Source organism: Pantoea sp. Fr-CA_6, from assembly GCF_024520895.1.
Taxonomy (GTDB): Bacteria; Pseudomonadota; Gammaproteobacteria; order Enterobacterales; family Enterobacteriaceae; genus Pantoea; species Pantoea agglomerans.
The window spans coordinates 523809-579009 of record NZ_JALNPO010000002.1; the positions used below are offsets into that span (position 1 = coordinate 523809).

At 57.0% G+C, this 55201-nt stretch carries 58 protein-coding genes and 4 tRNA genes (1 of these 62 running past the window's edge); 43 read left to right on the forward strand and 19 right to left on the reverse strand.

Annotated elements, in window-relative coordinates:
- Positions 1–283 precede the first annotated feature (283 nt).
- Positions 284–2032, forward strand: coding sequence for a bifunctional glucose-1-phosphatase/inositol phosphatase (gene agp, locus NR201_RS05610; RefSeq protein ID WP_256849476.1), 1749 nt, complete (start codon positions 284–286; stop codon positions 2030–2032).
- Between the two features lie 65 nt (positions 2033–2097).
- Here the strand turns inward: agp and NR201_RS05615 are convergent, their stop codons facing one another.
- Genes NR201_RS05615 through wrbA form a run of 3 tightly spaced genes read right to left on the reverse strand, consistent with a single transcriptional unit; the run spans position 2098 to position 4375 of the window.
- Entirely contained in the window at positions 2098–3471 is a 1374-nt protein-coding gene (locus NR201_RS05615) for an NAD-dependent succinate-semialdehyde dehydrogenase (protein ID WP_010246640.1), read from the reverse strand.
- Between the two features lie 53 nt (positions 3472–3524).
- Positions 3525–3755 (reverse strand): YccJ family protein, encoded by a 231-nt coding sequence (locus NR201_RS05620; protein WP_010246639.1) that lies wholly within the window; start codon positions 3753–3755, stop codon positions 3525–3527.
- 20 nt (positions 3756–3775) lie between these two features.
- The gene (gene wrbA, locus NR201_RS05625; RefSeq protein WP_022625914.1) at positions 3776–4375 is read right to left on the reverse strand and encodes an NAD(P)H:quinone oxidoreductase; all 600 of its coding nucleotides are present in this window, start codon (positions 4373–4375) and stop codon (positions 3776–3778) included.
- A 300-nt stretch (positions 4376–4675) separates the two neighbouring features.
- Between wrbA and NR201_RS05630 the strand changes: the two genes are divergently transcribed.
- Together NR201_RS05630 and NR201_RS05635 are read left to right on the forward strand one after the other, a co-directional pair.
- Positions 4676–4849 carry a general stress protein gene (locus NR201_RS05630; protein WP_010246636.1) on the forward strand — a complete coding sequence of 58 codons (174 nt, stop codon included), beginning with the start codon at positions 4676–4678 and terminating at the stop codon, positions 4847–4849.
- 96 nt (positions 4850–4945) lie between these two features.
- The gene (locus NR201_RS05635) at positions 4946–5860 is read left to right on the forward strand and encodes a DMT family transporter (protein ID WP_010669796.1); all 915 of its coding nucleotides are present in this window, start codon (positions 4946–4948) and stop codon (positions 5858–5860) included.
- Between the two features lie 4 nt (positions 5861–5864).
- Here NR201_RS05635 and rutG read toward each other — a convergent pair whose 3' ends face one another.
- Genes rutG through rutA form a run of 6 tightly spaced genes read right to left on the reverse strand, consistent with a single transcriptional unit; the run spans position 5865 to position 10804 of the window.
- A complete protein-coding gene (gene rutG, locus NR201_RS05640) occupies positions 5865–7193 on the reverse strand; it encodes a pyrimidine utilization transport protein G (protein WP_033779456.1) in 1329 nt (442 codons plus the stop codon).
- 46 nt (positions 7194–7239) lie between these two features.
- Positions 7240–7755 carry an NADH-dependent FMN reductase RutF gene (rutF, locus tag NR201_RS05645; RefSeq protein WP_029518970.1) on the reverse strand — a complete coding sequence of 172 codons (516 nt, stop codon included), beginning with the start codon at positions 7753–7755 and terminating at the stop codon, positions 7240–7242.
- Between the two features lie 19 nt (positions 7756–7774).
- Positions 7775–8584, reverse strand: a complete 810-nt coding sequence (rutD, locus tag NR201_RS05650) for a pyrimidine utilization protein D (protein ID WP_157351827.1) — start codon at positions 8582–8584, stop codon at positions 7775–7777.
- Positions 8584–8979: a pyrimidine utilization protein C gene (gene rutC, locus NR201_RS05655; protein ID WP_010246626.1), complete on the reverse strand. Its 396-nt coding sequence runs from the start codon at positions 8977–8979 to the stop codon at positions 8584–8586. Before rutC ends, rutD begins: the two co-directional genes overlap by 1 nt.
- A 20-nt stretch (positions 8980–8999) precedes the next feature.
- Positions 9000–9713 (reverse strand): pyrimidine utilization protein B, encoded by a 714-nt coding sequence (gene rutB, locus NR201_RS05660; RefSeq protein ID WP_033767366.1) that lies wholly within the window; start codon positions 9711–9713, stop codon positions 9000–9002.
- Complete coding sequence (gene rutA, locus NR201_RS05665) at positions 9713–10804, reverse strand: pyrimidine utilization protein A (protein WP_010669800.1); 1092 nt, start codon at positions 10802–10804, stop codon at positions 9713–9715. Before rutA ends, rutB begins: the two co-directional genes overlap by 1 nt.
- A gap of 306 nt (positions 10805–11110) precedes the next feature.
- Here rutA and rutR point away from each other — a divergent pair, with 306 nt between their 5' ends.
- Together rutR and NR201_RS05675 are read left to right on the forward strand one after the other, a co-directional pair.
- On the forward strand, positions 11111–11746 hold the full coding sequence (gene rutR, locus NR201_RS05670) for an HTH-type transcriptional regulator RutR (protein ID WP_003849991.1): 636 nt from the start codon (positions 11111–11113) through the stop codon (positions 11744–11746).
- Positions 11747–11784: 38 nt separating this feature from the next.
- Positions 11785–12759 (forward strand): metal-dependent hydrolase, encoded by a 975-nt coding sequence (locus NR201_RS05675; RefSeq protein ID WP_256849477.1) that lies wholly within the window; start codon positions 11785–11787, stop codon positions 12757–12759.
- Positions 12760–12805: 46 nt separating this feature from the next.
- Here the strand turns inward: NR201_RS05675 and cycA are convergent, their stop codons facing one another.
- The gene (cycA, locus tag NR201_RS05680; protein WP_256849478.1) at positions 12806–14200 is read right to left on the reverse strand and encodes a D-serine/D-alanine/glycine transporter; all 1395 of its coding nucleotides are present in this window, start codon (positions 14198–14200) and stop codon (positions 12806–12808) included.
- Between the two features lie 286 nt (positions 14201–14486).
- Between cycA and NR201_RS05685 the strand changes: the two genes are divergently transcribed.
- The 3 genes from NR201_RS05685 (at position 14487) to NR201_RS05695 (ending at position 17808) form a co-directional block, all read left to right on the forward strand.
- Complete coding sequence (locus NR201_RS05685) at positions 14487–15182, forward strand: extensin family protein (RefSeq protein ID WP_122458921.1); 696 nt, start codon at positions 14487–14489, stop codon at positions 15180–15182.
- A 1169-nt stretch (positions 15183–16351) separates the two neighbouring features.
- On the forward strand, positions 16352–17074 hold the full coding sequence (sdiA, locus tag NR201_RS05690) for a transcriptional regulator SdiA (RefSeq protein WP_089414392.1): 723 nt from the start codon (positions 16352–16354) through the stop codon (positions 17072–17074).
- A 122-nt stretch (positions 17075–17196) separates the two neighbouring features.
- On the forward strand, positions 17197–17808 hold the full coding sequence (locus NR201_RS05695; protein WP_029518973.1) for an acyl-homoserine-lactone synthase: 612 nt from the start codon (positions 17197–17199) through the stop codon (positions 17806–17808).
- 35 nt (positions 17809–17843) lie between these two features.
- On the opposite strand, the gene NR201_RS05700 is transcribed toward NR201_RS05695, so the two are convergent.
- Complete coding sequence (locus NR201_RS05700; RefSeq protein WP_003849983.1) at positions 17844–18068, reverse strand: DUF2594 family protein; 225 nt, start codon at positions 18066–18068, stop codon at positions 17844–17846.
- Positions 18069–18500: 432 nt separating this feature from the next.
- On the opposite strand from NR201_RS05700, the gene uvrY reads away from it, so the two are divergent.
- The 6 genes from uvrY to NR201_RS05730 all read left to right on the forward strand — a co-directional run bounded on the left by uvrY (position 18501) and on the right by NR201_RS05730 (position 22040).
- Positions 18501–19160, forward strand: a complete 660-nt coding sequence (gene uvrY, locus NR201_RS05705; RefSeq protein ID WP_010246608.1) for a UvrY/SirA/GacA family response regulator transcription factor — start codon at positions 18501–18503, stop codon at positions 19158–19160.
- The gene (uvrC, locus tag NR201_RS05710) at positions 19153–20985 is read left to right on the forward strand and encodes an excinuclease ABC subunit UvrC (protein ID WP_256849479.1); all 1833 of its coding nucleotides are present in this window, start codon (positions 19153–19155) and stop codon (positions 20983–20985) included. The genes uvrY and uvrC overlap by 8 nt, the downstream gene beginning before the upstream one ends.
- 69 nt (positions 20986–21054) lie before the next feature.
- Positions 21055–21603: a CDP-diacylglycerol--glycerol-3-phosphate 3-phosphatidyltransferase gene (gene pgsA / locus NR201_RS05715; protein WP_010246604.1), complete on the forward strand. Its 549-nt coding sequence runs from the start codon at positions 21055–21057 to the stop codon at positions 21601–21603.
- A gap of 150 nt (positions 21604–21753) precedes the next feature.
- A tRNA-Gly gene (locus NR201_RS05720) sits at positions 21754–21829 on the forward strand.
- A gap of 40 nt (positions 21830–21869) precedes the next feature.
- Positions 21870–21943: transfer RNA gene (locus NR201_RS05725), tRNA-Cys, on the forward strand.
- A gap of 10 nt (positions 21944–21953) precedes the next feature.
- Positions 21954–22040 (forward strand) — tRNA-Leu (locus NR201_RS05730).
- 135 nt (positions 22041–22175) lie between these two features.
- Here the strand turns inward: NR201_RS05730 and NR201_RS05735 are convergent.
- Complete coding sequence (locus NR201_RS05735) at positions 22176–22412, reverse strand: hypothetical protein (RefSeq protein WP_223565690.1); 237 nt, start codon at positions 22410–22412, stop codon at positions 22176–22178.
- A gap of 235 nt (positions 22413–22647) precedes the next feature.
- Between NR201_RS05735 and NR201_RS05740 the strand changes: the two genes are divergently transcribed.
- Positions 22648–22720, forward strand: a tRNA-OTHER gene (locus NR201_RS05740).
- 189 nt (positions 22721–22909) lie between these two features.
- Complete coding sequence (locus tag NR201_RS05745) at positions 22910–23761, forward strand: substrate-binding domain-containing protein (protein WP_256849480.1); 852 nt, start codon at positions 22910–22912, stop codon at positions 23759–23761.
- A 31-nt stretch (positions 23762–23792) separates the two neighbouring features.
- Here the strand turns inward: NR201_RS05745 and NR201_RS05750 are convergent, their stop codons facing one another.
- On the reverse strand, positions 23793–23960 hold the full coding sequence (locus NR201_RS05750; RefSeq protein ID WP_010246480.1) for a hypothetical protein: 168 nt from the start codon (positions 23958–23960) through the stop codon (positions 23793–23795).
- Between the two features lie 193 nt (positions 23961–24153).
- Here NR201_RS05750 and NR201_RS05755 point away from each other — a divergent pair, with 193 nt between their 5' ends.
- Entirely contained in the window at positions 24154–24354 is a 201-nt protein-coding gene (locus NR201_RS05755) for a DUF6404 family protein (RefSeq protein ID WP_010669807.1), read from the forward strand.
- 34 nt (positions 24355–24388) lie between these two features.
- Here the strand turns inward: NR201_RS05755 and NR201_RS05760 are convergent, their stop codons facing one another.
- From NR201_RS05760 to NR201_RS05775, 4 genes are all read right to left on the reverse strand, one after another.
- Complete coding sequence (locus NR201_RS05760; RefSeq protein WP_256849481.1) at positions 24389–25894, reverse strand: SulP family inorganic anion transporter; 1506 nt, start codon at positions 25892–25894, stop codon at positions 24389–24391.
- A 139-nt stretch (positions 25895–26033) separates the two neighbouring features.
- Entirely contained in the window at positions 26034–26294 is a 261-nt protein-coding gene (locus tag NR201_RS05765; RefSeq protein ID WP_010246474.1) for a biofilm/acid-resistance regulator YmgB/AriR, read from the reverse strand.
- A 389-nt stretch (positions 26295–26683) separates the two neighbouring features.
- Positions 26684–27091 carry a DUF2000 domain-containing protein gene (locus tag NR201_RS05770; protein ID WP_010669809.1) on the reverse strand — a complete coding sequence of 136 codons (408 nt, stop codon included), beginning with the start codon at positions 27089–27091 and terminating at the stop codon, positions 26684–26686.
- A gap of 41 nt (positions 27092–27132) precedes the next feature.
- Positions 27133–27981, reverse strand: coding sequence for an AraC family transcriptional regulator (locus NR201_RS05775; RefSeq protein WP_256849482.1), 849 nt, complete (start codon positions 27979–27981; stop codon positions 27133–27135).
- Between the two features lie 145 nt (positions 27982–28126).
- Between NR201_RS05775 and NR201_RS05780 the strand changes: the two genes are divergently transcribed.
- The 23 genes from NR201_RS05780 (at position 28127) to NR201_RS05890 (ending at position 47535) form a co-directional block, all read left to right on the forward strand.
- Complete coding sequence (locus tag NR201_RS05780; protein WP_010669811.1) at positions 28127–28558, forward strand: MarR family winged helix-turn-helix transcriptional regulator; 432 nt, start codon at positions 28127–28129, stop codon at positions 28556–28558.
- A 2-nt stretch (positions 28559–28560) separates the two neighbouring features.
- A complete protein-coding gene (locus NR201_RS05785) occupies positions 28561–30246 on the forward strand; it encodes an MFS transporter (RefSeq protein ID WP_029518976.1) in 1686 nt (561 codons plus the stop codon).
- Entirely contained in the window at positions 30243–31337 is a 1095-nt protein-coding gene (locus NR201_RS05790) for an HlyD family secretion protein (RefSeq protein ID WP_010669812.1), read from the forward strand. Before NR201_RS05785 ends, NR201_RS05790 begins: the two co-directional genes overlap by 4 nt.
- A complete protein-coding gene (locus NR201_RS05795) occupies positions 31334–32719 on the forward strand; it encodes an efflux transporter outer membrane subunit (RefSeq protein ID WP_370881057.1) in 1386 nt (461 codons plus the stop codon). Before NR201_RS05790 ends, NR201_RS05795 begins: the two co-directional genes overlap by 4 nt.
- 266 nt (positions 32720–32985) lie before the next feature.
- The gene (locus NR201_RS05800; RefSeq protein ID WP_256849483.1) at positions 32986–33372 is read left to right on the forward strand and encodes a hypothetical protein; all 387 of its coding nucleotides are present in this window, start codon (positions 32986–32988) and stop codon (positions 33370–33372) included.
- A 230-nt stretch (positions 33373–33602) separates the two neighbouring features.
- Complete coding sequence (locus tag NR201_RS05805; RefSeq protein WP_256849484.1) at positions 33603–34334, forward strand: beta-ketoacyl synthase chain length factor; 732 nt, start codon at positions 33603–33605, stop codon at positions 34332–34334.
- Positions 34327–35127: a 1-acyl-sn-glycerol-3-phosphate acyltransferase gene (locus tag NR201_RS05810; protein WP_022625895.1), complete on the forward strand. Its 801-nt coding sequence runs from the start codon at positions 34327–34329 to the stop codon at positions 35125–35127. The genes NR201_RS05805 and NR201_RS05810 overlap by 8 nt, the downstream gene beginning before the upstream one ends.
- A 13-nt stretch (positions 35128–35140) precedes the next feature.
- Positions 35141–35398, forward strand: a complete 258-nt coding sequence (locus NR201_RS05815) for a phosphopantetheine-binding protein (RefSeq protein WP_010669816.1) — start codon at positions 35141–35143, stop codon at positions 35396–35398.
- Positions 35399–35414: 16 nt separating this feature from the next.
- Positions 35415–35669, forward strand: coding sequence for an acyl carrier protein (locus NR201_RS05820; RefSeq protein WP_010246453.1), 255 nt, complete (start codon positions 35415–35417; stop codon positions 35667–35669).
- 7 nt (positions 35670–35676) lie between these two features.
- Complete coding sequence (locus tag NR201_RS05825) at positions 35677–36240, forward strand: hypothetical protein (RefSeq protein WP_033779443.1); 564 nt, start codon at positions 35677–35679, stop codon at positions 36238–36240.
- Entirely contained in the window at positions 36237–37556 is a 1320-nt protein-coding gene (locus NR201_RS05830) for an AMP-binding protein (RefSeq protein WP_306281239.1), read from the forward strand. The genes NR201_RS05825 and NR201_RS05830 overlap by 4 nt, the downstream gene beginning before the upstream one ends.
- The gene (locus tag NR201_RS05835) at positions 37543–37890 is read left to right on the forward strand and encodes a 3-hydroxyacyl-ACP dehydratase FabZ family protein (RefSeq protein WP_033786574.1); all 348 of its coding nucleotides are present in this window, start codon (positions 37543–37545) and stop codon (positions 37888–37890) included. Before NR201_RS05830 ends, NR201_RS05835 begins: the two co-directional genes overlap by 14 nt.
- Positions 37884–39593 (forward strand): glycosyltransferase, encoded by a 1710-nt coding sequence (locus NR201_RS05840; protein WP_187510893.1) that lies wholly within the window; start codon positions 37884–37886, stop codon positions 39591–39593. The genes NR201_RS05835 and NR201_RS05840 overlap by 7 nt, the downstream gene beginning before the upstream one ends.
- The gene (locus tag NR201_RS05845) at positions 39586–39999 is read left to right on the forward strand and encodes a thioesterase family protein (protein WP_031594668.1); all 414 of its coding nucleotides are present in this window, start codon (positions 39586–39588) and stop codon (positions 39997–39999) included. Before NR201_RS05840 ends, NR201_RS05845 begins: the two co-directional genes overlap by 8 nt.
- Positions 39993–40601 (forward strand): outer membrane lipoprotein carrier protein LolA, encoded by a 609-nt coding sequence (locus tag NR201_RS05850; protein WP_010246442.1) that lies wholly within the window; start codon positions 39993–39995, stop codon positions 40599–40601. Before NR201_RS05845 ends, NR201_RS05850 begins: the two co-directional genes overlap by 7 nt.
- Entirely contained in the window at positions 40588–42894 is a 2307-nt protein-coding gene (locus NR201_RS05855; RefSeq protein WP_256849486.1) for an MMPL family transporter, read from the forward strand. The genes NR201_RS05850 and NR201_RS05855 overlap by 14 nt, the downstream gene beginning before the upstream one ends.
- Positions 42891–43463 carry a DUF3261 domain-containing protein gene (locus NR201_RS05860; RefSeq protein WP_256849487.1) on the forward strand — a complete coding sequence of 191 codons (573 nt, stop codon included), beginning with the start codon at positions 42891–42893 and terminating at the stop codon, positions 43461–43463. The genes NR201_RS05855 and NR201_RS05860 overlap by 4 nt, the downstream gene beginning before the upstream one ends.
- On the forward strand, positions 43460–44620 hold the full coding sequence (locus NR201_RS05865; protein ID WP_245116719.1) for a beta-ketoacyl-[acyl-carrier-protein] synthase family protein: 1161 nt from the start codon (positions 43460–43462) through the stop codon (positions 44618–44620). Before NR201_RS05860 ends, NR201_RS05865 begins: the two co-directional genes overlap by 4 nt.
- Complete coding sequence (locus NR201_RS05870) at positions 44610–45086, forward strand: 3-hydroxy-fatty acyl-ACP dehydratase (protein ID WP_031593663.1); 477 nt, start codon at positions 44610–44612, stop codon at positions 45084–45086. Before NR201_RS05865 ends, NR201_RS05870 begins: the two co-directional genes overlap by 11 nt.
- A complete protein-coding gene (locus NR201_RS05875) occupies positions 45083–45814 on the forward strand; it encodes a 3-ketoacyl-ACP reductase FabG2 (RefSeq protein WP_256849488.1) in 732 nt (243 codons plus the stop codon). Before NR201_RS05870 ends, NR201_RS05875 begins: the two co-directional genes overlap by 4 nt.
- Positions 45811–47046, forward strand: coding sequence for a beta-ketoacyl-ACP synthase (locus tag NR201_RS05880; RefSeq protein WP_171820328.1), 1236 nt, complete (start codon positions 45811–45813; stop codon positions 47044–47046). Before NR201_RS05875 ends, NR201_RS05880 begins: the two co-directional genes overlap by 4 nt.
- Before the next feature lie 132 nt (positions 47047–47178).
- The gene (locus NR201_RS05885; RefSeq protein WP_010246429.1) at positions 47179–47322 is read left to right on the forward strand and encodes a hypothetical protein; all 144 of its coding nucleotides are present in this window, start codon (positions 47179–47181) and stop codon (positions 47320–47322) included.
- 39 nt (positions 47323–47361) lie between these two features.
- On the forward strand, positions 47362–47535 hold the full coding sequence (locus tag NR201_RS05890) for a hypothetical protein (RefSeq protein WP_010246427.1): 174 nt from the start codon (positions 47362–47364) through the stop codon (positions 47533–47535).
- Here the strand turns inward: NR201_RS05890 and NR201_RS05895 are convergent.
- On the reverse strand, positions 47523–48686 hold the full coding sequence (locus tag NR201_RS05895) for a beta-glucosidase (protein ID WP_256849489.1): 1164 nt from the start codon (positions 48684–48686) through the stop codon (positions 47523–47525). The genes NR201_RS05890 and NR201_RS05895 overlap by 13 nt on opposite strands.
- A 155-nt stretch (positions 48687–48841) precedes the next feature.
- Here NR201_RS05895 and NR201_RS05900 point away from each other — a divergent pair, with 155 nt between their 5' ends.
- Entirely contained in the window at positions 48842–50302 is a 1461-nt protein-coding gene (locus NR201_RS05900; protein ID WP_033766913.1) for a phospholipase D family protein, read from the forward strand.
- Between the two features lie 193 nt (positions 50303–50495).
- Here the strand turns inward: NR201_RS05900 and mdoC are convergent, their stop codons facing one another.
- On the reverse strand, positions 50496–51629 hold the full coding sequence (gene mdoC, locus NR201_RS05905) for a glucans biosynthesis protein MdoC (RefSeq protein ID WP_031593657.1): 1134 nt from the start codon (positions 51627–51629) through the stop codon (positions 50496–50498).
- Between the two features lie 268 nt (positions 51630–51897).
- Between mdoC and NR201_RS05910 the strand changes: the two genes are divergently transcribed.
- Entirely contained in the window at positions 51898–53433 is a 1536-nt protein-coding gene (locus tag NR201_RS05910) for a glucan biosynthesis protein G (RefSeq protein WP_256849493.1), read from the forward strand.
- Positions 53426–55201: the 5' portion of a glucans biosynthesis glucosyltransferase MdoH gene (gene mdoH, locus NR201_RS05915; RefSeq protein ID WP_010669828.1), read on the forward strand. It continues 777 nt past the right edge of the window; only the first 1776 of its 2553 coding nucleotides appear in the window; its start codon is at positions 53426–53428; its stop codon lies beyond the right edge, outside the window. The genes NR201_RS05910 and mdoH overlap by 8 nt, the downstream gene beginning before the upstream one ends.

The window sequence follows — 55201 nt, forward strand, 5'->3', positions numbered from 1 at the left end:
CCTCCTCCGCCACATTTTACAGGCCAGCACTCAGTGCTGGCCTGTTTCGTTTCTGCCCTCACTGTTACTTCTTCCTGTCTGAAAAAAGCGTGCCACTCTCTGTGACGCGTGGCTGCGCATTCATCTCTCCGGTGCATCTCTGCTATAGTCCTCTCACCGTTTTTGCAAACATCTGGCGCTTTTCTGAGGCGAGCTGAGTTACACTGTTGATTACATCGCTCTGAGGCGAGCTAATGGGTTGATAGCCAGAGTGTTTCTTTACTGAATGAATGGAATAGGCACAATGATCAAGAAACTGAGTCTTTGCGCATTGTCAGTGCTCGCTGCATTGCCGGTCGGAACGGTAGCATTTGCTGCTGAGGGTGATATGCAGCTGCAACAGGTGCTGATGTTAAGTCGTCACAATCTGCGTGCACCGCTGGCTGATAATGGCAGCGTGCTGGCGCAGTCGACCAAAAAGAGCTGGCCGCAGTGGGATGTTCCCGGCGGACAGCTGACCACCAAAGGTGGTGTGCTGGAAGTCTACATGGGTAACTACACCCGTCAGTGGCTGGCACAGCAGGGCCTGGTGAAGAACGGCAGCTGTCCTGACAGCAATAACGTCTTTGTTTACGCCAACAGCCTGCAGCGCACTGTGGCCACCGCCCAGTTCTTTGTTAATGGCGCCTTCCCGGGCTGTGACGTCGCGGTCTCTCATCAGGATGAAATGGGTTCCATGGATCCTATCTTCAATCCGGTTATCACAGATGGCAGTGAAGCATTCAACAAGAAAGCGCTGGCTGAGATGGCCGCTGCAAATGAAAAACTGTCGCTGAAGCCTGCCTTCCAGCGCCTGGAAAAGATTGTTGACTACAAAGCATCTCCTGCCTGCAACAATAAAAAGCAGTGCGATCTCAGCAGTGGTCAGAACACCTTCAGCGCTGAAAATGGTAAAGAACCGAATGTCAGTGGCCCGCTGAAAACGGGGAATTCCCTGATGGATGCGTTCACGCTGCAATATTACGAAGGTTTCCCGCTGGATCAGGTTGCATGGGGTCAGATCAAAACGCCTGAGCAGTGGAAAGAGCTGTCAGCGATTAAAAATGGTTACCAGGATGCGCTGTTTACCAGCCCGGACATTTCCCGTGAAGTGGCGGCACCGCTGGTGGACTACATCCGCAGTCAGTTAGTGGACCAGGACAAAGCCAACGCGCCAAAAATTACGCTGATGGTAGGCCATGACTCAAACATCGCCTCGCTGCTGAGCGCGTTGCAGGTCAAGCCTTATGAACTGCCTGATACCTTCGAAAAAACGCCGATTGGCGGTCAGGTTGTTTTCGAACGCTGGCATGATGCGAAAAACGATAAAGACCTGCTCAAAGTTGAGTATGTCTATCAGAGCGCCGATCAGCTGCGCAACGCAGACGTGCTGAGCCTGAAGAACCCACCGAAGCGCGTTACGCTGCAGCTGGCGGGTTGTGAGACCGATGCAAACGGCTATTGCAGCTGGGATCAGTTCTCTCAGGTGCTGAATGCTGCGTTGCAGGGCACGCCAATGCAGCCAGTGGCGGCACCACAACCGGCAGCCCAGTCTGACGACGACAGTGCGAAAGCCGCAGCGACCAATGACGCTGCTGCTGATAAGGCTGAAGCGGATAAAGCGACCGCGGCGAAAGAGAAGGCTGACGCCGATAAAGCTGCCGCTGAGAAGTCTGAAGCCGATAAAGCCGCCGCTGAAAAAGCAAAAGCGGACAAGGCAGCAGCCGATAAAGCAGCAGCCGAGAAGGCAAAAGCGGACAAGGCAGCAGCCGATAAAGCAGCAGCCGAGAAGGCAAAAGCGGACAAGGCAGCAGCCGATAAAGACGCCGCTGAGAAGGCAAAAGCGGACAAGGCAGCAGCGGATAAAGCCGCCGCTGAGAAAGCGAAAGTGGACAACGCGGCAGCGAAATCAGCCAGTGCCGATAAAGGTGCGGCTGACCAGGCTAACGCCTCGAACATGCCTGCAACAGCGCACAACGACGAATCAAAGTCAGCAGCTGTGGCAACACAGTAATCGTGCTATCCGGCTGATAATAAAAAACCCCGTCGAGACGGGGTTTTTTTATGGCTGTAAGGCGATTAACCCGCCACGACCACCAGTTTCTGGTTAGCAAACTCTTTGATACCCAGATCAGACAACTCACGGCCATAACCTGAACGTTTCACGCCACCAAAGGGCAGTTCCGCTGAGGTGTCGCTCTGAGAGTTGATAAACACCATGCCGGTTTCAATGGCAGAGGCCAGTTTACGACCCCGTGCAATATCGCGTGTCCAGACCGAGCCGCCCAGACCATAGTGAGAGTCGTTCGCCAGCGCCACAGCCGCCTGATCGTCACCTATGACATAAATCTGCGCGACCGGACCGAAGAACTCCTGATAATAGGCGGGATTATCCGGGGTAATGCCAGTGAGAATGGTTGGCTGATAGTAGCAACCTGCACCTTCAACGGCTTTGCCGCCCGTAACCAGTTTTGCGCCATTGGCGACGGCTTCGTCTACCTGTTTCACCAGGCGATCACGCGCGTCAGCGGAGGAGAGCGGGCCAAGCGTGGTCTTTTCATCCAGCGGATCGCCCAGCGTGGCAGAACTCAGCGCGGCGCTGAACTGGCTGATAAAGCGATCGGCAATCTTCTCATGCAGAATAAAACGTTTTGCGGCGGTACAGACCTGGCCGCAGTTGCTGAGGCGAGCCTGCACACCCTGACGTACCGCTTCGTCGAGATCGGCATCATCCAGCACCACAAACACGTCGTTGCCACCCAGCTCCAGCGTCGATTTCTTAAGATGCTTACCGGCCTGCTCAGCCACGGCGCTGCCAGCGCGCTCGGATCCGGTCAGGGCGACACCCTGCACCCGGTCGTCAGCAATCAGAGCGGCGACCTGATCGGTGGAGATGAACAGGTTAGTCCAGGCCCCTTCAGGCGCACCCGCTTCACGAACCAGCTTCTCAAAGACATCGGCACAGTGCGGCACGATATTGGCATGTTTTGCCAGCACCGGGTTACCCAGCGCCAGATTAGGTGCCAGCACGCGCATCAGCTGATAGTAAGGGAAGTTCCACGGCTCGACGGCGACTAAAACGCCAATCGGATGATACTCAACCCAGGCTTCGCCCAGATCGCTGGGATAGGACTGCGGCTGCAGAATACGTTCCGCATTCTCTGCGTAGTAGCGGGCAATCTGCGAACAGATTTTCACTTCTCCGCGGCTCTGACCAATCAGTTTACCCATCTCTTTACTGGCGATGGTGGCCAGTTCTTCCGCGCGGCTATCAATCAGGTCAGCCAGTTTTTTCAGTACCTGCAGACGCGGCTGAATATCACCTTTGCTCCATGAAGAATGGAAAAGGCGATCGGCCACTTCGAGGGCATGGCTGACGGCGGCTTCATCGTGTGACGGCCAGCTTTTCAGCAACTGGTTGTTTGCGGGATTAATGCTTTGATAGGAAGACATAACGTACTCCTTGGTGAGCTAAAAATTGAGGGCGGGAAAGTCCCGCCCCTGAATCAGACGTTCTTACGTTCTACGGGCTTGTCATCCCAGGTCAGGAGATCTTTATCGGTTTTTTCAAAGGCGCGAATCAGCACGTCATCACTGCCTTGCTGACGCCAGATCTCTTCTGCCAGTTTTTCATCGTAGTCAGCCACTTCGAAAATGGCCTCGGCAATTTCAGGGGAGGTATGACGCAGACTTGCCCATTCGCCAACGTGATGTGCTTTCGATTGTTCAGTAGACATACTTTTCTCCTTTGATTAAATCAGTCCTGCAGTTTGACGGTCAGTCCGGCAACATGTTCGCCCTGAAAACGGGCGATATTCAGTTCCGCTTCGGTAGGCTGACGCGAACCATCGCCGCCCGCCAGGGTGGTGGCTCCATAAGGCGTTCCACCGCGAACCTGTGAAATATCGAACAACTCTTTGGTTCCGTAGCCGATTGGCACAATCACCATGCCGTGATGCGCCAGGGTGGTCCAGACAGACGTGATGGTCTGTTCCTGTCCGCCGCCGGTGCCGGTTGAGGTAAAGACGCTGGCAACCTTGCCAAACAGCGCGCCTGACGCCCAGAGTCCGCCGGTGCGATCCCAGAATGTCCGCATCTGTCCGGCCATGTTGCCGAAGCGGGTCGGGGTACCGACGATAATCGCGTCATAGTGCGGCAGCACCTCAGGCGTGGCTTCTGCCGCCTGCTGATCGGTTTTGCCGCCCACCTGGGCAAAGCGATCGGCCTCCATCGTTTCTGGTACCCGCAGGATATCCACTTCCGCGCCGGGAACCCGACGAGCGCCTTCTGCAACCGCGTTCGCCATTGTTTCAATATGTCCGTACATCGAGTAGTAGAGCACCAGAATCTTAGCCATTGATCTCTCCAGATGGTTTTGACGTCCAGAAAAAGTATAGAAGAGCTTTCATTTTACGCAGGCGATGCCGAAGCCGGAACGGAGGAGTCGGGCAATAAATCAGCAGCTAATCGGTTGTAAGTCGGCAGAGTGTTCGTTGTTTAGCCAAATTTCTGGTGATTACTCTGTTGCTAAATGTGACTGGCGGACGAGTGAAAGGATAATCTGGCTATTATTTAAACATGGGCTGAGCTCGCGTTTCGGGCCGTCAGCCCTCTGTTTTTAATTCTTAATTATCGCACTACGCGACAGGAGCAAATCATGACAACACATCGTGGGGGTTCTGGAAATTTTGCTGAAAACCGTGAACGTGCCGCAGAAGCGGGACGTAAAGGGGGAAAAAACAGCGGCGGTAATTTTAAAAACGATCCGCAGCGCGCCGCGCGCGCCGGGGAGAAAGGGGGACGCAGCAGCCCTAAAAAACCGGACGCATAACCCCACACTGCCGCCGGTTGAGACCGGCGGTTAACGTCGTTGCTTTTCCCCCTCGCTCTCCCCACAATATTGTCCGGACACATCATCAGGTGAATTATGTCGGACACACTCCGCGGTTTAACCCTGCGCCTGACGCGGCAGGAGCTGGTATTACTTTTCATCACCATGATCTGGGGCGGCACCTTTCTGGTGGTGCATCGTGCGATGCAGCACTCCGGCCCGTTTTTCTTTGTCGGCCTGCGTTTTGCCACCGCCGCGCTGCTGCTGGCGCTCTTTTTCCGCCGCTATCTGGCAGGCATGACCTGGCTGGAGGTGAAAGCGGGTGCGCTGATTGGCCTGTCGATCGCCGGGGGCTATGGTCTTCAGACGTGGGGAATGCAGACCATCTCCAGCAGTCAGTCCGCCTTTCTCACCGCGCTCTATGTCCCTGTCGTGCCGTTGCTGCAATGGCTGTTTCTGCGCCGTCCGCCGGGATTGATGTCGTGGCTGGGGATTGTACTGGCGTTTACCGGCCTGCTGCTGGTGGCCGGGCCGCAGGATGGTCGCATCACTCTGAATGCAGGTGAAATAGCGACGCTGATCAGTACCCTGGCGATCGCCGCCGAGATCATCTTAATCAGCCGCTATGCCGGTAAGGTCGATGTGCGCCGTGTGACCCTGATCCAGCTGGCGGTGGCGTCGCTGTGCGCCTTTGGTCTGATGATCCCCAATGGGGAAACGGTGCCTGCCATCTCAACGCCGCTGCTGCTCAGCGCGCTGGGGCTGGGTGCGGCCAGCGCCCTGATTCAGGTCACCATGAACTGGGCGCAACGCAGCGTTTCGCCGACCCGCGCCACGGTGATTTATGCCGGGGAACCAGTCTGGGCCGGCGTCGTGGGGCGTATTGCGGGTGAGCGCCTGCCTGCGCTGGCGTTGCTGGGCGGCGCGCTGATCGTCTGCGGGGTGATCGTCAGTGAGCTGCGGCTGAAACGAAAAAAAGCGGTGCAGCCTGCTGCCACACCGCTGGAGTAGGTCGTTAACCCTGCTGTCGCGCCAGGGGCTTGTCCTGCTTTGCCGCACTGCGTCGGCGCAGAATCGCATTAAGGATAATCGCGCCAAAGGTGGCGGTACCGATACCCCCCAGCGTGAAAGAACCGATTTTCAGCGCGAAATCACCGGCGCCGAGCACCAGTGTGGTCGCCACCATGATCAGGTTACTGTTCTGGCCTAAATCAACATGGTTCTGCACCCAGATGCGGGCACCTGCTACCGCAATCAGCCCGAACACCACAATGGATGCGCCGCCAATCACCGGGGCCGGAATGGTGTGGATCAGCGCACCAAACTTCGGCGAGAAACCGGCGAGGATGGCGATGACCGCCGCGGCGACAAATGCCAGCGTAGAATAGACTTTGGTCACCGCCATCACCCCGATATTTTCGGCATAGGTGGTGACGCCACTGCCGCCGATCGAGCCGGAGAGCATGGTGGCCAGGCCATCGCCAACAAAAGCGCGTCCCATGTAAGGATCGAGATTGCGTCCGGTCATACCCGCCACCGCTTTCAGATGCCCGAGGTTTTCAGCCACCAGAATGATCGCCACCGGGGCGATCAGCACCATCGCCTGCAGATCAAAGGTGGGAGCGGTGGTGTGCGGCAGGCCAAACCAGGCGGCCTGTGACAGCATCGTAAAATCGACCGGCTTACCCAGCCCCAGACCGTTGGTCAGCAGCGCATAGATCGCCCAGGCCAGAATCAGGCCGACCAGAATCAGCAGTCGCTGAATCATCCCGTGGGTAAATACCGCTACCAGACCAATGCAGAGTACGGTCATCACCGCAACCCAGCTGTCGAATGACGAGGCGGAGACGCTGTGAACCGCAATCGGGGCCAGATTCAGCCCGATAGCCATCACCACTGCACCGGTCACGACCGGCGGCATCAGATTTTCAATCCAGCGCGTGCCGGACTTCATCACCACCAGACCAATCAGCGTGTAGAGCAGGCCGCAGGCGATCACGCCGCCTAGCGCCACGCTGAGATTGGGATTCAGCCCCTGACCACTGAAGCCGGTTACCGCAATGACCACGCCGACAAAGGCAGCGCTCGACCCGAGATAACTGGGCACCCGACCGCCGGTGATAAAGAAGAACAGCAGCGTGCCTATACCCGAGACCAGAATGGCCAGATTGGGATCCAGCCCCATCAGCAGGGGCATCAGCACCGTTGCGCCAAACATCGCCACCGCATGCTGTAAACCCAGCACCAGCGTCTGCCCCAGAGGCAGGGTCTCATCCGGGGCGATAATACCGTTTTCTGTTAATGCCGACTTCTTTTGCCATTGCGGAAACCAGGATCGTGCCATCGTCTACTCCAGAGCGTTATGAATGCCGGTGGGATTCAGGGAAGCGTTAACAGGCATCCTGCCGCAACAGGGGATGGTATCCCCGGTCAAACCACGCCAGACCGTGGGTGTCATCATTGCGCACTAACCCCACGACTTCGCAGAACAGCGTGTCATGCGTACCGACGCTGACAATCTGAGTAATGCGACAGTCAAAGGACGCGACGGCGCCGCTCAGCACTGGCGAGCCGGTCACGGCCGTTGACCACTCAGCGGCAATAAAACGATCAGCCATGGGCGTTTTGCCGCCGAAAAGATTGGAGAGCGTTTCATGGCCCGCCGCCAGCGTATTGACGCAGAGCTGCATATTTTCGCGGAACACCGGGTAAACCGAGGCAGAGCGGTTAAGACAGACCAGCAGCGTCGGCGGCGAATCCGTGACGCTGCACACCGCCGAGGCCGTAAAGCCTGCGCGTCCGGCTGGGCCTTCAGTGGTGATGATGTTGACCGCAGCACCCAGCCGCGACATCGCATTACGAAACTCAGTTTTCTCAACGGCAGGGGTAAGGGTATCCAGGCTCATCGTGTTCTCCGCGAAAAGGTTATCCGACGACGCGCTGCAGCGGCTGCACGTCATCAGTCTGATCCAGCCACTGCAGCAGCAGGGCATTAAAGTTTTCGGGGGCGGTGACGCTCATGGCGTGGCCGCCCCAGGCCATCATCTGTTCAGTCGCATTGGGCAGCGCCGCGGCCAGCTCAGTTGAGCAGCTCCACGGCACCAGCAGATCGTCCTGGCTGGCGATCACCAGCACCGGTTGTGGAATGGCAGCAGCCCGCGCGCTGAAGTCGGCGCTCATCAGGGCGTGCAGCCGCCGCATCAGATTTTCCATCCCCTGAAAATGTGCGACGTGATGGCTATCTTCCTGATCCAGCCGTGTCTGATGCTGTGCCATCCACTCCGCAGGATAGAGAAACAGCGGCTGAGCGCGGACAAATGCCTCGACGCCGACGTTGAGCAGCAGGTCCTGGCGTACCTGAAAGCAGCGACGGGTATGGGGATGCAGCGCCAGCCAGCCATTGATCACCGCGATCCGTTCGATCCGATCCGGATAATCCAGCGCCAGCTGCATCCCCATCAGACCGCCAAGCGCGTGACCGATCAGGCTGAAGCGCAGGATGCCGTGCTGCGCCAGCGCGGCGGCCAGTTCTGACGCCATCATCGCCATGCTGTAGCCTTCCGGCAGGCTGTCAGCGCTGCGACCGGTGCCGCGCTGGTCATAGGTCACCACCCGATAGCGTGCCGTTAGCGCGGCCAGCTGCGGCTGCCAGAAACCCGCCACGCCGCCCAGACCGGATGAGAGCACCAGTGTCGGTGCATCGGGATTTTGCAGACCCAGAATATCCAGCTGCATCAGACCTCCGCTTTGCCGATGTGCGCCACGCTGGCGATCTCAATCAGCGCGTCAGGCTTGACCAGCCCACACTGAATACAGAAGCGCGCCGGTTTTTCGCCGGGAAAGTACTCGGCATAAACCTGATTCACCGCGGCGTAGTTCGACCAGTCGGTGATAAAAATCGAATTAAACGTCACATCGGCCATGCTGCCACCGGCGGTCTCAATCACCTTTTTAATGGTTTCCAGCACGTGGCGTGTCTGCGCTGCGGCATCACCCACATGCACCACGTTGTTGTCAGCATCAAACGGCAGCGTACCCGAGACATAGACCACGCCATCCGCCAGCGTGCCGGGAACGAACGGGGCGATGGGGGTGGTGGTGCCTGGCGGAACAATAATACTTTTCGGCATAGCGTCGTCCTTATCGTGGATTAGCGGGCATTCAGGCTTTCGCAGAAGGTATCGACATCCGATACCCAGCCAAAAAAGGTTTCGATATTGAACAGGGCAGCCTGCTGAGCAAAGGGCGGGCCGGCCTGATAAGTGGCGTCTTCCAGCACCACGCCGAAGTACTCCAGAAAGAAGCCGTCGCGCAGCGTCGATTCAACGCAGACGTTGGTGGCGATGCCGGTAAACATCAGATGACGGATCCCGCGGCTGCGCAGCATGCTGTCGAGCGGGGTGTTATAGAAGCCGCTGTAACGCGATTTCGGCAGCACGATGTCACCGGGTTGTGGCACCAGTTCATCGACCAGCGCGTAATCCCAGCCGCCTTTTGACAGCAGCGACCCCTGCAGTTCAGGCCGTTTACGCATGGTTTTCAGGGCATTCGATTTGTGGAAATTGGGGGAACCAGCGTCGCCCGCTTCTACATAGTCACTGTCCCAGCCGTTCTGGAACCAGATGATCTGAACGCCTGCCGCACGGGCCGCCGTCACCGCCTGATAGATTTTCGCAATCACCGGCTTGGTGGCGGAAACATCGAAGCCCGCCAGATCGAGATAGCCGCCTTCAGTGGCGTAGGCGTTCTGCATATCCACGACAATCAGCGCGGTCTGGCCAGGCGGAAAGGCGATCGGCTCTGGCCGCGCCGGCAGTTCAACCTGGGGAACATCCGGCGTGTGAGCACAATAAACGGTAGCCATCATGCCACCTCCTGCTGTGCGTCGAGCAGGGCGCTGCGACAGGCCATCAGCGGCTGGATGTGCTGCCCGAAGTTCTCGATACCCTGCAGGAAGTCATCAAACGTCAGCAGCACGCCGTGGGTGCCTTCGACCTGCGCAACCTCATCCAGCATCCGCGCTACGCTGGCATACGACCCCACCAGGGTGCCCATATTGATATTGACTGCCGAGGTCGGATCCGCCATCTGGCGCACATTGGTGTCGCTGCCCGATTTGGTGTCCTGCTGACTCTGAGTGGTGAGCCAGGAGAGCGCCTCTTCATCCGCACCGGCTTTGTAGTGTTCCCACTTCGCCCGCGCTTCTTCGTCCGTTTCAGCAGCGATGATCATAAACAGCACATAGGAGCCGACATCGCGGCCCGCTTTTTCAGCGGCCTGCTTCATGCGAATCGAGGTAGAGCTGAACGCGGCAGGCGTGTTAACACCTTTACCAAAGCAGAAGTTGTAGTCGGCGTGCTGAGCAGAGAAGGCCATACCGGCATCGCTCTGTCCGGCGCAGATCACTTTCATCGGGCGCTGCGGCTGCGGACTCACCCGGCAGTCGTTCATGGTGAAGAACTCACCTTTAAAGTCCGATTTTCCGGTGCCCCACAGGTCGCGCAGCACGGTAACGTATTCGGTCAGATAAGCGTAGCGGCTGCTGAAGTACTCATCGCCAGGCCACATTCCCATCTGTTCATATTCCGGCTTCTGCCAGCCGGTCACCAGGTTGACGCCAAAGCGACCGCCTGAAATGGAATCGATGGTGGAGGCCATGCGCGCCACAATCGCCGGAGGCAGCGTCAGGGTGGCGGCGGTGGCGTAGATCTCAATGCGTGATGTCACGGCGGCCAGGCCTGCCATCAGGGTGAACGATTCGAGATTATGATCCCAGAACTCGGTTTTTCCGCCGAAGCCGCGCAGTTTGATCATCGAGAGCGCAAAATCGAAATGGTAATGCTCTGCTTTCAGCACGATCGCTTTGTTCAGTTCAAAGGTCGGCATGTACTGCGGCGCATTGGACGAAATCAGCCAGCCATTGTTACCAATCGGAATAAAGACGCCTATCTTCATGTGAAACCTCGTTGCGATGGGGGAAAGGTGTTTCACGCGCTGCACTGCATCCTGCATCGTCCGTGTGGGCCGCGCTCAGTCACAATTCTGCAAACGGTGTGCCACTTTTTTTATTGTTTTATATAACAGTGAGTTAAAATTAACCCGAAAGAGGTAAGTGGAGTAACTGGTCCATTTCAGACCGTCTGGTCAAAATTCGCTGCACGTTTTCCATGCAGGCTGAGCAAAAAAGGTGCAGGGCGCGGATTGGGCAGCGATGAATCCCTTTGCTATGATGCGCTGACACCAGAAGGATGAGGTAAACGTGTGAATACCGATGAAAAAAAGCCAACGCGACGTTCGCGTGCGGTCGCAGCGAAGCGGGCCGCCATACTGGAAGCGGCATTAACCTTCTTCTCACAGTTTGGCATTCACGGCACCAGCCTCGATAAGGTGGCCGAGCTGGCCGATGTCTCTAAAACCAATCTGCTCTACTATTTTCCCTCTAAAGAAGTGCTCTATGTGGCAGTGCTTAAGCAGATTCTGGATGTCTGGCTGGCACCGTTGCGCGCGCTGGCGCACGATCAGGATCCATTGGTCGCGATTCGGCGCTACATCCGGCTGAAGCTGGAAGTGTCGCGCGATCATCCTCAGGCTTCCCGGCTCTTCTGTCTGGAGATGCTGCAGGGTGCTCCGCTTCTGAAAGGGGAGCTGGCAGGCGATCTTAAGCAGCTGGTAGATGACAAAGCGGCAATTATTGAGCGCTGGATTGATGAAGGACGACTGGCAGGCGTACAGCCGCAGCATCTGATCTTTATGCTGTGGGCCACCACGCAGCATTACGCCGATTTTGCCACTCAGGTTGAGGCCGTTACCGGCCAGACGCTCAGCGATCCGGCATTTTTCGATCAGGCTGTTGATAACGTGCAGCGCATGATCATCGAAGGGATTCGCGTACGCTAATTCAGGATACATTCACGGTTCAGGTACGGAGTTAATCAATGGATTCTGTTTCGCAACTGGTGCTGGGTGCCTCAGTCAGTGTCGCAGTGATGGGACGTCGGGTACCGGTCTGGCAGGCCGCGCTGGTGGGCGGCGTCTGCGGCACCTTACCCGATCTCGATGTCTTTCTTGATCATGGCGATGCGATACGCAACATGACCCTGCATCGCACGGAAACGCATGCGCTGCTCTGGCTCTCGCTGCTCTCGCCACTGATTGCATGGCTGGTGGCGGGTCTGTTTCGTCAGCGGGTGAAGTGGGCAGCATGGTGGCCTGCCATCTGGCTGGCGCTGATTACCCATCCGCTGCTCGATTTGATGACGGTGTATGGCACCCAGCTTGGCCTGCCGATCACCGATTATCCTTATGCCATCGGCAGTATCTACATCGTCGATCCACTCTATACCCTGCCGCTGCTGGCAGGCCTGGGCGTCGCGCTCTGGCGGCGCAGTGATAAAGGTCTGCGCGGAAACCGGCTCGGGCTGATGCTGAGTACCCTTTATCTGGTCTGGAGCGTGGTGATTCAGGGCGTCGCAGGCTGGCAGATCAGAGCGTCGCTGGCGGAGCAGGGTATTCCGGACAATAAAGTGCTGGTGACGCCGACGGCCTTTAATACGCTGGTATGGCGCAGCGTGATTATGACGCCGGATCGCTATGGCGAAGTTTACTGGTCGCTGTTGTCGCCCTCACGGCCACTGCAGGTGGCGTGGTACCCGCGTCATCCTGAACTGTTCGACGCCTTTCGGGGCAGCTGGTATGCAGAACGTGTCGCCTGGTTCAGCCACGGCTTCTACGCGCTGCGTGAGCAGGACGGGCAGACGACGATTGCCGACCTGCGCATGGGCGAAGGCGATAAGTATACCTTCACCTTTGGTCTGGGCACGCCTCAGCAGCCCGATCCCCGGCCGCAGCGCTTACCTTATGAACGCCCCTCTTTATCCGCCATTTTCTCTGCGCTGGGCGATCGCCTGTAAAAAAAAGCCCGGTCATCTGACCGGGCTTTGTTCATGATATTACCGATTAGCGGCTACGACGATTACGCAGCATCCAGCCGACACCCAGCAGGGCAAACCAGAGTGGCGTAACCATCAGCGCCTGGCGCGTATCTTCCTGCAGCGCCAGCAGCACCAGCACAAATGCGAAGAATGCCATGCAGACCCAGCACATGAATTTGCCCAGCGGCATCTTAAATGCCGACTCCGCATGGCGCTGCGGATGCTTTTTACGGTAGGCCAGATAGCTGCACAGAATGATGGTCCAGACGAACATAAACAGAATGGCCGAGACGGTGGTCACCAGCGTGAAGACCTTCATTACATCCGGGATCAGGTAGATCAACGCCACACCAATCAGCAGGCACAGGCAGGAGAAAAACAGGCCGGTAGTCGGCACCGCACGGGCAGAGAGTCGGCCAAAGGCGCGGCTGGCCACACCCTGCTGCGACAGGCCATAGAGCATACGGCTGGTGGAGAAGATGCCGCTGTTGGCTGAGGAGGCGGCAGAAGTCAGCACCACAAAGTTAACGATACTCGCAGCCGCAGGCAGACCAATCAGAACGAACATCTCAACAAACGGACTGCGATCGGCCATCACCTGGGTCCAGGGCGTTACCGCCATAATCACCATCAGCGCCAGCACGTAAAACATAATGACCCGCAACGGAATCGCATTAATCGCGCGCGGTAACACTTTATGCGGATTGTGGGTTTCAGCCGCTGCCGTGCCCACCAGTTCAATGCCGACAAAGGCAAACACCGCAATCTGGAAGCCGGCAAAGAAGCCGCTGAGGCCTTTCGGGAACATGCCGCCGTGATCCCAGATGTTGCTGAGTGACGCTGTGCCGCCGCCCGGTGAGGGGTAGTGAATCGATACCAGCACAATCCCGGTTACGATCAGTGCCACAATGGCGACGATTTTAATGATCGCAAACCAGAACTCCATCTCGCCAAACAGCTTGACGGTGGCAATATTGAGCGCCAGAAAAACCACCACGCAAAGCAGGGCGCTCATCCAGATCGAGAAGCCCGGAAACCAGAGCTGGAAATAGGCGCTGATTGCCACCACGTCGGCAATGCCAGTTACCACCCAACAGAACCAGTAGGTCCAGCCGGTAAAGTAGCCCGCCCACGGGCCAAGCAGATCAGCGGCAAAATCGCTAAAGGATTTGTACTCAAGGTTGGAGAGCAGCAGCTCCCCCATGGCGCGCATCACAAAGAACAGCATAAAACCGATGATCATATAGACAAAAATGATCGAGGGGCCAGCCAGGCTGATGGTTTTACCTGAGCCCATAAACAGGCCGGTACCGATAGCGCCACCAATGGCGATCAGCTGGATGTGACGATTGTGCAGATTGCGCTGGAGTTTATCGGGCGTCTCGTGGGTGCTTGCGGTTTCTTTAGATTGATCAACCATAGAATTGTCTTTCCTGTCGTGATGTTGTGTTCAGCTCTGCTGGCTGTTAGTCAAGGCGTCTGCCTGAGGGCAAGTCGGCATAAGATAGAGGAAGAGAGCCGGAATCGGGTAACGCTTTTTTACCAATTGTGATGCCTGCCATCCCGGAAGCGGCAATAAAGCGCGATTTTGTTCAAACCTTCGTCAGCCTGGGTAATTATTCATCACGTTATGTCAGTCAGGCGGCGTGAAGGGCGATGGGCTTCTACACTTTTTGTTTGCTAATCATCATGCTGCGAGAGGGACTATGCGCACGCTTATCCTGTTTTTGCTATTGCTTGCGCTGGGATGGGTCAGCTTACCCTGGCTTAAGCAGCATCTGCCGCCGCAGTTTAATCCCTTTACGCCACTCTCTGTTACCGATCCGCCGGGCTGGATGACGCAGATTAAGATGAAAAGGCTGGCCAGCGATCCCGACGCATGTCTGGCGGTGATGCGCCGCGCTCAACAGGCGGGCTGGGTCAGCTTCAGCGAGCGTCCGGACGTCACGGGTCACTGTCCGCTCAGTCATCCGCTGCGGGTTCAGAAATTTGGCCCGGTCAGCCTCAGCAGCAGCTTTCTGGCCAGCTGTCCTATGGCCGTCGCCAGCACCATGTATGCTCTGCGCAGTCGTGAACAGACCGCCAGAGAGTTGCACAGTCCACTGGTACGAATTACCCATGTCGGCAGTTACGCCTGCCGTAATATTTATCATCGTGCCCAGGGGCGGCTCAGTGAACATGCCACCGCCGATGCCTGGGATGTGACAGGCTTTCAGCTGGCTGATGGCCAGCGGCTTGAGGTCAATCGTCACTGGCAACAGCCGGAAGAAAAAGCGGCAATGCTTCATACGCTGTGGCGTGGCGGCTGTGAGGTATTCGGCAATGCGCTGGGGCCGGACTATAACGCCGCTCATGCCTCACATTTTCATCTGGGTATGCGTGGTGCAGGCTACTGCCGATAAATCATCAGACAGGATTAATACCGTGTTTGATTAAGAAATGTTCTTATGGTGCCAGTAAAACCCATCCAGTTATCATTGCTGAACCTGAACCCTTACTGAAATAGTCTGACAACAGGTCAGGATGCGCATAAAAAAGCCGATTTCAGGGCCATCTGTAAGAATAAAACGATGCCTGCGGGATAAAACCCATGTGCAGATTCTCAGCCTCATTTGCTCAGCGCCTGCTGGCGGCATGATGAAATTATTTCACGGTTGCGCTAGCAGAAATAAGGGAAAGGTATCGCATAAATAAAGCGTGCGTGATTGAGAAAAGAACGGATTTTTCCTGCAAATTTATTTTCATATGATTTAGTTGCGTGACTATCGGGAAAGTGATTTAACTGATTAAAATAGAGTCAGTGTTGAGCATTACGCCATAAATAGTGATCTCCGCCACGTATTGCGGTCAGACAGCAGAGTAAGTAAAGGCGACTTTTACGGACGCGCTGTCCTGGATCAGGTATTCGCAGTCAGATAAGTCGATAAACCACAGCAGCATGTGAATCGACGGGCACAGAGCATGGTCGGGCAGGGGAGACCAGAAAAGGTTTATTAAACAGCACATCGTTACGCTTACAGGGCTGCCACTGAAAACCGGGACAGGTCTTTCACCGGCAAGCGCGTGGCGCGGGCAGCATGCCGGTTAGCAGCCTCAACAGACGCCACAGGGGCTGAGGGATCGTCTGACGAAACCGGTCCTGATGCTGCAAAGAGAGTGCCGGGCTTATTTCCTGATAAAAAATATGTCAGAAATTTGTCACTGCCGCTTCGCTTATAACGGAGTAATTAACGCCTTGTTTACTCGTTATTTACCCAACAATCAGCATCGCGATTCAATATTTTCAGCAGACGTTTCGGGTCTGAGATAAAATTGCACTGGAGGTCAGGGATTGAAATCCTATCAGAAAAATCTTATTCTCCTGGGGTGATTGAAATTGCTGTGATCGGCCTCACCTTGTAAAGGCAGGAACACTTTTTCACTCCGCTCCAACGGTGAAAGGTTAAATGCGCTGTAGATCGGGACAGGTTCGTCCTGCACGATAAATTAGTTTTCTTCTGCAAATTTATTTTATCCGATGAATCTGAATGAATATTACCGGAAGGGCGAGTGAAATTAACGCTGAGGCAATATGAGTACTGAAAATTATTTCGCCTGGCGAGCTGAGGCGAAAGAACAATTTCAGGCATTAACGGTTTCTTCTGAATTGAAGCCGTTATTGCAACAATTTATTGAATCATTAGGCTTCGATTATTTTGCCTTTTTGATTCAGCACCCGGTGCCTTTTACCCGACCGCGTATTCATTTACATAGCACCTATCCCAAACTATGGGTTAAACGCTATGAGAAGCAGAATTATTACGCTGTCGATCCGGTGCTCAGGTTGTGTCAGCGACCGGGCAAAGGCATGGCGTGGACGGAGGAACTCTTCGCCGACGCCGGCAATTTGTGGCATGAGGCGAGAGAATATGGGCTGCAGAGCGGATTTTCTTGCTCTGCAATGGCACCAAATCGCGTCATTGGTATATTATCTATATCGTCGCAACAGCCCATTTCTGTCCAGCTCTGCCATGCTGAGCTGGAGGTGAAACTACACCTTTTAGCGGAACTAAGTCTGGATACGCTGGAACGCTTTAGCGATGATGCAATGATGGTACTAAAAAAAGAGTTTAGTCAGCGCGAGCTGGAAATTTTGAAATGGACAGCCGAAGGAAAAACGGCGGTCGAAATTTCACTTATTTTATCCATCTCTGAACATACCGTTAACTTTCACCAAAAAAATATGCAAAAGCGTTTCAATGTTTCCAATAAAACGCAGATTGCCTGCTATGCAGCGGCAATCGGACTGATCTGAACATAAAGCAACGGCTACATTTCGCCGTTACTTTGCACAGGTCTGTTGTCTACCCTGCGCCGGGACTTTGCCAGGCTGGCGCAAAGAAATCATTGCAAACATGGGGATGTCAGAGGCGCATGATGAAAATAGTGCAAACGCAATTAAAGGATATGCCATCCTCTTTGCTTGCCGAACTCGGCAGCTACCGATACAGCGTCTTTGCGCGCGGCGAAGGGTGGTCAATTCCGCCACGTCTGAGCACGCCAGGACAGGAATATGATCGCTACGATCGTTCAGATGTCACCTGGCTGATCGCATGGAATGCGCGGGAGGGCATCAGCGGCTGTGCGCGTCTGATGCCCTGGTTCGAACCTGAACTGAGTGAAGGCATCGTACTGCCTTTCAGCCATGAGAAAGTGTGGGAAATGTCGCGCTTCTCGGCACGGCTGGATGTGGACGCTGAACTGCCACTGAATATTCTCTGGCACGCCGTGCAGCTGGCAGAATTGAACGGTATGGAATACATCATCAGTTCGGCAACGCCGATGCTGGAGAAGATGTTTGAAGAGCATCAGGTGGTGTATGAGCCGCTGACGCCGGGACTTATTCTGTCAGAAGATAATCTGTTTGCGATCCGTATTCCGGTGGTTCAGCCAGCGCTGGCTGAAAAGTATCGGGGAACGCGGCGCTTTAGTCCGGAAGAGGTGCTGCCTACGCTGGGCGTTTCGGTTAACTGGCAGGCGCACAGCTAATTAATTTGCCCCCGCGGCTGTGGGGGCAAGCAAGCTTACTGACGGTAGGCTGTTTTGATCTGCTTAATGGTATTGCTGAATACTTCCGCCTGAGGCTTGTCGCCCAGCGTCTGTACATAGCGTTCCATGTTGATAATCACTTTGCCGGCATCAGCCTGGCCCATACCTTTCAGGATCAGGGTAATCATCATCTTCAGACCCGCGATTTCATCCGCTAATTTCCGGGCTTCCTGCGAAGTTGCAAAATCTTCATCGCTCATGCGTTTCTCCTTGGTGAATGACAATGTGTCGGCAATCTGTCCGAACAGCAGTGCGTGAGTATATCACAGGGTCAGTAAGTTGCTGGAGCAGCCGGTTCGCTTCGCTATAAACAGCTGGTTTGTCCAGTACAACTAATCAATCGCTGAAAGTAATTACAGGTGTTGCCGGGCCAGAAATCGCAAGGGCCTGCAGCGATAAGGCACAGCAAAGTCTGGTGTTAATACCATGAAATAGTAAGAGTTTAAGGATTATTCAGTACGCCTGTCGGTTGTAAGAAATCTCTGTTATTGCTGGCTGCACGGGGCTGGAAATCGTTATGCGAAGCGTCGACTGTTTTGCTTTGTTGATGTGCTTTTGAGGTAAAAGCGGGTATGATTATCGCCTGTATTCGTTAATTGATTCCTCTTTTTTTAGCCTCTGGAGTTTCCCCGTTGATCAGTGTGCTTCTTGTTGATGACCATGAACTTGTCCGTGCCGGAATCCGTCGCATCCTTGAGGATGTCAAAGGTCTGGCCGTGGTCGGAGAGGTCAACTGTGGCGAGGATGCCGCTAAGTGGTGCCGTGCCAATCAGGTTGATGTGATCCTCATGGATATGAACATGCCGGGCATCGGTGGACTGGAGGCGACGCGCAAAATCGTGCGTTACAATCCCGATATCAAAATCATCATGCTGACCATTCACACGGAAAATCCGCTGCCTGCGAAAGTGATGCAGGCGGGGGCTGCAGGCTACCTCAGTAAAGGGGCTGCGCCGCAGGAGGTGATCAATGCGATTCGCTCGGTCAATGCCGGACAGCGCTACATCGCTTCAGATATCGCTCAGCAGATGGCGCTGAGCCAGATTGAGCCACAAAAAGCGGAATCCCCCTTCAGCTGTTTGTCGGAAAGGGAATTGCAGATTATGCTGATGATCACCCGTGGACAAAAGGTGACGGAAATTTCCGAGCAGTTAAATCTCAGTCCTAAAACCGTTAACAGTTACCGCTACCGGATGTTCAGCAAGCTGAATATCAGTGGCGATGTAGAGTTAACGCATCTGGCCATTCGACATGGCCTCTATAATGCGGAGCCGTTAATCAGTAGTGAATGACGTTTTTGATTCCAAAGCCTTTCTGAGTACGGTAACCAGCAAGCCCGGTGTTTACCGCATGTATGACGCCTCAGGCACCGTCATCTATGTGGGCAAAGCCAAAGACCTGAAGAAGCGTCTGACCAGCTACTTCCGCACTCAGGTCGGCAGTCGCAAAACCGAAGCGCTGGTTAGTAATATCCAGCACATCGATGTCACCGTAACCCACACCGAAACCGAAGCGCTGCTGCTTGAGCATAACTACATCAAGCTCTATCAGCCGCGCTACAACGTGCTGCTGCGCGACGATAAATCTTACCCCTACATCTTTCTTAGCAGCGATACCCATCCGCGACTGGCGATGCACCGTGGTGCAAAGCATGCCAAAGGCGAATACTTTGGCCCGTTCCCCAACGGCTATGCGGTGCGTGAAACGCTGGGGCTGCTGCAAAAAGTTTTCCCTATCCGCCAGTGCGAAAACAGCGTCTACCGCAATCGCTCCCGGCCCTGTCTGCAATATCAGATTGGTCGCTGTCTGGGTCCCTGTGTCGCGGGACTGGTCAGTGAGGAGGAGTATGCGCAGCAGACCGATTACGTGCGTCTGTTCCTTGCGGGTAAAGACGATCAGGTTCTCAACCAGCTGGTCAAACGGATGGAAGAGGCGAGCACGGGCCTGCGTTTCGAAGAGGCGGCACGCCTGCGCGATCAGATTCAGGCTGTGCGACGGATCACCGAAAAGCAGTTTGTCTCGAATCAGGGTGATGACCTTGATGTGATGGGTGTGGCTTATGAAGCGGGCATGGCCTGTCTCCACGTGCTGTTTATCCGTCAGGGCAAAGTGTTAGGCAGCCGCAGCTACTTCCCGAAAGTGCCCGTCGATACCGATCTGGCTGAGGTCGTTCAGACCTTTGTCGGGCAGTTCTACCTGCAGGGCAGTGAGGCACGTACGCTGCCTGGCGATATTCTGCTGGACTTTACCTTGCCAGAGCGTGAACTGCTGGCTGAGTCGCTCAGTGAGCTGGCCGGGCGTCGGGTGAGTATCCAGAGCAAGCCGCGCGGGGATCGCGCCCGTTATCTCAAACTGGCGCGCACCAACGCCGCGACGGCGTTAACCACGCGGCTGTCACAGCACTCCACAATTCATCAGCGGCTGATGGCGCTGGCGGAGTTTCTTGAGCTGGACAAAATTAAACGCATGGAGTGTTTCGATATCAGTCATACCATGGGTGAGCAGACCATCGCCTCCTGCGTAGTGTTCGACCAGAATGGTCCGCTGCGTGCCGATTATCGTCGCTACAACATCAGCGGCATTACGCCGGGTGATGACTACGCCGCCATGAATCAGGTGTTACGCCGCCGTTATGGTAAAGCCATAGAAGAAGATAAGATTCCGGATGTGATTCTGATCGATGGCGGTAAAGGCCAGCTGTCTCAGGCGAAGCAGGTCTTCGCGGAACTGGATGTGCCCTGGGACAAAAGCCGGCCGATTTTACTCGGCGTAGCGAAAGGCAGCGATCGTAAAGCCGGACTGGAAACGCTGTTCTTTGAAGCGGAAGGTGAGGGCGTTTCGCTGCCACCCGATGCACCAGCGCTGCATGTGATCCAGCATATTCGTGATGACGCTCACAATCATGCCATTTCAGGCCACCGTAAAAAACGGGCCAAAGTAAAGAACACCAGCGCACTGGAAAGCATCGAAGGGGTGGGGCCGAAACGGCGTCAGCAACTGCTCAAGTACATGGGGGGCCTGCAACCGCTGATGAACGCGTCAGTGGAGGAGATCGCCAATATACCCGGTATCTCACATGCTCTGGCAGAAAAAATATACTACTCGTTGAAACACTAGCATTGAAACGGGGGGGGCAATGTAGGAACATAGGCTAAATTCTACCTATATCCAGACAGTTACCGGCATATGCAATTAAACATCCCGACGTGTCTCACCCTGTTTCGAGTCGTGCTCATCCCGTTCTTTGTGCTGGCTTTCTATCTGCCGTTCACCTGGGCGCCGCTGGCGACTGCACTGATTTTTGTTTTTGCTGCCATCACCGACTGGTTTGATGGCTTTCTGGCGCGCCGCTGGAAGCAGACAACACGCTTTGGTGCGTTTCTCGATCCGGTAGCGGATAAAGTGATGGTGGCCATTGCGCTGGTGCTGGTGGCGGAATATTTCCACGCCTGGTGGATTACGCTGCCCGCCGCCACCATGATTGCACGCGAGATCATTATCTCTGCGCTGCGTGAATGGATGGCGGAGATTGGTAAACGCAGCAGCGTGTCGGTTTCCTGGATTGGTAAAGTGAAAACCACTGCCCAGATGTTCTCACTGTTTGCCTTGCTGTGGCGTCCTGATGCCACCGTCGTGGCGATTGGTGTGGTGGCGTTATACATTGCTGCCGTGCTGACTTTCTGGTCTATGTTCCAGTATTTAAGCGCCGCGCGCGGCGATCTGCTCGAACCGTGATCGATACGATTTAAAAAGCAGCAAACGGACGCGCTGTGAGGATAATTTTATTGACTCATTGCGTCATCTAAGTAGAATGCATCGCATCGAACGGCAGCCAGGCTGCCAGAAGATAAATAAAATCAGCAGGTTCGACGAAATTGCTGAATTGCGGGAATAGCTCAGTTGGTAGAGCACGACCTTGCCAAGGTCGGGGTCGCGAGTTCGAGTCTCGTTTCCCGCTCCAGATTCGCAGGTCAGGTTAACCTGACGGCACATCAGTTTAAGGCGCGTTGGCAGAGTGGCTATGCAGCGGATTGCAAATCCGTGTACCTCGGTTCGACTCCGGGACGCGCCTCCAGTTACACCCTGCCCGGGTGGTGAAATCGGTAGACACAAGGGATTTAAAATCCCTCGGCTGTAAGGCTGTGCGGGTTCAAGTCCCGCCCCGGGCACCATATTTCTGCCGAAGAAAATCTAATAAAATAAAAGCAATATGCAGTAATGTCGTAACCGCCCAAGGGCGGTTTTTTTGTGCCTGCTATCTGGCGGATATGGCGACTGCAACCTCTGTTTAGCGGTATAAGCCGGCATCAGCCCCGGGAGCTGAACACCAGCTCATCATCAGTGTCACTCACCAGCACCATCCGTTGCGCCTCACCACTGGAAGAGACAAAGGTCACTTCATGGCCGATGCTGATATCATCAAAGGCGTCGGTGGGCTGTGACTGCTTCCGGATCTCCAGTACCATCCGCGAGGGGTAGGGTTTATCATTGACCGTATCAATATGATAATTGGCGGTAAAATTCAGTTCGGGTTGATCAACCACGTAAAATTGTCCTGACGGCATAGTCTTGACCTCTGCGTAATGTTGGCCATAAGTCCCGGTCGGAACAGGCTGCCTGAAACTTAAGGTTAGCTGAATAATCAATGCCTACAGGCGGCGGCACCTCTTTTTTGATTTCATACGACGGTTGCAAAAATACCTGCCGCTTGCGCTTGCCTGGTCAGAGAGTCGTACTACGCTTCTTGTTCACATAGCGCGGCTTTTCCAGGCACGCCATTCGGGCATGGTATAAAGGTATTACTGCAACTCTTAACGGGTTGACGATGCGGGTTCAACTCCTGCTGCCCGGTCCCTCTCCTGCATCTACGTTCATCTACGTTAACGCCAGCCTTATCCCTTTTGGGTTTCTGCCGATCTATCCCAATTACATCCGATTTCACTCATTTTTGCGGCCTGTGTCGAACTCTGTAACCTGTTGAAACGTCGTGGTTTACCGTATTGTGGTGGCTATTGTTTGCCGTCGCAGAGAATTAATGCCAATGATTACACCTTTCACACCTGACTTAACTGAACCGGCGGCCCCCCCGGTTATCGGTGTTGTCGCCAGCCAGTTGCTCAATCCGTATCAACAAAAAATGCTGGACGAAGTGATGCGCCAGCTTAACGCGCGCGGTCTTATCTCGGTGCTACTGAGTGCCGAAACCGACGTCACACTAACCGCACTCATCCGGCAGGCTACACCACTCGGGCTGCGTGGTTTGCTGTTACTCCCCGGTAACCGCGTTACTGATGCCTGCCATTTGCCGGTGCTTCAGATTGACGCTGAGCCTGAACTGCAGGCGGATGCACTGCGGGCGGGTGAGGTGACAGCGGAATTATTGCTTAAACAGGGGCATCAGCGGTTTGGCTTTATGCAGGCTCAGCCAGGCGAACTGGCGCAAAAACAGGGCTATCGCGCCGCCCTGCTGGCGGCGGGCATGGCGCTGAACGCCGAACTGACTGTGGGGAGTGATGATCGCGACTGCGCTTATCAGGCGATGATGTCTTACCTGAAAAAGACACGTGCTGCTGAGCGTATCCAGGCACTCTTCTGTGAAAGCGATCTGATGGCCTTTGGTGCAATGCAGGCGATTCGGGATTTTGGTCAGGGTATTCATCTGGCAGTGGCAGGTTTTGGCGATAGTGAAGAAGCCCGCAGCTCAACCTGGCATCTTACCAGCTGGTCACCTGATATCCGGCAGATCGCTGGTCGCGCGCTGGATCGCTGGCTGGGACAGCAGGCAGGCAACAGCAGTGCTGAAGAGCAGGGGCAATTACAGCGGCGTCACTCTCACGCAGGCAAAGTGCTGCCGGGTGAGATGTCAGCCTGCGGCTGCGCCTTCCGGCATTAACCAGCCCGCAACGCAGGCTGGCAGAATAATGTCAGGCCTGCGGTTGTCCTGCCGGGCCGCTGCCGCCGGGTGCGCCCACCGGCTGCTGCCCGCCAGGTGGAGGCGGTGGCGGGGCATCTCTGCCCGGTGGCGGCGGTGCACAGGCCGTAAGCGTGGCGAGGATAGCCAGTGTGGATAACAGATAAGCAGTACGTTTCATCGTAATTCCCCGATCAGGTAAGCGGAACGTTGAGTATAGAGAATTGCAACAAAACCGCCCGGACAGGGCTAAATCATCAACACGCATGGCAAATTGTCGACGATTATTTGAGACGCCTCGCAACTCGTGCATGCTGGCAATGCGTTTCAGGCTGGAGCGCGCTAAGGTAGCGCTTCATTTAAGAGGAGTCGTTATGAATGGCATGATGAAGTTCGTCCGCGGGTGGCTGGTGTTCTCTGTACTGTGGGGCGTATTCATGTGGTTTATGTCATGGCATCAGCAGGGCAAAGAGCCTGGTCTGGCGATTCTGACAAGTCTCTACGCCGGTTTAATCTACCAGGCGCTGATTACCATGGTTGGCCGCTACCGCGCGCGGCGGCAACAGGCTGAGTGAGTTCTGCTGCCGGAGAGGCAGCAGAACTGGGTTTTTAGCCGAAATTACCGGTCAGGCGCTGATGGAAGTCCGTGCTGCGTGGGTCCAGCCCCTCAATGGTCACCTCTGCACCATAACGCTGATAGCGATACTCAATGCCATCCAGCGCCGCGACGCTGGACGCATCCCAGATTTGCGCGTGCGTTAAATCGATAGTGACCTTTTTAGGGTCGTGGGCATAATCGAAATGCTCAAACAGATCGTTGCTGCTGGCGAAAAACAGCGGGCCGCGCACCACATAGCGCACCGACTCGCCATTTTCGCTCAGCTGACGCTCCGCATGAATAACGTGCGCAATACGGCGGGCAAACAGCAGCATAGCCAGGATTACCCCAGCCAGAACGCCCAGTGCCAGATTACCTGTCCAGACAGTCACCGCTACCGTCAGCACCATAATCAGCGTCTCTGACCACGGCATACGTTTCAGGGTAGCGGGTTGCAGGCTATGCCAGTTAACGGTTTTCACGGCCACTACCATCATGATCCCGGCCAGTACCACCATCGGGATTTGCGCCATAATCCGGCTCAGTCCGGTCACCAGTAACAGCAGCACCAGACCGGCGGCCACGGTGGAAACCCGGCTGCGCGCCCGGCCCAGTTCAACATTGACGATGGTCTGACCTATCATCGCGCACCCGGCGATACCACCATAAAAACCCGCCAGAATATTCGCCACGCCCAGGCCCCAGGATTCACGACGCTTACTGGAGGGGGTATCGGTCAGGTCATCGACCAGTTTGGCGGTCAGCAGCGACTCCATCAGCCCGACAAAGGCGATGCTCAGGGCCGTGGGCCAGATAATCTGCAGGGTCTGCAGGTTAAGTGGCACCAGCAGGCTGTTAAAACCGGGCAGACCGGGACTCATCGGCCCTTCATCGCCCACGTTCGGCATGCGATAGCCCATTAGCAGCGCGACGGCAGTCACTACCACAATGGCAACCAGCGGTGAAGGAACACTTTTTATCAGACGCGGCAACAACAGCACGATAGCCAGTGTGACGGCAAAGAAGATCCACACCAGTGATGACTGTCCCCAGACGTGCGGCACCTGAGCAAAGAAAATCAGCACCCCGAGCGCATTCACAAATCCCAACATCACCGAACGGGGAATATAACGCATCATGCGCGCCAGACCGGCCACACCAAACAGAATCTGAATGACGCCGCCCATCACCACCGCAGGCAGAATATATTCAACGCCGTGCAGATGGACCATCGGCCCGATAACCAGCGCCACTGAACCCGCAGCCGCTGTTACCATCGCCGGACGTCCGCCCAGTATCGACAGGGTCAGGCAGAGCACCACGGAGGCGACGAGGCTGACTTTAGGGTCTACACCGGCAATAACGGAAAAGGAGATCACTTCAGGGATCAGCGCCAGCGCGGTAATCACCCCGGCCAGGCATTCGCGGGTCAGCAGCGCAGGCGAACGCAGAACGCGCCCTACGCTGATATCGCCCGCCACAACGTCGGTTGCGGCAATATCATTGGTTTGAGTCATAAAGGATTGCAGGCTCTTTAGTTATTTTGCTCCCGCGCGAGGGGCGGGAAGATCAGGATAAACAGTGAGGGGCAGATAGTACCGGGCGACTGGCGAAGATACCAGAAAAAGGCGGATGACTCCTTCCGTGGAGTCGATGCTACAGTGAAAAATCGTCCGGGGTTTTATGGACCACCAGTTCAAGCAGCTGTCGGTAGATATCCAGCAATTCCCTGTCGCTTTCCAGCTCCAGCCGATGAATAAGCTTTGAGATAATCGCTTTATTGTTCACTGGCATGCCTGACTGCAAAATTTCTGCAACCAGGATACCCAGCATCTCCATCTCGCTGGCGGGTTTATTGGCGGCAGGATTAAAATAATCAGCAATTTCCTGATTGGTCCGGGGAAGAATATATTGCATGTGTAAGCCCTTCAGAACAGCCCGATTCCGGTTCGGATGTCAGGACAAAAGCGATCAAAAAAACCACCGCATGGACAGATGCGATGGTACCAGTGTCACAAATTGAACAGAAAAATAACCTCTGAAGGTGGAAATCCACTGACACCTTCAGAGGCGACGCAAGTGCATCATTCGTTACAGAGTCGCATGACAACTCGTGGCAGTAAACTTATACAATGAAGCCCAATCTGTACAATCGGATTCTTTAACAAAGTGTGCTATTTGACACTTATCAGCAGCTTATAAGGACTATTCCGAAACGAAAGCTGTACAAGTAACCTGTACAAACGGCGGGGCCGAGGGGCGGGAGGGGAAAAACAGGAAGCCATGACCAGCTTCCCGCAAAAAGATTAGCTGAATAGCGCCAGTTTTGCCGTCAGCTTTCGCAGGGCTTTTTTATCGCCGACGATGGCGACGCCCAGCAGGCGCCACTGCTGACGCGGTTGCTGTCGCAGGACGGCGCTCAGCGCCTGATAATCGGTAGTGGTCTGGCCCTCTTCCGGAAACAGCACCAGATCGTATTCAGCCTGTTCGCACTGTTCCCGCAAGGCACTGAGCTGTTCATCAGTCGCGGCCAGCACCGGAATCCCGGTAGTGATCAAACCGGGAGAAGGGCGCCTGTCAGCATCCTCCAGGGTGTCGCCAACCAGCGCCGGATGTCGCTGTCCCAGGGTTAATGCCATCACGGCGGCAGCATTGGTGGCTTTGCCAGGCGGCAGAGCGGCATTGAGTATCATTACACAGCGTGGGTCTTGCATTGCGCTTCTCCTGACTAAAAAAACGCATTGTGGCAAGTGGCTTAACCCAGGTCTGGAAGATTTGTGCAGGCGTGCTGATAACGGGAAGGGGTAAGCTGGCAGGCGCGTTTGAACCAGCGGCCCAGGTGACTCTGATCGGCGAAACCCAGCGCGGCTGCCACATCGGCGACGGGCTGGCCCTGCGCCAGCTGACGACGCGCCTGGCTCAGCCGCCACTGCACCAGCCAGGCGTGGGGCGGCAAACCCCAGTGAGCCCGGAACAGACGCGATAACCGGAAGCGATCCACCTGCAGATGCTGCGCCATCTGCTCCAGACCGGGATTATCCGCATGATGGGCAATCAGCCAGTCACGCGACTGCAGTGCCAGCCGGGCATCTTTATCCGGGGGCTGAGCGGGCAGTGACCACTGCCGGTGCGGGATGAGCTGCCCAAACATCCGGTCCAGCGCCGCCTCTTTGATGATGTCGGGATGGTTGTGCCACAAGGCATCAAACGCATGCCAGACGGCATAAGCCAGTGGACGCTCGTCGCGCAGCGTGGCGGCAAAACGTAGCTCACGCAGTGAGGGTTTATCAGCCAGCATCGGAGCCAGGTGCTGCGCAATCTGCTGCGGCGAAAGATAGAGCATCCGGTAGGTAAAACCGCTTTCGTTGATGGCATCACCATCATGCAGCTCCTCCGGCTCCAGCATAAAGACCGTGCCTGGTCGGCTCTGATGCTGTTTGCGCCGTGAATGAAACTGCTGTACACCTTGCTCGGTCACGCCAATCAGATAACTGTCGTGCCAGTGAGGATCATAGGCGTGTCCGGTAAAATGGGCGCGTAGCGCCTCAATACCGCTGACGGCGTCACGGCGCAGATCGACCCAGTTTGCTGATGCCTGTTTCATGTTATCCGGCTCCCGGTTGCGGCCTCTGGACATTCTGCCGCGATCCACTAATTTTTAACAGACCGGACGCTTTTCATTGGCGTTTCGCTTTGCGTATAATAACGCCACCACTCAATTAGAACTCTTACTATTAGGCTGCTAACATTTGTCTCAGCACACGCGTACCTTTACCCACTTATTGCATCTGACCGCACATGCCTGGCGCCTGGCGGTGGATCGTCATCTTAAAGATAGCGGCTTAAGCATGAGCAGCTGGATGGCCATCGGGCTGATTGCCAGTGAGCCGCAACGCATGACCCAGACCGAGCTGGCACAGCTGCTGGGGCTGGAAGATGCCAGCATGGTACCGCTGGTGGATAGGCTGGTGAAACAGTCACTGCTGATGCGGGTACAGCCGCCAGAAGATAGACGTAAGCGTCACCTGGTGCTGACTGATAAGGGTAACGAAGCGTTCGCCAAAGTGAAAACCGAGGCTGACGCACTCCGTACTGAAATGCTGGCCGATATTGACCCTCAGGATCTGGCCGTGACCGAGCGCGTATTGCAACAACTCCTGAGCCGCATGGGAAGTATGTAGCAGTGGCAAAGCGAAATCCCTACGCTGCACGCGAGTGGTTGCCGCACGAAAAACCGATGCTGCCGGGATCGCCCTCGACGCCGCTGCATCCGATGCCAAAACGCCTGGCGTTTGGCCTGATCGGTTTACTTATCTCGCTGACCGGTGCGCTGAGTAACGCGCTGGTCACGGCGAATCTGGTCAACCTGCAGGGTACCTTTGGTGCCTGGTCGAATGAGATTGCCTGGCTGCCCGCGGTCTACGTGATGGGAAATATCTCTATTAACCTGCTGCTGGTGAAATTCCGCCAGCAGTTTGGCCTGCGTGTCTTTACCGAGGCGTTTCTGGTGCTATATGTACTGGTGGCGTTTTTCCATCTCTTCGCCAACGATCTCAGTTCGGCAATCATTGTGCGCACCGCTCACGGTATGGTGGCGGCGGCGCTCAGCTCTCTGGGCATCTACTATCAGGTACAGGCCTGGCCTGCGAAACATCGCCTGAAAGCGCTGGTGATTGGCCTGACGGTATCGCAACTGGCTATCCCGCTGGCCCGCTTATTCTCTTCGGAATTACTGCAGCTCAACGAGTGGCGCGGCCTCTATCTGTTTGAACTCGGCCTGGCGCTGATTGCGCTGGGCGGGGTACTGCTGGTGAAACTGCCACCGGGCGATCGCATCAAAACCTTTGAAAAGATGGATTTCGTCACCTTTATCCTGCTGGCACCCGGTATGGCGCTGCTGTGCGGCGTACTGACGCTGGGCCGTATTGAGTGGTGGTTTACCACGCCCTGGCTCGGTATTTGTACCGCGATCGCCCTGACGCTGATTGTCGCTGCGATCGTCATTGAGCATAACCGGCGCAACCCGCTGATCAATACCCGCTGGCTAAGCAGCGGCATGATGGTGCGGCTGGGCATTGTGATGATCATGATCCGTATCGTACTGGCGGAACAGAACACCGGCGCAATCGGCTTTCTGCAGCAGATTGGCTTGCAGAACGATCAGATGCGCGGTCTGGCGCTGGCGATCATGGCCGGGGTTATTGCGGGCATCGCCGCCAGTGCGCTGACCATCAAGCCCAATCATCTCAACTGGCCGATTGTCACCTCGCTGGTGGTGATGATTATCGCCTCGCTGATGGATGCGCAATCCAGTCCACTGACCCGCGCCAGCAATATGTATTTCAGTCAGTTTCTGCTGGGCTTCAGCAGCGCCTTTTTCATGGCGCCCGCGATGCTGATGGGCATTGGCAGCGTGGTGACTCAGCCGAAAAATCTGGTGAGCTTTGTGGTGCTGTTTGGCATGAGTCAGAACCTCGGCGGGCTGATCGGCTCGGCTATTCTTGGCACGTTTCAGGTCTGGCGGGAAAAATATCACTCCAGCCTGCTGGGCGATCAGCTCTCACTGCTCGATCCCAACGTCACCGAACGGCTCAGCCAGTATAATGCGCTGTTTAATTCGCTGGTAGGTGACGACGTTCTGCGCGGCGCGCAGAGCACCAGCCAGTTACAGGTAATCGCCACGCTGCAGGCCAACGTGCTCGCTTATAACGACACCTACCTGTTAACCGCTGCGCTGGCACTGGTCACCCTGATGTGGGTGATCTGGCGTTTGACCCGTCGTCGATATCTTGACTGGCGTCAGGCGCAATTTAACCTGCGTGAGCAGCAACAGCTGGCCGCATTACAGGAATCAACGGAGAAACAATGAGTCAGCAGGATGAGCTTCAGGCGGCGGAACGCGAACGCGCGAATCGCCGCCGTATTCTTTCTATCGCCGCAGGCAGCGGCATTGTGGTGATTGGTGTACTGGTTATTCTTTATGCCTGGCAACTCTGGCCCTTCACCAGCGCAATACAAAGCACCGAGAATGCCTATGTGCGCGGTCAGGTGACCTTTATCAGCCCGCAGGTTAATGGCTATCTCACCTCAGTCGAGGTGATCGATCTGCAGCCCGTGAAAAAAGGGCAGTTGCTGATGACGATTGACGACCGTATCTATCGCCAGCGGGTGCATCAGGCGCAGGCGCAGCTGGCGATGAAGCAGGCGGCGCTGAACAATAACCTGCAGCAGCGTCGCAGCGCAGAAGCGACCATCCAGAGCAATAAAGCGGCACTGGAGAATGCCAAAGCACAGGCGCTGAAAAGCGGCTTCGATCTGAAGCGTGTCGAAAATCTCACGGCGGATGGATCCCTGTCAGTGCGTGAGCGCGACGCCGCCCGGGCCGCAGACGCCCAGGCGCAGGCACAGGTTCGTCAGGCTGCGGCGCAGATCGCCGTTGCCCAGCAGAATCTGCAAACTGTCATCGTTAACCGTGACGCGCTGAAAGGCGATGTCGACAGCGCCCGCGCCGCGCTGGAACTGGCGGAGATCGATCTGGCGAATACCCGGATTACCGCGCCCGATGATGGCCAGCTCGGCCAGCTGGCGGTGCGCACCGGCGCCTATGTCACGGCAGGTACGCGCCTGACCTCGGTGGTGCCTAATCACAAATGGATTATCGCGAATCTGAAAGAGACCCAGCTGGCAAATATTCGTCCTGGCCTGCCGGTGACGATTCGGGTCGATGCGCTGGATGGCAAACGCTTTACGGGTCAGGTTGAATTTATCTCTCCGGCCGCAGGCTCAGAGTTCAGCGCGATTTCGCCCGACAACGCCACCGGTAACTTCGTTAAAATTGCGCAGCGCATTCCGGTTCGCATCCGCATCAATGACCAGGATATGCATCAGTTACGCCCGGGTATGTCGGTCGAAGTCAACATCGACACCGCCGCACAACCCGCCGGTGAGGGCGCGCCATGATGCGGCGCGGCTTAATGGTAAGCGCACTGGCACTCCTTCTGACCGGCTGCGCCACGCAGGTTGAAAAGGCACCGGCCTCTCTGCCGATCCCCGACGCCTGGCGCAATAGTGTCGGGCCATCTGCTGCGCCGGAGGCGGAGTGGTGGCGCGCTTTTCATGATGAAAATCTCAACCGGCTGGTGACGCAGGCGCTGCGCAATAACCCCGATATCCTCACGGCGCGATCCCGGGTTGACCAGTATCGCGCCCAGCTGCGCGCCACGCAGGGCGATAACTTTCCGACCCTGAGCGCCGGTGTGGCCGCGACCCGGGAGCGTACGCTCTCGTCAGTGACGGGCCAGCCCTATGAAACCGATATTTTTCAGGGCTTATTACAGGCGAACTACGAGGTCGATCTCTGGGGAGCACGCAGCAGCAGCATCACCGCATCGCAGGCGAGTTTAGCGGCGCAGCAGGCCGCTGCGTCTGCCGCCGAGCTGACCATCGCCAGTTCGGTGGCGTCAGGTTATCTCAACCTGTGCGCGCTGGATGAGCAGTTGCGGGTCACGGAGGCAACGCTGGCGACCCGCAACAATTCGCTGAAGCTGGCACAGCGTCAGTTTGAAACCGGCTACACCTCCAGGCTGGAGTGGATGCAGGCCGCCTCGGAATATCAGTCGGCCAAAGCGCAGATGCCTCAGTTGCAGCACCAGATCACCCAGCAGGAGAATGCGCTGAGCCTTCTGGTGGGTATGAACCCGCGCAGCATCGCCCGTCGTCAGCAGTTTGACCAGATTTCACCGCAGCGGATGCCGTCACTGCTGCCATCCGAGCTGCTCAATCGCCGTCCGGATATTGTGCAGGCTCAGCGTCAGTTACTGGCCGCAGATGCCAGCCTGGCATCATCGCGCGCTAAGCTGCTGCCTGGGCTTAACCTCACCGCGACCGGCACTCTGCAGAGTTCGGTGCTGCACCAGCTCGCGGATGATCCGTTCCGGCTGTGGAGCGTGGGCGGCAGCATCCTGGCACCGCTGCTGAACCGTGAAGCGCTGACGGCGCAGGTGGATGTCTCAATGGCGACGCGAAATCAGGCACTTTATGGCTATGAAAAAGTGGTGCGCAACGCCTTCTCGGAAGTTAACGATGCAATAGACGCTATCAGGCAGCGTGAGGCACAACTTCAGGAGCTGCAAAAGCAGGAAGCCTATGTGACGGAAGCGCTGCGCATTGCCCGCAATCGCTATCAGAACGGCTACGCCTCCTATCTGGATGAACTGGATGCGCAGCGCACCCTGTTTTCAACGCAGCTGAATCGGGTGACTGTCAAAAATAACCTGCTGCTGGCGCAGATCGATCTCTACCGCGCGCTGGGCGGTGGCTGGACACCCGCCTCCACACAGTAATCCCCAGACCGATCCAGCCGCAGCCAGAGTTTCTGCGGCCGGGATCGGCCTCTGCGCTGTCGCGGCGACTGCGTATATTCCCCGCTTTAATCCCCCAAATAACCCCCTAAAACCCATGCATACTTCTGCTTACCTGTCTTTACATTCGGTGGTATCATGCGCGGGTTTTAAGCCAGCCAGACGGAAAAGCGCACTGAAAGCTTAGCCTGCGCGAGACGGATTATCCGTTTAACTTACTGATATAAAAATAAAAGAAGGGATTCATCATGAATAAAAAAACTTTTTGCACGCTGGCCGTGGTCGCTGCGTTATTAACCGGCTGCGCGCGCACTGCGCCGATTCATAACGTGAATCAAACGCTCACTCAGCGTTACAGCGACAACCAGATGAAACTGGCGATCATTGAAGCGGGTATTGGCCGGAAATGGGTGATGACTCCCGTTTCGCCTGGCGTGATCAATGGTCGTCTGGCCCAGCGTGATTTCGTGGCGACTATTCGCATCACGTATACCAGCCAGAACTACCGCATCGATTATGTCAGCAGTGAGAACCTGAAAGCGGAGCAGGGCGAGATCCACAATAACTACAACCGCTGGATTGCCAATCTCGATCAGGATATTCAGTTACGACTCTCTGCTCTTGCCGCTCAGTAATGCGTACGCTGTCGCAATGATGTGTCGACAGCCGATCAAAGCATAAAGATCTCCGGCAGCCGGCCGACAAATCAGATGAGCTGCTATTGCTGAACCACTGAGTAACCCTCTACCGTGAAGGCCTGATGCGGAATCGGCAGAGGGTTTCCCGGACGCACTTTTTTTGCAGAGGGCCGGGATGACGCCCCGATGAACGCCGACGCCACACATATGACAAAAAGAGTGTTGAGATGAGACTCGCTTACTCACTGGTCGACTGGCAGGCTCTGGCTCCGGGATTACACGGGTGCGAGGGCTGGCAGCACTGGGCGCAACAGGGCACCGTCATAGACCCTAAAGAGGCGATGGCAAAGCCGCAATTTTTACCGATGATGACAGCACGTCGTCTGAGCGGCGGCAGTCGTGCGGCGGTAGAGTGTGGGCTGGCGCTGCTTGCGCGTCAGCAGGTTGACGCTATCGTGTTCACCAGTCGTCACGGTGAACTGGAACGTAATCTGCGTATCCTCACTACGCTGGCCGATCAGCAGTCAATGTCACCCACGGATTTTGCCATGTCGGTTCACAATTCGGCGGTCGGCAGCCTGACCATTGCAGCCAAAGCACCACTGGTCTCCACCTCAATCGCCGCCGGAGTCGACTCGTTTCAGCAGGGATTGATCGAAGTCAGCGCGCTGCATCAGGCGGGTTATCAGCAGGTACTGCTGGTCGATTTCGACGGCATCGTGCCTGACTACTATCTGCCGTGGCTGCCGGAACAGCGTGTGAACTTTCCCTATGCGGTGGCGCTGCTGCTGCGCCCGGGCGACCAGCTGTACTGCACTGGCCGTGCTGGCAGAGATGAGAGGGCAGAAACAGGGTTACCGCAGAGCCTGCGCTTTCTGCAGCAGTGGCTGGCGGAATCGCCCACCTTCAGCCTGCCGGGCGAACGCCTGACATGGCACTGGGAGAGACATCATGGCTGATTGTTCACAACCGGCGCACTACACCGGCAGCCGTATGAACTATTGCTGGCGGCTGGTGATGACGGCGGTGAGTTTTACGCTGTTTGGCATAGGCGGGCTGCTGCTGTCGCTGATTGGCTTCAACCTGCTGCTGCTGGTACAGCGCGATTCGCTGCGCCGCCGCCTCCTGGCCCGACGCGCTATCGCCTTTAGCTTCCGTTGCTTTCTGCGATTCTGCCGGATGACCGGGGTCTATGACTACCGGATTGAAGGCGCAGAGCTGCTGCAACAGGATCGCGGATGCCTGATTGTCGCCAATCATCCATCACTGATCGACTACGTGATGATCGCTTCGGTACTGCCAGAGATGGATTGTCTGGTTAAAGCCGATCTGCAAAAGAACCCCTTTATGCGGGGGGTGATCCGCGCCGCGGACTATCTGATCAACAGTGAAGCGGAGACGCTGTTGCCGGACAGCCAGCAGCGACTGGCGCGCGGCGACAATATCCTGATCTTTCCGGAAGGCACCCGCACCCGCTACGGTCATCCACTGACTCTGCAGCGCGGGGCAGCCAATATTGCGGTGCGCGCCGGATGCGATCTGCGTGTGGTTCACATCACCTGTAGCCAGCGTATGCTCGATAAACAGAGCCGCTGGTATCAGATTCCGCCGGTTAAACCGCTGTTTACCGTGCGTGTACAAACGCGAATCGACAGTCAGTCGTTTTGTGAAAGTAATCCCGATGCGCAGCCGCTGGCCGCGCGTCGCCTGACCCGCCATTTACAGCAGGCGCTGGTCCCCCAGAACAGGTAAGACGAAAACCGGTATGGATTCATTAATTAACGATATCAAACAGATGATTATCGACACGCTGAACCTTGAAGATCTCAGTCCCGATGATATAGAGACCGACGCTGCACTGTTTGGCGACGGACTGGGGCTGGACTCTATTGATGCACTGGAACTTGGCCTGGCAGTGAAAAATCGCTACGGCGTGGCGCTGTCCGCTGAGAGTGAAACCCTGCGCGCGCACTTTTTCTCTGTTGCGACGCTGGCTGCGTTCGTCAACCAACAGCGCGGCTGAAAGCGGAGACAACCTTATGATGAACAAAGAACAGATCTATCAGGAAGTGGCTTCGCTACTGACCAGCCTGTTTGAAATTGCGCCTGAGGATATCCATCCCGAGGCACGTCTGTATGAAGATCTCGAACTCGACAGCATTGACGCCGTCGATATGGTGGTTCATCTGCAAAAACGTACCGGCCGTAAGATTAAACCGGAAACCTTCCGGGCGGTGCGCACCGTGCAGGATGTGGTGGATGCCGTGGAACAACTGATGCGCGAAGACGCCTGATCCCGCCGTGCCTGCTGCTACGCTTCGCCTGCTGAATCTGCTTACGCTACTGGCCTGGCCACTGCTGGTCTGGCTGGCGCTGACCCAGCCGCGCTGGCAGGGGCTTTTCTGGCTGCTGGCGCTGCTGTTTGGCCTGCGCTGGCTGCAGCTGCGTCGTCAGCAAAACGCCATGGGCGCGGTCATGGGCTGGCTGGCGCTGCTCGGTGCACTGCTCTGTGTCAGCAGCCAGCTATTACGCACTCAGCATCTGCTGCTGTGGTATCCGGTGGCGGTCAATCTGGCGATGCTGCTGGTGTTTGGCGCCTCACTCTGGAGTGCGATGCCGCTGGTGGAACGCATCGCCCGGCTGCGTGAGCCCGTGCTTCCCCCTGCGGCAGTGCGCTATACCCGCCGCGTCACCCAAATCTGGTGCCTGTTTTTTATCGGCAACGGCAGCATGGCGATCTATACCTGTTTGCTGGGCGATCTGCGGCTCTGGACGCTGTGGAATGGCGGCATAAGTTATCTGCTAATCGCAGTGCTGATGAGCGCTGAATGGCTGGTACGTCAGCGCGTGAGGCGAAAAGCATGAGAGTGGCCGACTGGCTGACGGGAGACGATCGCGAGGTTGCCTGGCGCGGCGATCAACGTTTGATGCTCAGCGTGATGCATCGTCAGGTCGTGGCGCTCCGCCAGCGATTAGCGGTACAACCGGGCAGCCACTGGGCGCTCTGTTTTGATGACAGTTACCGTTTTTGTGTGGCGCTGCTGGCATGCTGGTATGCCAGCAAAACGCCGGTGATGCCGGGTCACTGCCGCGCCGCGCTGCTGGATGAGAGGCAGGATCGGCTGGATGGCGTGCTGTGCGACATGCCGCTGGCGGTCAGCCTGCCGCTGCTGGCGTGGGACGACGCAGAAGCGCAGGGGCCGCTGCCGCCGCTGCCGGAGAGTGCAGAACTGGTGCTCTTCACCTCGGGATCCACCGGTGCACCGCGTCAGGTAGTGAAGTCGCTGGCGGTGATGGAGCAGGAGAGTCGCTGGCTCAGCAGCCTGTGGGGCGAACCGTTGCGGGGGTGCAGGGTCATCGCCTCGGTCAGCCATCAGCATCTCTACGGTTTATCGTTTCGACTTTTCCTGCCGATGATGCTCAGGCTGCCGTTTGCCGCCCAGCCGCTATTTTACGGCGAACAGCTGGCCCAGCTTCCGCGCGACGTTCGCTATGCCTTTATCAGCAGCCCGGCCTTTTTATCGCGGCTGGACAGCACGCTGAAAGCGCCTGCCTGTGAACTGATTGTCTCTGCCGGTGGCGCACTGCGCGACTCTGATGCGGAGCAGGTCTGGCAGCGATTTGGCTGTCAGGTCAGTGAAATCTACGGCAGCACCGAAACCGGCATTCTGGCCTGGCGTCAGTGCGTTCGGGCGGAGGCGCCGTGGCGCTGCTTCCCCCAGGTCAGGCTGGAACAGATGACCCCGGATCGCTGGCAGGTCTGGTCGCCGCTGATTACTGGTGACAGCGGGCTGCAGCTCGACGATCGACTGACTATGCAACCGGACGGCGGATTTCAGCTGGCAGGACGCCACGATCGCATCGTAAAAATCGGTGACAAGCGCATCTCATTAAGCGAGATAGAGCGCCGTCTGACCGACCTGCCGGAAATAGAGGATGCCGTAGCACTGGTGGTCACGCGTCATGAGCGTCAGGCGATTGGCGTCGTGCTGGCGCTGAACAGCGCACTGGATGAGGCGGCTCTGCATCAGCGCAGGCAGCAGTGGAAACGCCAGCTGCAGCGTTGGCTGGAACCGCTGGCGATGCCGCGCTACTGGCGGATTGTGGCCACTATTCCGGTGACCACCCAAAGCAAACGCGCCTGGCCGCAAATAGAGGAACTTTTTCATGTTGCCGATTGAACGCAGCCGGGAGCTGCGGGCTGACAGCGTCACGCTGACCCTGCAGATAGATGCCGGACTCTTCTGGTTTCAGGGCCACTTTCCGCATCTGCCCATTCTGCCGGGTGTGGCTCAGCTGGACTGGGTGATGCACTACGGCGTATCACTGCTTGCGCCCGGTAAACAGTTTGCCGCCGTTGATAACATTAAATTTCAGCAGCCGGTATTACCCGACTCGCTATTGCAACTGCATCTGGACTGGGACGCTGAAAAATCCCGCCTGAGTTTCCGTTACAGCCTGCTGAAGAACGACGGCGAGCAGATCGCCAGCAGCGGGAAGATCGCGCTATGTTAAGCGCCCCGTTTTCACCCTGCGTGGTGATCCCCTGCTACAACCACGGCGCGATGATGGCGTCAGTGCTGGCACGGCTGGCACCCTTTAATCTGCCGGTAATCGTGGTGGATGATGGCAGCGATGCGGCCACACAGCTTCAGCTGGCGACGCTGCACGCCCCGCAGCTCAGCCTGCTGCGACTCGACAGCAATCAGGGTAAAGGCGCGGCGGTGATCCACGGACTGCGGGCCGCGGCGGCACGCGGCTTCACCCATGCGGTGCAGCTTGACGCGGACGGCCAGCATCAGGCGGAAGATCTGCCGCTGATGCTGGCGGAAGCGGAGCGTTATCCCGACGCGCTGATCTCCGGTCAGCCGCTCTATGACGACTCGATCCCCAAATCACGCCTTTATGGTCGCTACATCACCCACTTCTGGGTCTGGATTGAAACGCTGTCGCTGTCGATCCGCGACAGCATGTGCGGCTTCCGCGTCTATCCCCTGGCCGCGACGCTGGCGCTGTGCGATCGCCGGGCCATCGGTCAGCGCATGGATTTTGACACCGAGATCATGGTGCGGCTCTACTGGCAGGGAACCCGCAGTCGCTTTATCCCGACCCGCGTCACCTATCCGGCCAGCGGGCTGTCACACTTCGATGCGCTCTACGACAACCTGCGCATCTCCTGGATGCACACCCGGCTGTTTTTCGGCATGCTGCCGCGCATTCCTCGTCTGCTGGCGATGCGTAAACCGCCGACGCACTGGTCTGCGGAAACGGAGCGGCGCGGACAGTGGGGATTACGTTTTATGCTGGCGGTCTATCGCTACGGCGGGCGGCTGCCCTTTACGCTGCTACTCTGGCCGGTAGTGGCGGTCTACTGGCTGAGCGGTCAGCGCGCGCGACGCGCTTCCCGGCAGTGGCTGGCGCAGGTCACTGCCGCCGCGCAGCAGCAGCACATTGCGTTACCGCCACGGCTTAACAGCTACCGCCATTTCCTGCGGTTCGCCGGGGCAATGCTGGATAAAGTGGCCAGCTGGCGCGGCGATCTGCGCTGGGGACGTGATATCGATTTTGCGCCAGGCGCAGAAGCGGTGATCCGCACACCCACGCCGCAGGGCAAGCTGATTCTCGCTTCCCATCTTGGTGACATTGAAGCCTGTCGCGCGATGGCGCAGCAGGTCAGCGGACTGGTGATTAATGCGCTGGTGTTTACCGACAACGCCCGGCGTTTTCGGGCGGTGCTGGAAACCATCGCCCCGCAGGCGGGGGTGAATCTGATGCCGGTGAGCGATATCGGGCCGGAGACCGCTATCCTGCTGCAACAGAAGCTGGATGCGGGCGAATGGGTGGCGATTGTCGGGGATCGCACTGCGGTTAATCCGCAGCGCGGCGGCGAGCGGCGGGTGATCTGGAGCGACTTTCTGGGCCGCGCCGCGCCCTTTCCACAGGGGCCGTTTGTACTGGCGGCCGCGTTGCGCTGTCCGGTGCTGCTGATGTTCGCCCTGCAGCAACAGGGTAAACTGCGTATTCACTGTGAGCCTTTCGCCGATCCGCTGCTGCTGCCGCGTGCGCAACGTCAGCGGGCACTGCAACAGGCGGTCGATCGTTACGCAGCGCGGCTGGCCCATTACGCACTGCTGGCGCCGCTCGACTGGTTTAACTTTTTCGATTTCTGGACGCTGCCTGATCAACAGGCGCACCACAAGGAGTCTGACCATGACTGAACATCATGCTGAAGTCGTGCTGACCGTCTCATTCCACGACTGCGATCCCATGGGCGTGGTCTGGCACGGCAACTATTTCCGCTTTTTCGAAGTGGCGCGTGAAGCCCTGCTGCGCAGCATTAACTACAGCTATGCCGAGATGGCCGCCAGCGGCTACGTCTGGCCGGTGGTCGATACCCGGGTCAAATACCGCCAGCCACTGCGCTGCGAAGAGACGATTCGCGTCAGCGCCCGGATCACGGAATATGAGAACCGTCTGCGCATCGACTATGAAGTGCGAAATGCTGCCGGCCAGATCACCACCAAAGCGCATACTCTGCAGGTGGCGGTGGAGCAGGAGAGTCAGGCGTTGTGCTTTGTTTCACCCGATATTTTACTGGAACGTTTAGGAGTGAAAGGATGCTGAAAATTGTGCTTACCAGCCTGCTGCTGTGGGCCAGTGCCGCCAGCGCGGTCACGCTGGATCAGCTGCAGCAGCGTTTTGCCAGCCAGCCGGTGATTCGGGCAGACTTTATCCAGACGCGTACCATTTCCGGCATGCGTCAGCCGCTGGTCTCGCACGGGCAGATGCTGATCGCTCGCGAGCAGGGCTTATGGTGGCATCAGCAGACACCCTTTGTGATGACGCTGCTGCTGGATGATAAACGCATGGTGCAGAGCCTCAGCGGCCAGAAGCCTCAGGTGATCACCGCCGACAGTAACCCGCAGATGTTCCAGTTCAACCATCTCTTGCGGGCGCTGTTCCAGGCCGACCAGAAAGTGCTGAACGAGAACTTCAGCGTGGCCTTCAGCGATCGCGGCAACGGAGCCTGGACGCTGGAGCTGACGCCCAAAGCGGCGCCGCTCAACAAAATCTTCAACCGTATCTCGCTGGCGGGCAGCGCCTACCTGGACAGCATCAACCTGGATGATAAGCAGGGCGATAAAACGCAAATAGAGCTCAGCAACACCCGAATTGAACCGCCGCAGTTAAGCGACGAGGAGCAGGCGCGTTTTGCCGGGCCGTAACGATCGGCTGCTGGCCCTCCTTTGGCTGGCCCTCTGTCTGCTGCTGGCGGCTGCGCTCTCTTTTTTGCTGCCGCGCAGTCAGCTCAACAGCAGTGTGCTGGCGCTGCTGCCGCAGCAGAATCTGGGGGCGGCACCGCCTGCGCTGCAGCAGGGCTTTATGCAGCGGCTGGATCGCCAGCTGGTGTGGCTGGTTTCACCCGGTGAGCAGGACGATCCCCAGGTCGCCGCCTGGTGGCTGGCCCAGCTGCGCGCGCTGCCTGACCTGAAACAGGTGCAGGGTGATCTCGACGGGCAACAGCAGCAGCAGTGGGGCCGCTTTGCCTGGCAACACCGTAACGGCCTGATCGATGAGGTGACGCGCGACCGCTTGCAGAACGGCGGCGAGGCGCAGGCTGACTGGCTGCTGGCGCAGCTCTTTTCGGCCTTCTCTGGCGTCAGCAGCAAAGAGTTGCAGGGCGATCCCCTGATGCTGGTGCGGGGTTCGCAGCTGGCGCTGGCACAAAACGCCGGGCGCATGACGCTGCATGATGGCTGGCTGACAGTAAAAGATGCACAGGGTCAGCAGTGGTATTTTCTGCATGGCGAACTGGCGAACAACGCCTTCAGTATGCAGCAAAGTCATGCGCTGGTTACCCGACTCAGCGCGCTGGAGCAACAGCTTAAAAGCCGCTGGCCGCAGGCGAAACTGCTGACGCGTGGCACGGTGCTGTTCAGCGACAACGCCAGCCAGCGTGCGCAGCATGACGTTAAAACGCTGGGCAGTGTGACGCTGGGTGGCGTTGTCCTGCTGGTGCTGCTGGTCTTCCGCTCACTGCGCCCGCTGTTGCTGACGGTCACGTCTGTGGCCATCGGCGCGATGGCGGGCACGGTGATGACGCTGCTTTGCTTCGGTGAACTGCATCTGATGACGCTGGTGATGAGCCTGAGTATTGTCGGCATCTCTGCGGATTACACGCTCTATTATCTCACCGAGCGCATGGTTCACGGCGATCAGCAGACGCCGTGGCAGAGCCTGCGAAAAGTCCGCGGCACGCTGCTGCTGGCGCTGGCGACCACCGCCATCGCCTGGCTGCTGATGCTGCTGGCACCGTTCCCGGGGCTGCGGCAGCTGGCGGTGTTTGCCGCCAGCGGATTAACGGCCTCCTGTCTGACGGTGATTCTGATCTATCCGTGGCTGGTACGCGGATTACCGGTGCGTCCGGTGCCGCTGATGGTGCCTCTGGCGCGCTGGCTTGCCGCCTGGCGTCGCCAGCGCGGGCTGCGCGTCGGATTACCGATGGCGATGGCGATCTTCGCGCTGGCCGGTATCGCCCAGTTAAAGGTGGATGATGACATCGCCCATCTGCAAAGTGCGCCTGCGCATCTGCTGGAGCAGGATCGCCAGCTGGCAACCCTGACCGGACAGCGCGCCGATCAGACCTGGTTTGTGGTCTGGGGCGATGACGCGCAGCAGACGCTGCAGCGGCTGGAAAAACTGGCACCGGATCTGCAACAGGCGCAGCAGCAGGGCTGGCTGCAGCACTATCGTCTGCTGCCGCTGACGTCGCTGGCGCAGCAACAGCGGGATCTTCAGCTGTTGAAACAGGCAGCACCGGATATTACGGCCCGCCTGCAGCAGGCGGGTATCACGCTGCCGGCACCGGATCTGACCCCGATGCCGGTAACACCAGAGGCGTGGCTGGCGAGTCCGCTGAGTGAAGGCTGGCGACTGCTGTGGCTGACGCTGCCAGACGGGCGCAGCGGTGTTTTGATCCCCACCAGCGGCGTAAAAAACAGCGCTGCACTCGCGGAGCTGACCAAACAGCATCCGGGCGTCAGCTGGATTGACCGCAAATCAGGTTACGATTCGCTGTTCAGCTTCTGGCGCACCCTGCTGAGCGGGTTACTGGCGCTGGCGTTGCTGCTGATCACCCTGAGTTTTGTTATGCGACTGGGGTTAAAAGCGGGCTTACGCAGCGCGCTGCCGTCAGTGCTGTCGCTGGCGATGGCGCTGGCAACGCTGGGCTGGATCGGCGCGTCGCTGAACCTGTTTGCGCTGCTGGCACTGATTCTGGTGCTGGGCATTGGCATTAACTACACGCTCTTTTTCAGCAACCCGCAGGGTACGCCGCTGACCTCGTTGCTGGCGGTGTCGCTGGCGATGATTACCACCTTACTGACGCTAGGGATGCTGGTATTCAGCAGCACCAGCGCGATTGCCAGTTTTGGCACAGTGTTATGCAGCGGCATCTTCAGCGCTTTCCTGCTGTCGCCGCTGGCGATGCGACCCACCCGATCAAGGAGTAAACGATGATCCGCGCCGCTCTTATTCTGCTGACGGCTCTGCTGCTCAGCGCCTGTGCCGGACCTGCACCTGACAGCAGCCGTCCCACCGCCTGGCTGAAACCGGGCGTGAAGGTGACGCTGCCACCGCCGGGCATCCGTCCCGCCTTTCAGCAGCAGCAGTTGCTGACCGGACAGGTGAAAGGCCAGAGTCAGTCACTGCTGGTGCTGCTCAGCGCCGATGAACAGCAAATTGATCTGGCCGGACTCTCCTCAGTGGGTATTCGCCTGTTCAGCCTGCGCTACGATGCCAGCGGTATTCACACTCAGCAGCTGATGCCGCTGCCGCAGATGCCGCCTGCCAGTCAGGTGCTGGCGGATATTATGCTCAGCTACTGGCCACGGGAGCTGTGGCAAAAACAGCTGCCGCGAGGCTGGACGTTGCAGGATCAGGGGTTAAAGCGACGGCTGATCGATGCCGATGACCAGCTGGTTACCGAAATCGATTATCTGCAACGCGGTAATCAGCGCCAGCCCATCAGCATTCAGCAGCATGCGTTTGGCTATCAGATCCGCATTCAACATCTGGACGGCTCATGATTTACATCTCTGCCATCGGCATGCTGAATGCCCTGGGGAACAACACTCAGCAGATTGCGGCCAGCCTTACCAGGGGTGAGGCACCCGGCATGCAGTTGCGTCATGGCTGGCTGAGCGGCGACCGCGCCTGCTGGCTTGGCAGGGTTGAAGGCGATTTGCCATTGATTCCTGCTGCCCTGAGCGCGCACAACACCCGTAATAACCAGCTGCTGCTGGCCGCGCTGGCGCAAATCCGTCCGGCGCTCGATGCGGCGATTGCGCACTATGGTGCCAGCAGAGTGGCAATTGTGCTGGGAACCAGCACCTCGGGCGTGGATGAGGGCGATCAGCAGATTGGCGGCAGTCAGTCCGGTTATCACTATCAGATGCAGGAGCTGGGCGATCCCTCCCGTTTCCTGGCTCACTATCTGCGCCTGGATGGCCCGGCCTATACCATTTCAACCGCCTGCTCCTCCAGCGCCCGCGCCATTATCAGTGGTGAGCGGCTGATCGCGGCGGGGCTGGTGGATGTGGCGCTGGTGGGCGGTGCGGACTCGCTGAGCCGGATGCCGATCAACGGATTCGACAGCCTGGAGTCGCTCTCTGAACGTCGCTGCGCCCCTTTCAGCCGCGATCGCGACGGTATCTCGATTGGCGAAGGGGCCGCACTGATGCTGCTGACGCGGGAACCGCAGCCGCTGGCGCTACTGGGAGCTGGCGAATCGTCTGACGCCTGGCACATGTCCGCTCCCCATCCGCAGGGCGAGGGCGCTGAACGGGCGATGCGTATGGCGCTGCAACAGGCGAATCTGTTGCCAGAGCAGGTGGGTTATATCAATCTGCACGGCACTGCAACGCCGCTTAACGACCAGATGGAAGCCGCCGTGATTCAGCGCCTGTTTGGCAATGCGGTGCCGTGCAGCTCGACCAAACATCTGACCGGCCATACGCTCGGCGCGGCAGGAGTGTGTGAAGCCGCCCTCAGTGCGCTGATCCTGCAAAACAATCTGCCGCTGCCCGCGCAGGATTTCAGTGAGATGGCTGCGGATGAGACGCTGCCGGATTGCGGATTGTTATTACAGCCGCAGGCGCTGCAACGGCCGGTCATCGCCTCTAACTCCTTCGCCTTTGGCGGCAACAACACCTGTCTGATTCTGGGACGCCAACATGGTTATTAATTCTCCCGCGGCACGCTGGCTGCCGCACGCTGCGCCGATGCTGCTGCTTGATAAGCTGATCGCCGTTGATGATGAGCAGGTCCACTGTCAGGTGTCGACCTGCGCCGGTGGCGTACTGACACCGTTTCTGACGCCTCAGGGTGAACTGCCTGCCTGGTTTGGCGTGGAGATGATGGCGCAAACCGTGGGCGTCTGGTCGGGCTGGCATGCAAAGCAGGGCGGCGCCACCCTTATCCCGCCCGGCATGCTGCTGGGCGGACGCGGCTGGCGGGCAGAGCGATCCCTCTTTCCCGCCAGTGTTACGCTGGATATCAGAATGACGCTGCTGATGCGCGATGACCGCATGGGCAGCTTTGAGGGTGACATTCATTACGGCACCCAGCGGCTTGCCAGCGGTCGCCTGAATACGTATCAACCCAATGAAGCAGAATTACAGCAATTGATGTCACAAGGAAATCAGCCATGACAGATTCGGTATTAGTGACGGGCGCCAGTAAAGGGATTGGCCGCGCGATTGCGTTGCGTCTCGCCCAGGATGGCTATCAGGTTATCGTCCATTTCAACCGTGACCGCGCAGGCGCTGAGCAGTGCCTGCAGCAGATCGAAACCGCAGGCGGCAGCGGCCGTGTGCTGGGATTTGATGTGGCCGATCGGGCAGCAACCCGCGCTGCGCTGGAGGCGGATATTGAGCAACATTGCGCCTATTATGGCGTGGTAAGCAACGCCGGTATCACCCGCGATGCGGCGTTTCCTGCCCTGACGGATCAGGAGTGGGACAGCGTCATCCACACCAATCTCGACAGTTTTTACAATGTGATCCAGCCCTGCGTGATGCCGATGATCGGTCTGCGGCGCGGCGGCCGCATTATCACCCTCTCGTCGGTGTCGGGGATAATGGGCAATCGTGGTCAGGTGAACTACAGCGCGGCGAAAGCGGGCATTATTGGTGCCACTAAGGCGCTGGCGATTGAGCTGGCGAAACGCAAAATCACCGTTAACTGCATTGCGCCAGGCCTGATTGATACCGGAATGGAGGGGCTGGAACCTCAGGTGATTGAGGAAGCGATGAAGATCGTGCCGATGAAGCGCATGGGCGCGGCTGAAGAGGTCGCCGGACTGGCGAGCTATCTGATGTCCGATATTGCAGGCTACGTAACGCGTCAGGTCATTTCTATAAATGGAGGCATGCTGTGATCCAGCGGGTAGTCGTAACCGGCATGGGCGGCGTAACCGCCTTTGGTGAGTCCTGGGCTGAAGTTTCGGCACGGATCCGTGCGGGCCGCAATGCGGTGCGCTTTATGCCGGAGTGGCAGATCTACGACGGGCTGCATACGCTGCTCGGCGCACCGGTGGATGACTTTGTGCTGCCTGCGCACTACACCCGCAAGCGTATCCGCGCCATGGGCCGCGTTTCGCTGCTGGCAACGCGCGCGACCGAGCTGGCGCTGACCCAGGCGGGCCTGATTGACCATCCGGTGCTGACCAGCGGAGAAACGGGTATCGCCTACGGTTCTTCCACCGGCAGCACCGGGCCGGTCAGCGAGTTCGCCACCATGCTGACCGAAAAGCACACCAACAATATCACCGGCACCACCTATGTGCAGATGATGCCGCATACCACGGCCGTCAATGCCGGACTCTTTTTCGGCCTGCGCGGCCGGGTGATCCCGACCTCCAGCGCCTGTACCTCTGGCAGCCAGGCGATTGGCTATGCCTGGGAAGCGATTCGTCACGGGTATCAGACGGTGATGGTGGCTGGCGGCGCAGAAGAGCTCTGTCCGTCGGAAGCCGCGGTGTTTGACACCCTGTTTGCCACCAGTCAGCGTAATGACGCACCGCACACCACGCCTGCACCTTTTGATCAGCAGCGCGATGGTCTGGTAATTGGCGAAGGGGCGGGCACGCTGATCCTTGAGTCGCTGGAACATGCCCTGGCACGCGGTGCAACGATCTACGCCGAGATCACCGGTTTTCATACCAACTGCGATGCCGCCCATATTACTCAGCCGCAGCGGGAAACCATGCAGATTTGCATCGAGCGGGCGTTGCAAAGCGCCGGTATCACGGCCGCAGACGTTGGTTATGTGAATGCGCACGGCACCGCCACTGAACGGGGTGATATGGCCGAAAGTCTGGCGACGGCGGCGGTGTTTGGCGAAACGACGCCGATCTCTTCGCTGAAGTCCTATTTTGGCCATACGCTGGGTGCCTGTGGGGCGCTGGAAGCCTGGATGAGCATTGAGATGATGCGGGAAGGGTGGTTTGCGCCAACCCTGAACCTGACGCAACCGGCAGCAGATGGCGGCCAGCTGGATTACATCATGGGTGAGCCGCGTGAGATTGAAACCGACTATATCCAGAGCAACAACTTTGCCTTTGGTGGCATTAACACTTCATTGATCTTCAAACGCTGGCGCGGCGTCTGATCTCAGGCCCGTGCCGCGCTGGCACGGGCCAGTTTATTTTTCGGACGAAAGAACCGGACGATAATCAGCCTTTCATCTACACTGTCACTCACCGCATCACTCCCGGCGGCCCATGTTTTTCACAGGATAGTTATGTCTTTACCCTTGCCACCCGACGATCACGATGAGCCAATTCGCCAGTCACTTGACGATGCGCACTTTGCGATAGTGGTGCTTGCGGTGACCTCGGTAACGCTTATAATCTTTGTCCTGATGATTACGCTCTGGATGAGCTGACACGCACAGGGATTCAACGGATTGAATAAGGAGAAGGCGATGGACTCCGGAGATGACAAATTAATCGCAATTATCGGTTTGCTGGCGGCCTGCCTGATCGGGGTGACCTTCCTGTTTACCATGGTCTGGCTGACCGACGTACGTCATCCTGCCGATCCCTCTCTCGACGTTCGCTCCTGTTACCCTAAAAAGCCACCTTCTCAGCACGTCTGATTTCGTGTCGCAAACTTAATCTGCTGACTGCGCAATATCAGCGCCAGCGGCTCATGCAGATTACGGTTGCCATTGGGATCGGCTAATCCCAGCAGCGGGCCAGGGGAACGCCGGTCATCGGCCCAGGCGGGATACTCCACTACCGGATAGAGCGAAATCCCCTCCACCGCAATGCCCTGATCCAGCGCCACCGCCACGTTTTCACTGATCTCCTGCAGCCAGGGGGCGCGCGCTTCACCCTCAGCGCCAGTTTCAGCAATCAGCATCGGACGTTGGTAGCGCTGCCAGCACTGCGCCAGCAGAATATGCAGCGGCACACGCTCCGGATCCTCCAGCGACATCGGCTGGTCGGGGAAAAACCAGTGGTTATCGGGATAGTAGTTCAGGCCGAGGATATCCAGGCAATCTTCACTGCCGCCTAGCTCCTTATCGACGCGACCGGCCAGCATGTCCCAGGCTTCGAACTGCGCCTGATGCTGCGCATCGGCATAGGGTTTGCTGTCCGGATTATCGGGATGATGAGCGATCTGCACCAGCGGGTCAGTCAGCACAAAGCGCGCCTCCGGATAGACCTCGCGAATGGCATGTATCGCCGCCAGCGAGGCGCGAACCAGCTGGCGCTTCAGCTCTTTACCACGCTGCGCCGCATGAGGATTAAACCAGGCCACATCCGCCCCGGCCCATGACCAGAATGAGATTTGATTAACCGGTGTAAAGAAGGGGCGTTCGATGCCCTGATCGCGCATCAGTTGTGCCATCGCGCGAGCGAAACGACTAAAATGGTCAACAAATTCGGCTTTCCAGATATTAAGATGATCGGGATAACCGAAATGAGCCAGCTCCCAGATGATCTCCATCTGCTGACGTCGCGCGGCGTCGACCATCGGCAGAAAGCTCTGCCAGTCATACTGGCCAGGGATCTTTTCGATCAGATGCCAGCGCGCACCGTCGCGGGCGGTGAGCAGATGCTGCTCAGCCAGGGCGGCATAATCTTTTTCCAGCAGCATATCGTGTCCGCTGCTGATCACCATATCCAGCCGTTTACCGGGCGTACGGCAGGCAGTGGAACAGGGGAAACTGCCCTGGAAAAAGCTGCGAAACAGGCTGGGATGATAGCGCTGGCGGGCATCTGTAAGGGATTGATGAGACATATTCCTCTCCTGCCGGGATAATACCGGTCACAGATCGTCCGGTTAAGTCTAGACTAAAAAACGCCCGTGACCCCTCACTAACTCAGAACAGAGGAATAGCATCAGAGGTCGGACCGGGGAATAATAAAAATAACTGCATTTTACAGGGAAATGTCATGACCGAAGCGTTTGAGCTCTCCCAGCCATTGGAACGGTCCAGCTGGCTGGAAACACAGCTGGAGCCAGAGTGTCTGCGCCATCCGGGTCTGAGCGGCGTCCATCAGCTGAGCGACGGGCTGGATGCTTTTGCTGCCCGCTATCTGCTGATGCAAAAAGCGGAGCGTTCACTCGATATCCAGTATTACATCTGGCAAAACGATCTCTCTGGCCGGTTGCTGTTCAGCGCCGTGCTGGAAGCTGCCCGACGCGGGGTGAAAGTGCGGCTGCTGCTGGATGACAACAATACGCCGGGCCTGGACGACACGCTGGCCCAGCTTAACCGCCATCCCAATATTGAGGTGCGGCTGTTTAATCCGTTCTCGTTTCGCACCCTGCGCGCGCTGGGTTATCTCACCGACTTTGCCCGTCTGAACCGCCGCATGCACAACAAAAGCTTTACGGTGGATGGCGTCACGACCGTGGTCGGTGGGCGCAATATCGGCGACGAATATTTCGGCACCGGCAATGAACCGCTGTTTGCCGATCTCGACGTCATGGCAATAGGCCCGGTGGTTAAAGAAGTCGCAGAGGATTTTGAGCGCTACTGGCGCAGCAAGCCGGTCTCGCCGCTGCAGCAGGTGCTGGATGAAGAGGAGCCGGAAGAGGACAGTGTGAGTCTGCCAGCAGAGTGGCGTCACAGTGAACCGGTGCAGCGCTATCTTCAGCGGCTGGAAAATTCTTCGCTGCTACAGGAGCTGGAAGAGGGCACGCTGGCTCTGACCTGGGCAAAAGCGCGCCTGCTGAGCGATGATCCGCGTAAAGGGCTGGGCAAAGCGCGTGCCAGAAGCCTGCTGCCGCAGCGAATGCTGGAGGTGATAGGCACGCCGCAAAAGCAGTTCGACATCATCTCGGCCTATTTCGTGCCGACCCGCGCAGGGGTCGCTCAGCTGCTGTCGCTGAAGCGCAAAGGGGTAAAAATTGCCATTCTGACCAATTCGCTGGCGGCTAACGATGTGTCGATTGTCCATGCCGGCTACGCTAAGTGGCGCAAAAAATTGCTGCGTCATGGTATTGCGCTCTATGAGCTGAAACCGCAGGCGGGCGTGCCTGATGCCCCGCACGACCGGGGATTAACCGGTAACTCCGGCTCCAGCCTGCATGCCAAAACCTTCTCAGTGGATCAACAGACGCTGTTTATCGGCTCGTTTAACTTCGATCCCCGTTCAGCGGTGCTGAATACGGAAATGGGACTGGTGATTGAGAGTGCGGCGCTCGCCGGAGAGACGCATCAGCGTTTCAGCCAGTCAATGCGCGATCGGGCATGGACGCTGCGGCTGGATAAGTGGGGCAGGGTAAACTGGCTGGAGTATCCGGATGAGCCGCAGCAGATTGTGCATAAACACGAGCCGGGCTGCTCCTGGTGGCAACGGCTGCAGGTGCGGTTAGTGTGGCGGTTGCCGATTGAGTGGCTGCTTTAAGCTGGACCTTGCCTGGGTACAGGCGCTGGCTCAGGAAGCATACGCCCTCCGCAAAGACGCAAAACCCGCCATCCCTGGCCCGCTATGCTTTGCTACTGGCGTATGCTCCCATCGCTTTAAACTCTTAAGCTGTCTGTGAGACATATCATTTATAGCCTGACCTCACTTATGGCCCGAGGTTACTGATCGCCTGTCATTGTGCTTGTTTACGCTCAAATTTCCCCGAGAAAAGGAACCGCAGCAGCGGGATACGCAGGTGAATCTCATACAGCAGAAACGCGATGCCAAACACCATCAGCAGGCCAACGAAGAAGCCCAGGGTGTTGTTTTCAATCCGTGGCGTCACGTAAATGCCATACAGCAGCGTCAGCGGATGGTGCACCAGATAGATAAACAGTGATGCATTGACCAGATACATAATGCGCGGCGAATGCGAATTCAGCAGCTTATGACCAAAGCAGAAGCAGACGTTCAGCATGCAAAGGCCCATCAGCGTCGAGATAATCGCATCAAGCTCATACAACCAGCCCTCACCGCTGCTCAGTCGCTGGTTGGCGCAATAGGCCGCAAACATCAGCAGCGCACCGACCCACATCACCAGATTGAAGCGGACAAACAGCTGCTTCAGCGGCGGATGTTTCCACGCCAGCGCTCCCAGCATAAAGAACGGCAGATAGAAGAGCGTCTGCATCACAATGATGCTAAACAAACCATCCATCAGCCACGCAGGCTGGAAAATAAACACCAGACGCCGGAACACGCACCAGAGCAGCGCCCACGCCAGTACGCCCGCCGTCAGCGATCCCCAGCCAACCCGCGAATAATCAATGGTGCGATGCTGATCGCGCAGCCAGCGGAAGGTCACCATCCCCAGCGTGGTCAGCATCACCAGCACCACCAGGAACCACAGGTGTGAAATCAGCTCCCACATCAGGTTATTAAACTTCTGGTACGGGGTGAAGCGGGGCCAGTCAGCCAGCTTATCCGTCCACTCTTTCAGCATAAAAAATTGCGGCAGCGTCAGCAGCGGAATGGCGGTCAGCAGCGGGATACCTACCCGTTCCAGACGCACCTTCAGGAAGCGACGTGGCTGATAGCGCAGATAAAGCATGTAGGAGAAATAGCCCGAAATGACGAAAAACACCTGCATACGAAACGCATGAATAAAATCATTCAGCAGCGTCAGCCATAACGACGCTTCATGACTGTTTACTGCCCATTTCTGCGCGGAGTAGATGAGGGAAACGTGAAACGGCACCCCCAGTAACATCAGATAGGCGCGGATGGAGTCGAGGAAGTATTCACGTTCAGGTTTTACAGTACTCATAAAGTTCCAGTTCGTTAGTACGTTTGACCGGTTTCACCCTGAAACCGGATTATGCTCTGTGAAAATTCTACCTGGGATAAACCAGGTATACTATCAGTGGAATCCGTAGTGTCTAATTGTCCTAAAAGCAGGGTTAAGCCTGACGAAATGCGGGAACAATGTTGCGCATAAGCTGTCGGAAAACCGAATAATCCTTTAAGATAAACGGGTTTGATTTAAGCACACGAAAGGGGGGGATGTGCTGACTAAAGAAAAAAATAAAGCCGGACTGATGAAGGTACGCTGGATTGGTACTGCAGTTCTGCTGGCGTTGTACGCCAATAACAGTTGGGCGTTTAACATCGACGATGTTGCCAGACAAGCCAAAGCGTTGGCAGGGAAAAGCTTCGAAGCGCCTAAAAGCAATTTACCCTCTCAATTTCGTGAAATGAAATTTGCTGATTATCAGCAGATCCAGTTTAACCACGATAAAGCGTATTGGGGCAAACTGCGCACGCCGTTCAAGCTGGAGTTCTATCATCAGGGAATGTATTTCGATACCCCGGTGCAGATCAACGAAGTGACCGCCAGCGCGGTGCGCGAGATTAAATACAACCCCGATTATTTTAATTTCGGTAATGTAAAACATGACGCGGATGCGGTAAAAAACCTCGGTTTTGCCGGTTTCAAAGTACTTTACCCACTCAACAACAAGGGTAAAAACGATGAGATCGCCAGCTTCCTGGGCGCGAGCTATTTCCGTGTCATCGGTGCCGGTCAGGTTTATGGCCTGTCGGCGCGTGGACTTGCCATCGATACGGCGCTGCCGTCCGGTGAAGAGTTCCCGCGCTTTAAAGAGTTCTGGATTCAGCGTCCTAAACCACAGGACAAACAGCTGGTGATCTACGCACTGCTCGATTCGCCGCGTGCGGCGGGTGCGTATCGCTTTGTGCTGCATCCGGGTGACGCTTCAACGGTTGATGTGCAGTCAAAAGTTTACCTGCGTGATAACGTCGGCAAACTGGGTGTTGCACCGCTGACCAGTATGTTCCTGTTTGGTCAGAACCAGCCATCTACGGTGAACAACTTCCGTCCGGCACTGCACGACTCTGACGGTCTCTCTATCCACAACGGCAACGGGGAGTGGATTTGGCGTCCGCTGAACAACCCGCGTCATCTGGCAGTGAGCACCTTCACCATCGAGAATCCGAAAGGGTTTGGTCTGCTGCAGCGTGGGCGTGACTTTAACAACTATCAGGATCTTGATGACCGCTATGATCTCCGTCCAAGCGGCTGGGTTGAGCCAATAGGCGACTGGGGTAAAGGCCGGGTTGAACTGGTTGAAATCCCGACGGCAGATGAAACCAACGACAACATCGTTGCGTTCTGGACGCCGGAGACGCTGCCAGAGCCTGGCAAAGAGATGAACTTCAAATATCGTCTGCACTTCTCGCGCGACGAAAACCAGCTGCACTCCGACGATACGGCCTGGGTCAAAAATACCCTGCGTTCAGCGGGTGACGTGAAGCAGTCTAATCTGGTGCGTCAGCCGGATGGCACCGTGGCTTTCACCATCGACTTCGTGGGTAAAGACATGAGCAAGATGGCGGAAAACAGTCAGGTGGCACCGCAGGTCAGCGTGGGTAAAAATGCTGATGTGGTTGAGCAGAGCGTACGTTATAACCCGGTCACCAAAGGCTGGCGTCTGGTGTTGCGTCTGCGTGTGAAAGATGCCAAACAGTCCACCGAAATGCGTGCGGCCTTGGTTAGCGGCGACAAGACATTGACGGAAACCTGGAGCTATCAGTTACCTGCCAATGAATAAATCGACTTTTACACCTCAACGTTATGTGGAATCTCTGCCGCTGGATGCGGCAGGGAAGGCCCGCCTGAGCGTCTCATTGCAGAATGCCAGCGAGTTCCACTTCATCCATGATGTGCTGGGCAGGGATGTCGCAGCCAGTGACCGTCCCGACGATGCGCCGTTAAAATCGGTCTCATCGCGGGTTGAAATGGCCTGGCCCGATTCGCTGGCCGAAGGTCAGCAGTTGGGTAAAGATTACCTCGACCGCACCACGCTGAAGGCGATGCCGAAGGTCAAACGCTCACTGATGTTCCCGGAAGCCTGGCGTACCAATCCGGTCGCCCGTGCATGGGACTCACTGCGTGGACACAAATCGGTGCCGCGTTATAGCAATGCCGAAGAGCGGCGTGCCGAGGAGAAGTGGCGTCATGTCGGTTCAATTCGACGCTACATTCTGTTGATCCTGACCATTTTCCAGACCGTGGTCGCCACCTGGTACATGAAGAGTATTCTGCCGTATCAGGGCTGGACGCTTCTGGATCCGATGGAGATGATCAATCAGAACTGGCAGCAGTCAGTGATGCAGATCCTGCCTTATTTGTTGCAGACCGGCATCCTGTTCCTGTTCGCCATACTTTTCTGCTGGGTCTCTGCCGGTTTCTGGACGGCGTTGATGGGCTTCCTGCAGCTGCTGATTGGACGTGATAAATACAGTATCTCTTACTCAACGGTCGGAGATGAACCGCTTAACCCGGAACATCGTACCGCGCTGATTATGCCGATCTGTAATGAAGACGTTGAGCGTGTTTACGCCGGTCTGCGTGCGACCTGGGAGTCGGTGGTTCGTACCGGTAACGCTGAACACTTCGACGTCTACATCCTCAGCGACAGTTACGATGCGGATATCGCGATTGCCGAACAGAAAGCCTGGATGGAACTGGTGCGGGATGTTGGCGGGGCAGGCAAGATTTTCTATCGCCGTCGTCGTCGTCGCGTGAAGCGTAAAAGCGGAAACATCGATGACTTCTGCCGTCGCTGGGGCAGCAACTACAGCTACATGGTGGTGCTGGATGCCGATAGCGTCATGAGCGGAGAGTGTCTCACCGGTCTGGTGCGCATGATGGATGCCAACCCGAATGCCGGGATCATCCAGTCGTCGCCGAAAGCATCGGGTATGGATACGCTTTATGCGCGCTGTCAGCAGTTTGCGACCCGCGTCTACGGTCCGTTATTTACCGCCGGTCTGCACTTCTGGCAGCTGGGCGAGTCTCACTACTGGGGTCACAACGCCATTATCCGCGTGAAACCCTTTATTGAGCACTGTGCCCTGGCACCGTTACCGGGAGAAGGCTCCTTTGCGGGTTCAATCATGTCGCATGACTTCGTAGAAGCTGCGCTGATGCGTCGTGCCGGTTGGGGCGTCTGGATTGCCTATGACCTGCCGGGATCCTATGAAGAACTGCCACCGAACCTGCTGGATGAGCTGAAACGTGACCGCCGCTGGTGTCACGGCAACCTGATGAACTTCCGCCTGTTCCTGGTGAAAGGGATGCACCCGGTACACCGTGCGGTGTTCCTGACGGGTGTGATGTCCTACCTCTCGGCTCCGCTATGGTTTATGTTCCTGGCGCTCTCCACTGCCCTGCAGGTAGTGCATACGCTGATGGAACCGACCTACTTCCTGCAACCGCGGCAGCTCTTCCCGGTCTGGCCGCAGTGGCGTCCGGAACTGGCAATAGCGCTGTTCTCAACCACCATGGTGCTGCTGTTCCTGCCGAAAATGCTGAGT

Excerpts from the sequence above, each read along its gene's own strand:
- NR201_RS05695 (WP_029518973.1), top strand. The coding sequence starts at position 17,197 with ATGAAAATAGTGCAAACGCAATTAAAGGATATGCCATCCTCTTTGCTT.
- NR201_RS05830 (WP_306281239.1), top strand. The coding sequence starts at position 36,237 with ATGAGAGTGGCCGACTGGCTGACGGGAGACGATCGCGAGGTTGCCTGG.
- NR201_RS05675 (WP_256849477.1), top strand. The coding sequence starts at position 11,785 with ATGGATTCTGTTTCGCAACTGGTGCTGGGTGCCTCAGTCAGTGTCGCA.
- NR201_RS05620 (WP_010246639.1), bottom strand. The coding sequence starts at position 3,755 with ATGTCTACTGAACAATCGAAAGCACATCACGTTGGCGAATGGGCAAGT.
- NR201_RS05630 (WP_010246636.1), top strand. The coding sequence starts at position 4,676 with ATGACAACACATCGTGGGGGTTCTGGAAATTTTGCTGAAAACCGTGAA.
- NR201_RS05875 (WP_256849488.1), top strand. The coding sequence starts at position 45,083 with ATGACAGATTCGGTATTAGTGACGGGCGCCAGTAAAGGGATTGGCCGC.
- NR201_RS05775 (WP_256849482.1), bottom strand. The coding sequence starts at position 27,981 with ATGAAACAGGCATCAGCAAACTGGGTCGATCTGCGCCGTGACGCCGTC.
- NR201_RS05750 (WP_010246480.1), bottom strand. The coding sequence starts at position 23,960 with ATGAAACGTACTGCTTATCTGTTATCCACACTGGCTATCCTCGCCACG.
- sdiA (WP_089414392.1), top strand. The coding sequence starts at position 16,352 with ATGAGTACTGAAAATTATTTCGCCTGGCGAGCTGAGGCGAAAGAACAA.
- NR201_RS05790 (WP_010669812.1), top strand. The coding sequence starts at position 30,243 with ATGAGTCAGCAGGATGAGCTTCAGGCGGCGGAACGCGAACGCGCGAAT.
- NR201_RS05805 (WP_256849484.1), top strand. The coding sequence starts at position 33,603 with ATGAGACTCGCTTACTCACTGGTCGACTGGCAGGCTCTGGCTCCGGGA.
- NR201_RS05810 (WP_022625895.1), top strand. The coding sequence starts at position 34,327 with ATGGCTGATTGTTCACAACCGGCGCACTACACCGGCAGCCGTATGAAC.
- NR201_RS05745 (WP_256849480.1), top strand. The coding sequence starts at position 22,910 with ATGATTACACCTTTCACACCTGACTTAACTGAACCGGCGGCCCCCCCG.
- NR201_RS05615 (WP_010246640.1), bottom strand. The coding sequence starts at position 3,471 with ATGTCTTCCTATCAAAGCATTAATCCCGCAAACAACCAGTTGCTGAAA.
- NR201_RS05820 (WP_010246453.1), top strand. The coding sequence starts at position 35,415 with ATGATGAACAAAGAACAGATCTATCAGGAAGTGGCTTCGCTACTGACC.
- NR201_RS05765 (WP_010246474.1), bottom strand. The coding sequence starts at position 26,294 with ATGCAATATATTCTTCCCCGGACCAATCAGGAAATTGCTGATTATTTT.
- mdoC (WP_031593657.1), bottom strand. The coding sequence starts at position 51,629 with ATGAGTACTGTAAAACCTGAACGTGAATACTTCCTCGACTCCATCCGC.
- NR201_RS05700 (WP_003849983.1), bottom strand. The coding sequence starts at position 18,068 with ATGAGCGATGAAGATTTTGCAACTTCGCAGGAAGCCCGGAAATTAGCG.
- rutB (WP_033767366.1), bottom strand. The coding sequence starts at position 9,713 with ATGGCTACCGTTTATTGTGCTCACACGCCGGATGTTCCCCAGGTTGAA.
- NR201_RS05755 (WP_010669807.1), top strand. The coding sequence starts at position 24,154 with ATGAATGGCATGATGAAGTTCGTCCGCGGGTGGCTGGTGTTCTCTGTA.
- NR201_RS05900 (WP_033766913.1), top strand. The coding sequence starts at position 48,842 with ATGACCGAAGCGTTTGAGCTCTCCCAGCCATTGGAACGGTCCAGCTGG.
- NR201_RS05770 (WP_010669809.1), bottom strand. The coding sequence starts at position 27,091 with ATGCAAGACCCACGCTGTGTAATGATACTCAATGCCGCTCTGCCGCCT.
- NR201_RS05895 (WP_256849489.1), bottom strand. The coding sequence starts at position 48,686 with ATGTCTCATCAATCCCTTACAGATGCCCGCCAGCGCTATCATCCCAGC.
- NR201_RS05845 (WP_031594668.1), top strand. The coding sequence starts at position 39,586 with ATGACTGAACATCATGCTGAAGTCGTGCTGACCGTCTCATTCCACGAC.
- NR201_RS05870 (WP_031593663.1), top strand. The coding sequence starts at position 44,610 with ATGGTTATTAATTCTCCCGCGGCACGCTGGCTGCCGCACGCTGCGCCG.
- NR201_RS05885 (WP_010246429.1), top strand. The coding sequence starts at position 47,179 with ATGTCTTTACCCTTGCCACCCGACGATCACGATGAGCCAATTCGCCAG.
- rutC (WP_010246626.1), bottom strand. The coding sequence starts at position 8,979 with ATGCCGAAAAGTATTATTGTTCCGCCAGGCACCACCACCCCCATCGCC.
- NR201_RS05840 (WP_187510893.1), top strand. The coding sequence starts at position 37,884 with ATGTTAAGCGCCCCGTTTTCACCCTGCGTGGTGATCCCCTGCTACAAC.
- NR201_RS05635 (WP_010669796.1), top strand. The coding sequence starts at position 4,946 with ATGTCGGACACACTCCGCGGTTTAACCCTGCGCCTGACGCGGCAGGAG.
- NR201_RS05685 (WP_122458921.1), top strand. The coding sequence starts at position 14,487 with ATGCGCACGCTTATCCTGTTTTTGCTATTGCTTGCGCTGGGATGGGTC.
- rutD (WP_157351827.1), bottom strand. The coding sequence starts at position 8,584 with ATGCAGCTGGATATTCTGGGTCTGCAAAATCCCGATGCACCGACACTG.
- cycA (WP_256849478.1), bottom strand. The coding sequence starts at position 14,200 with ATGGTTGATCAATCTAAAGAAACCGCAAGCACCCACGAGACGCCCGAT.
- NR201_RS05865 (WP_245116719.1), top strand. The coding sequence starts at position 43,460 with ATGATTTACATCTCTGCCATCGGCATGCTGAATGCCCTGGGGAACAAC.
- NR201_RS05835 (WP_033786574.1), top strand. The coding sequence starts at position 37,543 with ATGTTGCCGATTGAACGCAGCCGGGAGCTGCGGGCTGACAGCGTCACG.
- NR201_RS05760 (WP_256849481.1), bottom strand. The coding sequence starts at position 25,894 with ATGACTCAAACCAATGATATTGCCGCAACCGACGTTGTGGCGGGCGAT.
- wrbA (WP_022625914.1), bottom strand. The coding sequence starts at position 4,375 with ATGGCTAAGATTCTGGTGCTCTACTACTCGATGTACGGACATATTGAA.
- rutG (WP_033779456.1), bottom strand. The coding sequence starts at position 7,193 with ATGGCACGATCCTGGTTTCCGCAATGGCAAAAGAAGTCGGCATTAACA.
- NR201_RS05800 (WP_256849483.1), top strand. The coding sequence starts at position 32,986 with ATGAATAAAAAAACTTTTTGCACGCTGGCCGTGGTCGCTGCGTTATTA.
- agp (WP_256849476.1), top strand. The coding sequence starts at position 284 with ATGATCAAGAAACTGAGTCTTTGCGCATTGTCAGTGCTCGCTGCATTG.
- NR201_RS05795 (WP_370881057.1), top strand. The coding sequence starts at position 31,334 with ATGATGCGGCGCGGCTTAATGGTAAGCGCACTGGCACTCCTTCTGACC.
- NR201_RS05815 (WP_010669816.1), top strand. The coding sequence starts at position 35,141 with ATGGATTCATTAATTAACGATATCAAACAGATGATTATCGACACGCTG.
- NR201_RS05850 (WP_010246442.1), top strand. The coding sequence starts at position 39,993 with ATGCTGAAAATTGTGCTTACCAGCCTGCTGCTGTGGGCCAGTGCCGCC.
- pgsA (WP_010246604.1), top strand. The coding sequence starts at position 21,055 with ATGCAATTAAACATCCCGACGTGTCTCACCCTGTTTCGAGTCGTGCTC.
- rutA (WP_010669800.1), bottom strand. The coding sequence starts at position 10,804 with ATGAAGATAGGCGTCTTTATTCCGATTGGTAACAATGGCTGGCTGATT.
- rutF (WP_029518970.1), bottom strand. The coding sequence starts at position 7,755 with ATGAGCCTGGATACCCTTACCCCTGCCGTTGAGAAAACTGAGTTTCGT.
- NR201_RS05890 (WP_010246427.1), top strand. The coding sequence starts at position 47,362 with ATGGACTCCGGAGATGACAAATTAATCGCAATTATCGGTTTGCTGGCG.
- NR201_RS05860 (WP_256849487.1), top strand. The coding sequence starts at position 42,891 with ATGATCCGCGCCGCTCTTATTCTGCTGACGGCTCTGCTGCTCAGCGCC.